This window comes from Streptomyces sp. CBMA291, assembly GCF_014596525.1.
Taxonomy (GTDB): domain Bacteria; phylum Actinomycetota; class Actinomycetes; order Streptomycetales; family Streptomycetaceae; genus Streptomyces.
On sequence record NZ_MSJP01000114.1, the window covers coordinates 55,237 to 112,907 of the forward strand.

Annotated in this window: 49 protein-coding genes and 1 pseudogene (2 of these 50 only partly in view); 34 read left to right on the forward strand and 16 right to left on the reverse strand. The window is 71.4% G+C overall.

Features of this window, described 5'->3' with window-relative positions:
• Positions 1 to 1,674 carry the 5' portion of a helix-hairpin-helix domain-containing protein gene (locus tag BU197_RS28550; protein WP_411158550.1) on the reverse strand. Its footprint begins 699 nt before the window's first position, so 1,674 of the gene's 2,373 nt are visible here — the first part of the coding sequence; it begins with the start codon at positions 1,672 to 1,674; its stop codon lies off the left edge, out of view.
• Between the two features lie 203 nt (positions 1,675 to 1,877).
• Entirely contained in the window at positions 1,878 to 2,855 is a 978-nt protein-coding gene (locus tag BU197_RS28555; protein WP_188271215.1) for an aldo/keto reductase, read from the reverse strand.
• 130 nt (positions 2,856 to 2,985) lie between these two features.
• On the opposite strand from BU197_RS28555, the gene BU197_RS28560 reads away from it, so the two are divergent.
• Together BU197_RS28560 and BU197_RS28565 are read left to right on the forward strand one after the other, a co-directional pair.
• The gene (locus BU197_RS28560; protein ID WP_188271216.1) at positions 2,986 to 4,035 is read left to right on the forward strand and encodes an LLM class F420-dependent oxidoreductase; all 1,050 of its coding nucleotides are present in this window, start codon (positions 2,986 to 2,988) and stop codon (positions 4,033 to 4,035) included.
• Positions 4,036 to 4,312: 277 nt separating this feature from the next.
• The gene (locus BU197_RS28565) at positions 4,313 to 5,098 is read left to right on the forward strand and encodes a ferritin-like domain-containing protein (RefSeq protein WP_188271217.1); all 786 of its coding nucleotides are present in this window, start codon (positions 4,313 to 4,315) and stop codon (positions 5,096 to 5,098) included.
• 33 nt (positions 5,099 to 5,131) lie between these two features.
• On the opposite strand, the gene corA is transcribed toward BU197_RS28565, so the two are convergent.
• Positions 5,132 to 6,124 (reverse strand): magnesium/cobalt transporter CorA, encoded by a 993-nt coding sequence (corA, locus tag BU197_RS28570; protein WP_188271218.1) that lies wholly within the window; start codon positions 6,122 to 6,124, stop codon positions 5,132 to 5,134.
• 188 nt (positions 6,125 to 6,312) lie between these two features.
• Here corA and BU197_RS28575 point away from each other — a divergent pair, with 188 nt between their 5' ends.
• The 4 genes from BU197_RS28575 (at position 6,313) to mshC (ending at position 9,841) form a co-directional block, all read left to right on the forward strand.
• The gene (locus tag BU197_RS28575; RefSeq protein WP_188271219.1) at positions 6,313 to 7,002 is read left to right on the forward strand and encodes a histidine phosphatase family protein; all 690 of its coding nucleotides are present in this window, start codon (positions 6,313 to 6,315) and stop codon (positions 7,000 to 7,002) included.
• A gap of 66 nt (positions 7,003 to 7,068) precedes the next feature.
• On the forward strand, positions 7,069 to 7,659 hold the full coding sequence (locus BU197_RS28580) for a DUF3090 domain-containing protein (RefSeq protein WP_188271220.1): 591 nt from the start codon (positions 7,069 to 7,071) through the stop codon (positions 7,657 to 7,659).
• The gene (locus BU197_RS28585; protein WP_188271221.1) at positions 7,656 to 8,462 is read left to right on the forward strand and encodes an SCO1664 family protein; all 807 of its coding nucleotides are present in this window, start codon (positions 7,656 to 7,658) and stop codon (positions 8,460 to 8,462) included. Before BU197_RS28580 ends, BU197_RS28585 begins: the two co-directional genes overlap by 4 nt.
• Positions 8,463 to 8,611: 149 nt before the next feature.
• On the forward strand, positions 8,612 to 9,841 hold the full coding sequence (gene mshC, locus BU197_RS28590) for a cysteine--1-D-myo-inosityl 2-amino-2-deoxy-alpha-D-glucopyranoside ligase (RefSeq protein ID WP_188271222.1): 1,230 nt from the start codon (positions 8,612 to 8,614) through the stop codon (positions 9,839 to 9,841).
• 714 nt (positions 9,842 to 10,555) lie between these two features.
• On the opposite strand, the pseudogene BU197_RS28595 reads toward mshC, so the two are convergent.
• The 6 genes and pseudogenes from BU197_RS28595 to BU197_RS28620 all read right to left on the reverse strand — a co-directional run.
• Positions 10,556 to 11,524 (reverse strand): annotated as a pseudogene (locus BU197_RS28595) (PAC2 family protein); the annotation flags it as partial.
• A gap of 142 nt (positions 11,525 to 11,666) precedes the next feature.
• Positions 11,667 to 12,728 (reverse strand): LLM class flavin-dependent oxidoreductase, encoded by a 1,062-nt coding sequence (locus tag BU197_RS28600; protein WP_188271223.1) that lies wholly within the window; start codon positions 12,726 to 12,728, stop codon positions 11,667 to 11,669.
• Positions 12,729 to 12,842: 114 nt separating this feature from the next.
• A complete protein-coding gene (locus BU197_RS28605; protein WP_188271224.1) occupies positions 12,843 to 14,456 on the reverse strand; it encodes a glycerol-3-phosphate dehydrogenase/oxidase in 1,614 nt (537 codons plus the stop codon).
• Between the two features lie 6 nt (positions 14,457 to 14,462).
• Complete coding sequence (gene glpK / locus BU197_RS28610; RefSeq protein ID WP_188271225.1) at positions 14,463 to 15,989, reverse strand: glycerol kinase GlpK; 1,527 nt, start codon at positions 15,987 to 15,989, stop codon at positions 14,463 to 14,465.
• Between the two features lie 139 nt (positions 15,990 to 16,128).
• On the reverse strand, positions 16,129 to 16,887 hold the full coding sequence (locus BU197_RS28615) for an MIP/aquaporin family protein (RefSeq protein WP_188271226.1): 759 nt from the start codon (positions 16,885 to 16,887) through the stop codon (positions 16,129 to 16,131).
• A gap of 308 nt (positions 16,888 to 17,195) precedes the next feature.
• On the reverse strand, positions 17,196 to 17,960 hold the full coding sequence (locus BU197_RS28620; protein WP_188271227.1) for an IclR family transcriptional regulator: 765 nt from the start codon (positions 17,958 to 17,960) through the stop codon (positions 17,196 to 17,198).
• A 243-nt stretch (positions 17,961 to 18,203) separates the two neighbouring features.
• Here BU197_RS28620 and metH point away from each other — a divergent pair, with 243 nt between their 5' ends.
• The 3 genes from metH (at position 18,204) to BU197_RS28635 (ending at position 24,460) form a co-directional block, all read left to right on the forward strand.
• Positions 18,204 to 21,716, forward strand: a complete 3,513-nt coding sequence (gene metH / locus BU197_RS28625) for a methionine synthase (protein WP_188271228.1) — start codon at positions 18,204 to 18,206, stop codon at positions 21,714 to 21,716.
• A gap of 298 nt (positions 21,717 to 22,014) precedes the next feature.
• Complete coding sequence (locus BU197_RS28630) at positions 22,015 to 22,713, forward strand: HAD family hydrolase (protein ID WP_188271229.1); 699 nt, start codon at positions 22,015 to 22,017, stop codon at positions 22,711 to 22,713.
• Between the two features lie 157 nt (positions 22,714 to 22,870).
• A complete protein-coding gene (locus BU197_RS28635) occupies positions 22,871 to 24,460 on the forward strand; it encodes an ABC transporter substrate-binding protein (protein ID WP_188271230.1) in 1,590 nt (529 codons plus the stop codon).
• A 121-nt stretch (positions 24,461 to 24,581) separates the two neighbouring features.
• Here the strand turns inward: BU197_RS28635 and BU197_RS28640 are convergent, their stop codons facing one another.
• Positions 24,582 to 25,259, reverse strand: a complete 678-nt coding sequence (locus tag BU197_RS28640) for a response regulator (protein WP_188271231.1) — start codon at positions 25,257 to 25,259, stop codon at positions 24,582 to 24,584.
• A 43-nt stretch (positions 25,260 to 25,302) separates the two neighbouring features.
• A complete protein-coding gene (locus BU197_RS28645; RefSeq protein ID WP_188271232.1) occupies positions 25,303 to 26,205 on the reverse strand; it encodes a RecB family exonuclease in 903 nt (300 codons plus the stop codon).
• A gap of 122 nt (positions 26,206 to 26,327) precedes the next feature.
• Between BU197_RS28645 and BU197_RS28650 the strand changes: the two genes are divergently transcribed.
• The 3 genes from BU197_RS28650 (at position 26,328) to BU197_RS28660 (ending at position 29,194) form a co-directional block, all read left to right on the forward strand.
• The gene (locus BU197_RS28650; protein ID WP_188271233.1) at positions 26,328 to 27,518 is read left to right on the forward strand and encodes a site-2 protease family protein; all 1,191 of its coding nucleotides are present in this window, start codon (positions 26,328 to 26,330) and stop codon (positions 27,516 to 27,518) included.
• An 18-nt stretch (positions 27,519 to 27,536) separates the two neighbouring features.
• Positions 27,537 to 28,424: a tRNA (adenine-N1)-methyltransferase gene (locus BU197_RS28655; RefSeq protein ID WP_015032448.1), complete on the forward strand. Its 888-nt coding sequence runs from the start codon at positions 27,537 to 27,539 to the stop codon at positions 28,422 to 28,424.
• A 191-nt stretch (positions 28,425 to 28,615) separates the two neighbouring features.
• Positions 28,616 to 29,194 carry a hypothetical protein gene (locus BU197_RS28660; protein ID WP_188271234.1) on the forward strand — a complete coding sequence of 193 codons (579 nt, stop codon included), beginning with the start codon at positions 28,616 to 28,618 and terminating at the stop codon, positions 29,192 to 29,194.
• Between the two features lie 54 nt (positions 29,195 to 29,248).
• Here the strand turns inward: BU197_RS28660 and BU197_RS28665 are convergent, their stop codons facing one another.
• Complete coding sequence (locus tag BU197_RS28665; RefSeq protein WP_188271235.1) at positions 29,249 to 29,560, reverse strand: ferredoxin; 312 nt, start codon at positions 29,558 to 29,560, stop codon at positions 29,249 to 29,251.
• A gap of 253 nt (positions 29,561 to 29,813) precedes the next feature.
• On the opposite strand from BU197_RS28665, the gene arc reads away from it, so the two are divergent.
• From arc to prcA, 5 genes are all read left to right on the forward strand, one after another.
• Positions 29,814 to 31,580: a proteasome ATPase gene (arc, locus tag BU197_RS28670; protein ID WP_188271236.1), complete on the forward strand. Its 1,767-nt coding sequence runs from the start codon at positions 29,814 to 29,816 to the stop codon at positions 31,578 to 31,580.
• A 184-nt stretch (positions 31,581 to 31,764) separates the two neighbouring features.
• Positions 31,765 to 33,276, forward strand: coding sequence for a depupylase/deamidase Dop (gene dop, locus BU197_RS28675; RefSeq protein WP_188271237.1), 1,512 nt, complete (start codon positions 31,765 to 31,767; stop codon positions 33,274 to 33,276).
• A gap of 157 nt (positions 33,277 to 33,433) precedes the next feature.
• Positions 33,434 to 33,646, forward strand: coding sequence for a ubiquitin-like protein Pup (locus BU197_RS28680; protein WP_188271238.1), 213 nt, complete (start codon positions 33,434 to 33,436; stop codon positions 33,644 to 33,646).
• 165 nt (positions 33,647 to 33,811) lie between these two features.
• Complete coding sequence (gene prcB, locus BU197_RS28685) at positions 33,812 to 34,651, forward strand: proteasome subunit beta (protein ID WP_188271239.1); 840 nt, start codon at positions 33,812 to 33,814, stop codon at positions 34,649 to 34,651.
• A gap of 46 nt (positions 34,652 to 34,697) precedes the next feature.
• Positions 34,698 to 35,453 carry a proteasome subunit alpha gene (prcA, locus tag BU197_RS28690; RefSeq protein WP_188271240.1) on the forward strand — a complete coding sequence of 252 codons (756 nt, stop codon included), beginning with the start codon at positions 34,698 to 34,700 and terminating at the stop codon, positions 35,451 to 35,453.
• 365 nt (positions 35,454 to 35,818) lie between these two features.
• Here the strand turns inward: prcA and BU197_RS28695 are convergent, their stop codons facing one another.
• Positions 35,819 to 36,931, reverse strand: a complete 1,113-nt coding sequence (locus tag BU197_RS28695) for a LacI family DNA-binding transcriptional regulator (RefSeq protein WP_188271241.1) — start codon at positions 36,929 to 36,931, stop codon at positions 35,819 to 35,821.
• A 64-nt stretch (positions 36,932 to 36,995) separates the two neighbouring features.
• Between BU197_RS28695 and BU197_RS28700 the strand changes: the two genes are divergently transcribed.
• The 14 genes from BU197_RS28700 (at position 36,996) to BU197_RS28765 (ending at position 51,313) form a co-directional block, all read left to right on the forward strand.
• Positions 36,996 to 38,339, forward strand: coding sequence for an MFS transporter (locus BU197_RS28700; RefSeq protein WP_188271242.1), 1,344 nt, complete (start codon positions 36,996 to 36,998; stop codon positions 38,337 to 38,339).
• Positions 38,340 to 38,348: 9 nt separating this feature from the next.
• The gene (pafA, locus tag BU197_RS28705) at positions 38,349 to 39,710 is read left to right on the forward strand and encodes a Pup--protein ligase (RefSeq protein WP_188271243.1); all 1,362 of its coding nucleotides are present in this window, start codon (positions 38,349 to 38,351) and stop codon (positions 39,708 to 39,710) included.
• Between the two features lie 482 nt (positions 39,711 to 40,192).
• The gene (locus tag BU197_RS28710; RefSeq protein ID WP_188271244.1) at positions 40,193 to 40,825 is read left to right on the forward strand and encodes a matrixin family metalloprotease; all 633 of its coding nucleotides are present in this window, start codon (positions 40,193 to 40,195) and stop codon (positions 40,823 to 40,825) included.
• A 12-nt stretch (positions 40,826 to 40,837) separates the two neighbouring features.
• Positions 40,838 to 41,473: a hypothetical protein gene (locus tag BU197_RS28715; RefSeq protein WP_188271245.1), complete on the forward strand. Its 636-nt coding sequence runs from the start codon at positions 40,838 to 40,840 to the stop codon at positions 41,471 to 41,473.
• Positions 41,474 to 41,662: 189 nt separating this feature from the next.
• On the forward strand, positions 41,663 to 42,643 hold the full coding sequence (locus BU197_RS28720; RefSeq protein WP_188271246.1) for an FKBP-type peptidyl-prolyl cis-trans isomerase: 981 nt from the start codon (positions 41,663 to 41,665) through the stop codon (positions 42,641 to 42,643).
• 58 nt (positions 42,644 to 42,701) lie between these two features.
• Positions 42,702 to 43,082 carry an FKBP-type peptidyl-prolyl cis-trans isomerase gene (locus BU197_RS28725; protein WP_188271247.1) on the forward strand — a complete coding sequence of 127 codons (381 nt, stop codon included), beginning with the start codon at positions 42,702 to 42,704 and terminating at the stop codon, positions 43,080 to 43,082.
• A gap of 155 nt (positions 43,083 to 43,237) precedes the next feature.
• Positions 43,238 to 44,194, forward strand: a complete 957-nt coding sequence (locus tag BU197_RS28730; protein WP_188271248.1) for a helix-turn-helix transcriptional regulator — start codon at positions 43,238 to 43,240, stop codon at positions 44,192 to 44,194.
• Between the two features lie 16 nt (positions 44,195 to 44,210).
• Positions 44,211 to 45,164 carry a helix-turn-helix transcriptional regulator gene (locus tag BU197_RS28735; RefSeq protein ID WP_188271249.1) on the forward strand — a complete coding sequence of 318 codons (954 nt, stop codon included), beginning with the start codon at positions 44,211 to 44,213 and terminating at the stop codon, positions 45,162 to 45,164.
• A gap of 271 nt (positions 45,165 to 45,435) precedes the next feature.
• Positions 45,436 to 45,681, forward strand: a complete 246-nt coding sequence (locus BU197_RS28740; protein WP_411158551.1) for a hypothetical protein — start codon at positions 45,436 to 45,438, stop codon at positions 45,679 to 45,681.
• Between the two features lie 55 nt (positions 45,682 to 45,736).
• Entirely contained in the window at positions 45,737 to 45,934 is a 198-nt protein-coding gene (locus BU197_RS28745; RefSeq protein WP_188271251.1) for a hypothetical protein, read from the forward strand.
• Positions 45,935 to 46,122: 188 nt separating this feature from the next.
• Positions 46,123 to 46,419 (forward strand): Sec-independent protein translocase subunit TatA, encoded by a 297-nt coding sequence (gene tatA / locus BU197_RS28750; RefSeq protein WP_188271252.1) that lies wholly within the window; start codon positions 46,123 to 46,125, stop codon positions 46,417 to 46,419.
• A 105-nt stretch (positions 46,420 to 46,524) separates the two neighbouring features.
• Positions 46,525 to 47,418 carry a twin-arginine translocase subunit TatC gene (tatC, locus tag BU197_RS28755; protein WP_188271311.1) on the forward strand — a complete coding sequence of 298 codons (894 nt, stop codon included), beginning with the start codon at positions 46,525 to 46,527 and terminating at the stop codon, positions 47,416 to 47,418.
• A 41-nt stretch (positions 47,419 to 47,459) separates the two neighbouring features.
• Entirely contained in the window at positions 47,460 to 48,413 is a 954-nt protein-coding gene (locus BU197_RS28760) for a diacylglycerol kinase (RefSeq protein WP_188271253.1), read from the forward strand.
• Between the two features lie 71 nt (positions 48,414 to 48,484).
• Entirely contained in the window at positions 48,485 to 51,313 is a 2,829-nt protein-coding gene (locus BU197_RS28765) for a DEAD/DEAH box helicase (protein WP_188271254.1), read from the forward strand.
• A gap of 300 nt (positions 51,314 to 51,613) precedes the next feature.
• Here BU197_RS28765 and BU197_RS28770 read toward each other — a convergent pair whose 3' ends face one another.
• Positions 51,614 to 52,591: a hypothetical protein gene (locus BU197_RS28770; protein ID WP_223182878.1), complete on the reverse strand. Its 978-nt coding sequence runs from the start codon at positions 52,589 to 52,591 to the stop codon at positions 51,614 to 51,616.
• A gap of 120 nt (positions 52,592 to 52,711) precedes the next feature.
• Here BU197_RS28770 and BU197_RS28775 point away from each other — a divergent pair, with 120 nt between their 5' ends.
• Positions 52,712 to 53,344, forward strand: coding sequence for a MerR family transcriptional regulator (locus BU197_RS28775; RefSeq protein WP_188271255.1), 633 nt, complete (start codon positions 52,712 to 52,714; stop codon positions 53,342 to 53,344).
• Positions 53,345 to 53,417: 73 nt separating this feature from the next.
• On the opposite strand, the gene BU197_RS28780 is transcribed toward BU197_RS28775, so the two are convergent.
• Together BU197_RS28780 and BU197_RS28785 are read right to left on the reverse strand one after the other, a co-directional pair.
• Positions 53,418 to 54,251, reverse strand: coding sequence for a siderophore-interacting protein (locus tag BU197_RS28780; RefSeq protein ID WP_188271256.1), 834 nt, complete (start codon positions 54,249 to 54,251; stop codon positions 53,418 to 53,420).
• A gap of 82 nt (positions 54,252 to 54,333) precedes the next feature.
• Positions 54,334 to 55,239, reverse strand: a complete 906-nt coding sequence (locus BU197_RS28785; protein ID WP_188271313.1) for a 5'-3' exonuclease — start codon at positions 55,237 to 55,239, stop codon at positions 54,334 to 54,336.
• 278 nt (positions 55,240 to 55,517) lie between these two features.
• Between BU197_RS28785 and BU197_RS28790 the strand changes: the two genes are divergently transcribed.
• Together BU197_RS28790 and BU197_RS28795 are read left to right on the forward strand one after the other, a co-directional pair.
• A complete protein-coding gene (locus BU197_RS28790; RefSeq protein WP_317452097.1) occupies positions 55,518 to 56,771 on the forward strand; it encodes a betaine/proline/choline family ABC transporter ATP-binding protein in 1,254 nt (417 codons plus the stop codon).
• Positions 56,764 to 57,671 carry the 5' portion of an ABC transporter permease/substrate binding protein gene (locus tag BU197_RS28795; RefSeq protein ID WP_188271257.1) on the forward strand. It continues 898 nt past the right edge of the window, so only the first 908 of its 1,806 coding nucleotides appear in the window; its start codon is at positions 56,764 to 56,766; its stop codon lies off the right edge, out of view. The genes BU197_RS28790 and BU197_RS28795 overlap by 8 nt, the downstream gene beginning before the upstream one ends.

Here is a 57,671-nt window from a genome sequence, read left to right on the forward strand (position 1 = left end):
CGAGGCGATCCGGGGGCACACCCGGGCCGCCAGGAGATCGGCGAAGACCCGGCCCGCGCCGGGCGCCCCGAGCACCTCGGGGTCGCCGCTCAGGACCAGACGGCAGCCGTCGGGCAGGGACTCCACGAGCAGTGCGGCGCTCTCCACGTCTAGCTGCGGGGCGTCCAGGACCACGAGGAGGTCCAGGGCGAGGGCCCCGTCCTCGTCCCTGCCGGGGCCCGCCGTGCCGGAGAGCAGCGCGGCGACCGTCACGGCTTCCGGGCCCGCGCCGCCGTCGGCGTGGACGGCGACCAGGGCGCGCAGCCCGCGCGCGCGGGCCTCCGCCGCGAGGGCGGCCGGTTCGGTGCGGGCCGCCTCGCCGCCGGTGTGCAGGACCAGGCCGCTCGCCCCGGCGGCCCGTGCCAGCTCGGAGCCGTCCCAGGGGGCTGCCGTCGCGGTCCGTACGAGCCGGGCGAGGCCCTCCGCGAGGCTCTCCTCCGCCAGCGCGTACCGGTCGAGGCCGAGCAGCGCGGGCGCCTCGGGGACGGGAGCGGTCGGCTCCGCGTCCTCCTCGTCCGCCGCCTCGGGGTCCTCCTCCTGCGGGGTCTCCTCCTGGAAGAGGAGGACGGCGCCCGCCGACACGGCCTCCTCGACCGCCGCATCGGGGTCGGAGATCCGCTGCCCGGCGAGTCCGGCCCGCACGGTCCGGTCCTCCAGCGCGGTGTGTCCCTGGAGCGCGGCCCGTTCCAGGAGCCATACGGTCAGGGCGACGGCCCGGCGCGGGTCGTCGGGCCCGCAGTCGGGGCCGAGCAGTGCCCGTGCGAAGCCGTCGGCCTGCTCCGGGCGCACTCCGGGCACGGCGAGCAGCTGCCAGGGGTCGTCGAACAGCGCGGCGGCGGCGTTCTCGCCCAGTGTCTCGGCGACCGGACCCGCCAGGGCCTCGGGGGCGCCGCCCTTGGCCAGGACCTCCCGGACGGCCTCCGTGGTGCCGGGCGCGGGTGCGGGTGCGGACGGGTGCGGGAGAGCGGGCGGGCGGACGGCCGTGGCGGTCGCGGGCTCGGCGGAGGGGCGCGTGGGCGTCGGCTCGGGGGACTCGTAGAAGGTGCCGCCCGAGGCCTTGCCGCCCTCGACGGCCCGTACGGCGGCGAGGAGGTCGGCCGCCGTGCCGCTCAGCTTGGTGCCGCTCGCGACGGTCCCGTCCTTGCCGGCCTTCCGCGCCTCGATCCTGGCCCGCAGCTCCCGCTGCGCGGCCAACTCGGCCTGCGCTTCGTTCGTCTCACCCGCACTTTCGGGCTGCGCACCGACGGTCTCGCCGGCCTCGCCTCCGACGGCATCGACGGCATCGACGGCCTCGCCTCCGGCGGCGTCGTCCGCGTCGCCGGAGACGTCTCCGGCCGCGTCGCCCGCGTCGCTGGAGACGCCTTCGTCCGCGTCGTCGGGCCCGTCCTCGCCGCCCGTGTCACCGGACCCGCCTCCGGCGGCGGCGCCCGGCCCGTCCCCGGCCTCCGAGGGCACGGCCTCGGCCCCGGGCTGCGCCTCCCCAGAGTCCCCCCGCAGGCGCTCGACGGCCTCGGTCTCGACGGCCTCAGGTTCGGCGGCCTCGGGTTCGACGGTGTCAGGCGTTACGGTTCCGGCGGCCTCGGGTTCGGCGACCTCGGGCTCCACGGTGTCGGCTTCCACGGCCTCGGGCTCCACGGTGTCAGGCGTTACGGTTCCGGCGGCCTCGGGCTCCACGGCCTCCGGCTCCACGGCCTCGGGTTCGGCGGGCTCAAGGGGAGCGGTCTCCCCGGTCTCGGGGACCTCGGGGGCGTCGGCCCCGGCCTCGGGGGCCCCGGGCACCCCTTCCTCGGGCTCCACGGTCTCCACGGCCTCGGGCGTGGTCTTCCCGGAAGGCTCGGTCACAAGGTGCTCCAGTCGTGATCCGGATAGCGGTGCACGGGCGCCGACACATCGTCCAGCGCCCGACAGATCTCGTCAGGAAGACTAAGGGTCTCCACCGACAAAGCGGACGCGAGCTGCCGTGCCGTGCGGGCGCCGACGATCGGGGCGGTCACCCCGGGGCGGTCGCGGACCCAGGCCAGCGCCACCTGGAGCGGGGTCGTCGCGAGCCCGTCGGCGGCGGTCGCGACGGCGTCCACGATCCGGCTCGCCGCGTCGTCCAGGTACGGCTCCACGAACGGCGCCATCGTCTCCGAAGCGCCCCGCGAGTCCGAAGGGGTCCCGCTCCGGTACTTGCCGGTGAGCACTCCCCGGCCGAGCGGCGAGGACGGCAGCAGACCTATCCCGAGGTCCCGCGCGGCGGGCAGCACCTCGCGCTCCACGCCCCGCTGGAGCAGCGAGTACTCCAGCTGCGTCCCGGCGAGCCGGGTCCGGTCGCCGCCGAGCTGCCAGGTGCCCGCCTTGGCGAGCTGCCAGCCGCAGAAGTTGGCCACGCCCGCGTACCGCGCCCGTCCGCTGCGTACCGCGATGTCGAGGGCCTGGAGCGACTCCTCCAGGGGCGTGTGCGGGTCGAAGGCGTGCAGCTGCCACAGGTCGACGTGGTCGGTGCCGAGCCGGTCGAGGGAGGCGTCGAGCGCGGCGAGCAGATGCCCCCGGGAGCCGTCCGTACGCCGGTCGGGGTCCGGCACGCTGCCCGCCTTGGTGGAAAGGACCAGGTCGTGCCGGGACACGAGGCGGCCCATCAGGCGCCCGAGCACGTATTCGGCCTCGCCCCCGCCGTACACGTCGGCGGTGTCCACGAGCGTGCCGCCCGCGTCCCAGAACGCCTTCAACTGCTCGGCGGCGTCGTGCTCGTCGGTGTCCCGGCCCCAGGTGAGGGTGCCGAGTCCGATGCGCGACACACGCAGGCCGGTCCGTCCGAGATGCCTCTGCTCCATGGGCGCGAGATTACTGGCCGGGGCAGCACGCGGAGGGAGCCTGTGGACAACCGTCCCCTGACGCGGACCCCGACCGCGCGCTAGAGTCCGGCCCACAGGGACGTTACCGATGGGTAAGGGGTGCGTGTACATGCGGCTCGGCATCAACCTCGGCTACTGGGGCGCGGGCATGGACGGCGACAACCTCGCCGTCGCCCAGGAAGCGGACCGGCTCGGCTTCGACGTCTGCTGGGCCGCGGAGGCGTACGGCTCCGACGCCCCCACCGTCCTCGCCTGGGTCGCGGCGAGGACCGAGCGGATCGACGTCGGTTCGGCGATCATGCAGATCCCGGCCCGGCAGCCCGCCATGACGGCGATGACGGCGGCCACCCTGGACTCGCTCAGCGGCGGCCGATTCCGACTGGGCCTCGGCGTCTCGGGGCCGCAGGTCTCCGAGGGCTGGTACGGCGTGAAGTTCGACAAGCCGCTGGCCAGGACCCGGGAGTACGTCGAGATCGTCCGCAAGGCGATGTCCCGCGAGCGTCTGACCCATGACGGCGAGCACTGGACGCTTCCGCTGCCCGGCGGTCCCGGCAAGCCCATCAAGCTGACCGTGCACCCGGAGCGCGAGCACATCCCGCTCTACATCGCGGCCATCGGTCCGAAGAACCTGGAGCAGACCGGCGAGATCGCCGACGGAGCCCTGCTGATCTTCCCCTCGGCGGCCCATCTGGAGGAGACCGCGCTGCGACCGCTGCGCGCGGGCCGGGCGAAGGCCGGTCTGACGATGGACGGCTTCGACGTCTGCCCGACCGTGCCGCTGGCCCTCGGCGACGACGTCGACGCCCTCGCCGACGTGTTCCGCCCGTACACGGCGCTGTACGTCGGCGGCATGGGCAGCCGCAAGCAGAACTTCTACAACCAGCTGGCCGGGCGCATGGGGTACGAGAAGGAGGCGGCCGAGATCCAGGACAAGTACCTGGCCGGGGACAAGGCGGGCGCCGCCGCGGCCGTGCCCCGCAGCCTGATCGACCAGACCGCCCTGCTGGGCCCGGTCGAGCGGATCGCGGAGCGGATGACGGCCTACGCCGAGGCCGGGGTCACCACCCTCACCCTCGCCCCGGCAGGCTTCACCCTCGACGAGCGGCTGACGGCGCTGCGAGCGGGCGTGACGGCCCTGGAACGCGCGGGCCTCGGGTAGACGAGTGCGTGGCCGCCCGGACCTCGCGTGACCCCGCCGTCAGGGGCGGGCGTACGCACCGGGGGAGAGGGCCACGGCCGTGGTGGGGGCTCGGGGGGTCTTCCCCGCCACGGCCGTCACGCAGCACAACGCTCCACGACGCCCCCGGTTACGCCCCCGGGCCTCACTCTTTCGGCAGAGCCCGTCAAGCCCTCCTGTTGCCCGCCGTCGCCGACCGCATTTGACTCGTTCTCCCGGGACGTACGGAAACGCGGACGTCCGCACGGAGGTGGCGGCGATGCTCACGGCCAAGGGCCTGTTCCAGGAAATCATCGACAACGACGAATCGTTCCGGCTCTTCTGCTCGATCGCGGCGAGCGGCGAGTCCCAGGGCGGCTGGGAGAACGGCCGGATAGCGGCCCTGGTCGCCCCCGGCATGAAGGAACTCACCCCCAAGATCACCCGCCATGGCGCCGACGAGGACAAGCACGGCCGGATCTTCCGCGCCCTGATGCGCAGACGCGGTCTCGAACCCGCCGCCGTCCCCCCGGACACCGACTACACGATGCTCCTCGAACGGCGCGGGATCGGGCTCGCGCACGACAAGCTGCGCCGGGACGAGCGGCTGAGCGAACAGGACGTGATCGTCTACCTCGCCCACAGCCGGGTCACCGAGCAGCGCGCCGCCGACCAGATGGACATGCTCGTCACGTACTTCGGCGACCACCCGGAACTGGGCAAGGCGATCCACCAGATCGACCACGACGAGGCGAACCACCTCGCCTACTGCCACGAGGAACTGCTCCGCCTCGCGCGCGCGGGCCACGGACGCCTCATCCAGCGGACCCTGCGCGAGTCCGCCCTCGTCGAGATCCGGGTCTACCGGGACGTCAGCCTGGCCGTGATGCGTCACATGGGCCGCATCCTGGGCTGGTCCCGCCCCAAGGCGGCCGTCCTCACGGCCGGGATCCACACCCTGTACGCGTACGAGCGGGCCGCGGGCTGGCACCGTATGGTCGGCCTGCGGATGCCCGAACGGCTCGACGCCCTCGGCGGTCCCGCGACCCCCGTGCCCGCCTTCTGAGACCCGCCGCCGTCACGGAAACGCCGCGGGCCCCTACAGCCAGCCGCGCCGCTTGAACATCCGGTACAGGGTGATCACGATGCCCGCCATCACACAGATCACCGCCGGGTACGACCACACCCAGTGCAGCTCCGGCATGTGGTCGAAGTTCATGCCGTAGATGCCCGCGACCATCGTCGGCACCGCCGCCATCGCCGCCCATGCCGAGATCTTCCGCATGTCGTCGTTCTGCCGCACCCCCATCTGCGCCAGATGGGCCGACAGGACGTCCGAAAGCAGCCGGTCGAGCCCTTCCACCTGCTCGTTGGAGCGCAGCAGATGGTCGTTGACGTCCCGGAAGAAGGGCTGCGCTCCCGCGTTCACGAACGGCACCGAACCGGCCGTCAGCCGGGCCATCGGACCGGCCAGCGGCCCCGCTGCCCGCCGGAACTCAAGGACCTGCCGCTTCGCCGTGTAGATCCGCTCCGCCGTATTGGCCGGATTGCCTCCGGACGGCTCGAAGACATCGGTCTCCAGCTCCTCCAGGTCCACCTGGAGTTCCCCCGCCACCTCCAGATAGTGGTCCACGACCGCGTCGCTCACCACGTAGAGGACCGCCGTCGGGCCGTGCTTCAGGACCTCGGGATCGGCCTCAAGGCGTCGACGGACCTGTGTCAGCGGCGCGCCCTCGCCGTGCCGGACGGTCACCACGAAGGAATCGCCCATGAACAGCATCAACTCGCCGGAGCTGACCCGGTCGCTCTCCGGCTCGTACACGACCGGCTTGAGCACCGCGAACAGCGAGTCGTCGTAGACCTCGAGCTTGGGCCGCTGATGGGCCTTGAGCGCGTCCTCGACGGCCAGCGGATGCAGGGCGAACTCCGTGGCGACGTGGTCGAACTCCTCCTTCGTGGGCTCGTGGAGCCCCACCCAGAGGAAGGCGTCCCCGGTGGCCCGTGCCTCCGCCAGCGCGTCGGAGAGATCGACGGGGCTGTCCATGCGGCGCCCGTCGCGGTAGATGGCAGAGTCCACGATCACGCGCCGCATTCTCCCCCGAATGGCCCGTCCACGCACGCGTACCCCCTCCCGTGCCCTTCCACGCACCCGCCCTCCCGGTCCTTCCGCTCCGTCCACGCACGCGTACGCCCGGCCCGTCCACGCACGCGTACGCCCGTACCCCGTCCGCCCGCCGGGGGCACTCGGGCCGTTTGCCCGCACCCCCTAGGCTGGCGGCCATGGCCACGCTGATCCTCGTCCGGCACGGACGCTCCACCGCCAACACCTCCGGGCTCCTCGCCGGGCGCACCCCCGGGGTCGCGCTCGACGAGCGAGGGGCCGCCCAGGCCGCCGCGCTCCCCGGGCGCCTCGCGGAGGTCCCGCTCGCCGCCGTCGTCTCCAGCCCCCTCCAACGCTGCCGGGAGACCGTCCGGCCGCTCCTCGACGCCCGCCCCGACCTGCCGCTGCACGTCGAGGACCGGATCAGCGAGTGCGACTACGGCGACTGGTCGGGCCGCAAGCTGGCCGAACTCAACGACGAACCCCTGATGGAGGTCGTCCAGGCGCACGCCTCCGCCGCCGCCTTCCCCGGCGGCGAGTCCATGCGCGCGATGCAGGCCAGGGCCGTCGACGCCGTGTACGACTGGAACGCGCGGATCGACGCCGAGCACGGCGAGGACGCCTGCTACCTGATGTGCTCGCACGGCGACATCGTGAAGTCGATCGTGGCGGAGGCCCTCGGCCTGCACCTCGACCTCTTCCAGCGGATCCACGTCGACCCCTGCTCGGTCACCGTGATCCGCTGGACCCGCACCCGGCCCTTCCTGATCCGCCTCGGCGACACCGGGGATTTCGCCGGATTCGCTCCCCGCGAGCACCCCGAGGGCAACGGGAAGGCGACCGTCGGAGGCGGTGCGGGCGCACCGTGATCCCTTCGCGCAGTAGGGTGGACGCGCCGTTGTAGTACGACCGTCGAGACGCAAGGGAGCGGGAGCGTGTCCCGTCAGGTGTACCTCTACGACCCACCGGAGCGTTTCGTGGCCGGTACGGTCGGATTGCCTGGCCGCCGTACGTTCTTCCTCCAGGCGTCGGCCGGTGGCCGGGTCACCAGCGTCGCCCTGGAGAAGACGCAGGTGGCCGCGCTCGCCGAGCGCATGGACGAACTCCTCGACGAGGTCGTGCGCCGCACCGGGGGCAACGCCCCGGTGCCGGCCGTCGCCTCCGCGGAGGTCGCCGACACCGCCCCCCTCGACGTGCCCGTCGAGGAGGAGTTCCGGGTCGGCACCATGGCCCTGGCCTGGGACGGCGACGAACAGCGCATGATCGTGGAGGCGCAGGCGCTCGTCGAACTCGACGTGGACTCCGAGGAGGACCTCGCCGAGGCCGAGGAGCGGCTGCTCCAGGACGAGGAGAACGGCCCGCCGATGCTCCGCGTCCGCCTCAGCGGCGCCCAGGCGCGGGCCTTCGCCAAGCGGGCCCTCGACGTGGTCAACGCGGGCCGCCCGCCGTGCCCGCTGTGCAGCCTGCCGCTCGACCCCGAAGGCCATGTCTGCCCCCGCCAGAACGGATACCGTCGCGGAGCATGAGCAGCAGCCCCCCGACGCCGCCGGACGCCGAACTGCTCGCCCGCGGTGAGCTGACCGTGCGCGGCCGGGTCCGCGAGGCGTCCAACGCCGTCCTGTACTGCTCCGTCGCCTACGAGGGCCGGGAAGCGGCCTGCGTCTACAAACCGGTCGCGGGGGAGCGCCCGCTGTGGGACTTCCCCGACGGCACCCTCGCCCAGCGCGAGGTCGCCGCGTACGAGATATCCGAGGCCACCGGCTGGGGCCTGGTCCCGCCGACCGTGCTCCGTGACGGCCCCTACGGCGAGGGCATGGTCCAGCTGTGGATCGAGGCCGACCCGGAGGCGCGGCTGCTCGCCCTCACCGAGGACGACGAACCGGGCGAGGGCTGGAAGGCCGTCGGACCCGCCCAGATCGACGAGGAGCGCACCGCGCTCCTCGTCCACGCAGACACCCCGGAGCTGCGCAGGCTCGCCGTCCTCGACGCCGTCATCAACAACGGCGACCGCAAGGGCGGGCATCTGCTGCCCGCCCCGGACGGGCACCTTTACGGCATCGACCACGGGGTCACCTTCCACGTCGACGACAAGCTCCGCACCCTGCTGTGGGGCTGGGCGGGCGAGGAACTGCCCGAGGAGGCGACCGGGGTCCTGGACGGGCTCGACCGGGACCTGACGCCCGGCGCGCCGCTCGCCACCCGCCTGGCGGAACTGCTGACGACTGTCGAGGTGGCGGCGGTACGCGCGCGCGTGGGCGCCCTGCGGTCCACCGGGCGCCATCCGGAGCCCTCGGGACAGTGGCCGTCGATCCCCTGGCCACCGGTCTGAGCCGACCGACGATTTCCGGCCAAACAGCCGGAGGGCGCTCGGAACCCTCGGGGGTATGCACGTACGCCTCCGACCCGCAAGAGTGCCTCATTGGTCAAGATCGCCCATCCGGTTCGTATCCGGAACACCTGTCCGGTTACGCTCGGGTCATGCATGCCTGGCCCGCTTCTGAGGTCCCCGCCCTTCCCGGCAAGGGCCGCGACCTCCGGATCCACGACACCTCGACCGGCGGACGAGTGACTCTCGTCCCCGGCCCCGTCGCCCGTCTCTACGTCTGCGGCATCACGCCGTACGACGCGACCCACATGGGTCACGCGGCGACCTACAACGCGTTCGACCTCGTTCAGCGCGTGTGGCTCGACACCAAGCGGCAGGTGCACTACGTCCAGAACGTCACCGATGTCGACGACCCGCTCCTGGAGCGCGCGATCCGCGACGGTGTCGACTGGGTGGGCCTCGCCGAGCGCGAGACCGCCCTCTTCCGCGAGGACATGACGGCCCTGCGGATGCTGCCCCCGAAGCACTACATCGGGGCGGTCGAGGCCATACCCGGCATCGTGCCGCTCGTCGAGCGCCTGCGTGACTCCGGTGCCGCCTACGAGCTGGAAGGCGACATCTACTTCTCCGTCGACGCCGACCCGCACTTCGGTCAGGTCTCGCACTACACCACCGAGCTGATGCGCCACCTCTCCGCCGAGCGCGGCGGCGACCCGGAGCGCCCCGGCAAGAAGAACCCGCTCGACCCGATGCTCTGGATGGCCGCCCGCGAGGGCGAGCCGAGCTGGGACGGCGGCAGCCTCGGCGCCGGACGCCCCGGCTGGCACATCGAGTGCGTCGCCATCGCCCTCGACCACCTCGGCATGGGCTTCGACGTACAGGGCGGCGGCTCCGACCTGATCTTCCCGCACCACGAGATGGGCGCCTCCCACGCCCAGGCCCTCACCGGCGAGTTCCCCATGGCCAAGGCGTACGTCCACGCCGGCATGGTCGGCCTCGACGGCGAGAAGATGTCCAAGTCCCGGGGCAACCTGGTCTTCGTCTCCCGGCTCCGGCAGGACGGCGTCGACCCGGCCGCCATCCGGCTCGCGCTCCTTTCCCACCACTACCGCGCCGACTGGGAGTGGACCGACGGGATCCTCCAGGACGCGGTGGAGCGGCTCGGCCGCTGGCGCGCCGCCGTGTCCCGCCCCGACGGCCCGTCCGCCGACGCGCTCGTCGAGGAGCTGCGCGAGGCCCTCTCCGACGACCTCGACACCCCGACCGCGCTCCTCGCGGTCGACCGCTGGGCCGCGCTCCAGGAGGCCGAGGGCGGCACGGACGAGTCCGCCCCCGGCCTCGTCTCCCGCGCGGTCGACGCGCTCCTCGGCGTCGCCCTGTAAACAGGCGGGGGCTTCGGCCCCGCCCGCACCCGCCCACGCGAAGGCCCCCGGACTCCTCACGGAGCCCGGGGGCCTTCGTCTTCCGCCCTGCGACCAGACCCGGGGCGGCTAGACCCCGGAACCGGAGTCGGCTCCGGAACCGGAACCGGAGCCCGATCCCGAGCCTGAACCGGAGCCCGATCCCGAGCCCGATTCCGGGCCGGAGTCCGATTCCGGGCCCGAGTCGGCTCCGGGGTCGGTCCCGGGGTCGGTCCCGGTCTCCGAGTCGGCTCCGGGGGCGGCCCCGGCCCCGGAGCGGGTCCCGGTCCCTGAGTCGGTCCCGGACCCGGTCCCGGAACCGGCACCAGTCCCGGCCTCGGCCTCGGCCTCGGCGTCGAGCCCCGTTCCGGAAGCGTTCCCGGCCTCGGAAGCGTTCCCGGCATCAGCATCGGCTCCGGCGGACCCCGTGTCCCCGTCCGGCGGTACGTCGTCGGAACCGTCCGGCTCCTCCTCGGCCCGCTTCCCGGAGGTCTCCGCAGAGCCCTCGGCCGTACCACCCGAGCCCTGGACCGCGTCCCCAGCGCCCTCGTCCGCGTTCCCCGACCCACCGGCCGAGCTTCCCGCACCCTCCGCACCCGGCACGGCCTCCGCGTCGGGTACGGCCTCCGTACCCGACTCAGCCTCCGTACCCGGCGCGCCCTCCGTATCGGGCTGAGCCTCCGCGTCAGACCGGGTCTCCGCGTCCGGCTGTGTCTCCGGGCCGGGCTGTTCCGGCTTCGGGGGGCGGGTGCGGCCGCCGCTCGTCTCGCGGAGGAAGGCCGTGTCACCGCCTTCCGTGGCCAGACCGGGGCCCGGCCCCGTGCCCGGCTCGCGTCGCCGCAGATACCGCTCGAACTCCCGGGCGATGGCCTCGCCCGAGGCCTCCGGCAGCTCCGCCGTGTCCCGGGCCTCCTCCAGGGTCTGCACGTACTCGGCGACCTCGCTGTCCTCGGCGGCCAGCTGGTCCACGCCGAGCTGCCACGCCCGCGCGTCCTCGGGCAGCTCGCCCAGCGGGATGCGCAGCCCGATCAGGTCCTCAAGGCGGTTGAGGAGGGCCAGGGTGGCCTTCGGGTTCGGCGGCTGCGACACGTAGTGCGGCACCGCCGCCCAGAGGCTGACCGCCGGGACGCCCGCGTGGGTGCACGCCTCCTGGAGGATGCCGACGATGCCCGTCGGTCCCTCGTACCGGGTCTCCTCCAGGTCCATCGTCCGCGCCAGGTCCGGATCGGAGGTCACCCCGCTGACCGGCACCGGCCGGGTGTGCGGGGTGTCCCCGAGCAGCGCGCCCAGGATGACGACCATCTCCACGCCCAGCTCGTGCGCGAAGGCGAGGATTTCGTTGCAGAAGGAACGCCAGCGCATCGACGGCTCGATGCCGCGGACGAGGACCAGGTCGCGGGGTTTGTCGCCGCCGACCCGGATCACGGAGAGCCGGGTCGTCGGCCAGGTGATCTTCCGTACGCCGTTCTCCAGGAAGACCGTCGGCCGGTTGACCTGGAAGTCGTAGTAGTCCTCGGCGTCGAGCGCCGCGAACACCTCGCCCTTCCATTCCCGGTCCAGGTGGGCGACCGCGGTGGAGGCGGCGTCGCCGGCGTCGTTCCAGCCTTCGAACGCGGCCACCATGACCGGGTCGACCAGCTCGGGTACCCCCTCGAGCTCGATCACCCAGCGCCTCCTTCTCGAAGTTCCTGTCGTAACGGAGCAACCTTACGGCTTTCCGAAGGCCCGCCCGCAGTCCCCGGACACCTCCGAAAACCCGTGCGGCCTTGATCGACTACCCAGGAACCCGACTTCGCACACGGCGCGGTCACTCCTCCCAGAGCGTGCTGGGCGCCTCCCTCCGGATCACGGGTGCGATCTCCTCGGCGAACCGCTGGAGCGTCTCGGTCTGCTCGGCCGTGGACTGGCCGAAGTTGTCGACGCTGACGGACTGGAGGTCGTGCCGGTAGAAGCGGTGGTAGCCGAGGATCTTGTCGATGATCTGCTGCGGCGAACCGATCAGCTGCGGGCCGTCCGCGATGGCCTCCTCGATCGTGCGGAACGGGGTGTTGTACCCGGCCCTGCCCTCCAGATGCGGCCGGAAACTCTGCCGGACCTTCGCCTCGTACAGCTCCTTGTAGCGGCTGACGGCCTGCTCGGCGGTGTCCGCGATGAGCAGCCCCCCGGAACCGGCCGCCACGCGCGCGTGGGCCGGGTCGTGCCCGTACTCCTCGAACTTCTCCCGGTAGTGGGCGATGAGCTTCGCGTACGCCTCACGGGGCTGGACGGCGTTGGCGGTGAACAGCGGGTCGCCGTGCTTCGCCGCGAGGTCGGGGGAGTTGAGGCTGGTGGCCGAGCCGTGCCAGATCCGGGGCGGACCGGCGTACGGGCGCGGGACCGTGGTCACGTTCTTCAGGGCGGGCCGGAACTCGCCCGCCCAGTCGACGCCCTCCTCCGTCCAGAGCCGGCGCAGCAGCTCGTACTTCTCCTTCTGGAGGTCCCACTGCCGTTCCTCGTCGAGCCCGAAGAGGTCGAAGTGCCCGGCCTCCGCGCCCTTGCCGACGACGAGGTCGATCCGGCCCCGGGAGAGCTGGTCCAGGGTCGCGTAGTCCTCGGCGACCCGCACCGGATCGAGGATCGCCACCACGGTGACCCCGGTGAGGAGCCTGATGCGGGTGGTGCGGGCGGCGAGCGCGCCGAGCAGGACGGTCGGCGCGGACGAGAGGTACGGGCCCGCGTGCCGCTCGCCGACCGCGTACGCGTCGAAGCCGAGCCGTTCGGCGGTCTCGCCCAGGGCGACGACCTGTTCGAGGCGGTCGGCGGGGGAGAGGATGTCGCCGGTCAGCGGGTGCGGGTAGTGGGGGACGATCGTGAGCACCTGAAACTTCATGGCTCCCACTCTGCGCGCCGACTGTTGCGGCCGTATGGACGGCGTGTGGCACGCCGAGGGGGCGGCCCCCGGCAGGGGAACCGCCCCCGGGCACGAGGGAGTCGGCGTACGCGGCTACTTCCGCAGCATCGCCTCGACGTCGGCGCGGATCTCGTCCGTGGCCAGGCCCCGGATGGTCAGCGTCGTACGGCGGCGCAGCACGTCGTCCGCCGTCTCGGCCCACTCGTGGTCGCGGGCGTAGGCGACCTGCGCCCAGATCTCCGGCGCGTCCGGGTGGACGCGGCGGGCCAGATCCGGGTTCTCGTTCGCCATCCGGGCGATGTCGAAGGAGAGCGAACCGTAATGGGTCGCCAGGTGCCGGGCGGTGTCGGCGGCCATCCGGGGGCCGGGGGCAGGACCGTCGACGAGCAGCCGGTGGGCGACCGCGTCCGGGTGGGCGACGCCGGGCAGCGGGAGCCGCTTGGGCAGCGCCGACACCGGCACCACGCCCTCGGCGTCCTCGCCGAGCCGGCGTCCGGGCAGCTGCTCCAGCTTGCGCAGCACCGTACGGCCGATGTGCCGGAAGGTCGTCCACTTGCCGCCGGCCACCGACAGCATGCCGCCGCGGCCCTCGGTCACGACCGTCTCGCGCTTGGCCTTGGAGGTGTCGCCGGGGCCGCCGGGCAGCACCCGGAGCCCGGCGAACGAGTAGGTGATCAGATCGCGGGAGAGCTGCTGGTCGCGGATGGAGAAGGCGGCCTCGTCCAGGATCTGGGCGGTGTCCTTCTCGGTGACCGAGACCTCGCCGGGGTCGCCCTCGTACTCCTCGTCGGTGGTGCCGAGCAGGAGCATGTCCTCCCAGGGCAGGGCGAAGGTGATCCGGTACTTGTCGATCGGGGTGGCCAGGGCCGCCTTCCAGGGCGAGGTCCGCTTGAGGACCAGGTGCGCGCCCTTGGAGAGACGGATGGAGGGGGCCGCGTTGGGGTCCTCCATCCGGCGCAGGTGGTCGACCCAGGGGCCGGTCGCGTTGAGGACGAGGCGGGCGGTGACGCCGAACTCGTCGCCGCTCGTACGGTCCTTCAGGTCGGCGCCGGTGACCCGGCCCCGGGTGAAGCGGAGCCCGGTGACCTCGGCGTGGTTGAGGACGGTGGCCCCGGCGTCGACGGCCGCGCGGACCGTCATCAGGGCCATCCGGGCGTCGTTCATCTGGTCGTCGCCGTAGACGGCCACGGCCTTGAGACCGTCGGTGCGCAGCTCCGGCACGTCCTGCGCCGCCTTGGCGGGGGAGAGCAGATGGCCGACGCCGTCGCCGAAGGCGGACAGGGCGCTGTAGGCGAAGACGCCCGCGCCGAGCTTGGCCGCGCCGTGCGGGCCGCCCTTGTAGACGGGCAGGTAGAAGGTGAGGGGGTTGGCGAGGTGTGGTGCCACCTGACGGGAGACCGCGCGCCGCTCGAAGTGGTTCTCCGCGACCAGCTTCACCGCGCCGGTCTGGAGGTAGCGCAGACCGCCGTGGAGCAGCTTGGAGGAGGCGGATGAGGTGGCGCCGGCGAAGTCGCCGGCGTCCACCAGGGCCACCCGCAGGCCCGACTGCGCGGCGTGCCAGGCGGTGGAGATGCCCAGGATGCCGCCGCCGATCACCAGGAGGTCGTACGTCGCCTTGGAAAGCCGGTCCCGGGTCTCGGCGCGGCTCGGGAGGGAGCCGGACGCCGGGTGCGTCCCGAGGGCAGGGACGCTCTGCAGGGTGGTCATCGTGAATTACTCCTCGTCCTCGATCCAGCCCATGGTCCGCTCCACGGCCTTGAGCCAGCTCTTGTACTCGCGGTCGCGCCTGTCGGCGTCCATGCGAGGGGTCCATTCCGCCGCCCGGCGCCAGTTGGCGCGCAGCGCGTCGGTGTCCGGCCAGAAGCCGACGGCGAGACCGGCGGCGTAGGCGGCGCCGAGGCAGGTGGTCTCGGCGACCATGGGACGCACGACGGGGGCGTCCAGGAAGTCCGAGAGGGTCTGCATCAGCAGGTTGTTGGAGGTCATGCCGCCGTCGACCTTGAGCGCGGTCAGCTCGACGCCGGAGTCCTTGGTCATGGCGTCGGTGATCTCGCGGGTCTGCCAGGCGGTGGCCTCCAGGACGGCACGGGCGATGTGCGCCTTGGTGACGTACCGGGTGAGACCGGCGATGACACCGCGCGCGTCCGAGCGCCAGTAGGGGGCGAACAGGCCGGAGAAGGCCGGTACGAAGTAGGCGCCGCCGTTGTCCTCCACGGAGGAGGCGAGGGTCTCGATCTCGGCGGCGGACTTGATCAGGCCCATCTGGTCGCGCATCCACTGCACCAGCGAGCCGGTGACGGCGATGGAGCCTTCCAGGGCGTAGACCGGCTTCCTGTCGCCGATCTGGTAGCCGACGGTGGTCAGCAGCCCGCTGTAGGAGTTGATGATCTTGTCGCCGGTGTTCATCAGCATGAAGGTGCCGGTGCCGTACGTCGACTTGGCCTCGCCCTCGGCGAAACAGGTCTGGCCGAACAGGGCCGCCTGCTGGTCGCCGAGCGCGGAGGCGACCGGGATGCCGTCCAGGGCGCCGCCCTTGACGTGTCCGTAGACCTCGGCGGAGGAGCGGATGCGGGGCAGCAACGAGGCCGGGATGTCCATGGAGTGCAGGATCTTCTCGTCCCACTCCATGGTGTGCAGGTTCATCAGGAGGGTGCGCGAGGCGTTGGTGACGTCGGTGACGTGGACGCCGCCGTCGGTGCCGCCGGTCAGGTTCCAGATGACCCAGGAGTCCATGGTGCCGAAGAGGATCTCGCCGCGCTCGGCGCGCTCGCGGAGCCCCTCGACGTTGTCGAGCAGCCAGCGGACCTTGGGCCCGGAGAAGTAGGAGGCGAGGGGGAGACCGGTCTCGCGGCGGAAGCGGTCCTGGCCGACGTTGCGGCCGAGCTCCTTGCAGAGGGCGTCGGTGCGGGTGTCCTGCCAGACGAGGGCGTGGTGGACGGGCTCGCCGGTGTTCCGGTCCCAGAGCAGGGTGGTCTCGCGCTGGTTGGTGATGCCGATGGCCTTGACGTCGGCGGCGGCGATGCCGCCCTTGGCGAGGGCTCCGGCGACGACCTCCTGGACGTTGGACCAGATCTCGGTGGCGTCGTGCTCGACCCAGCCGGGCCTGGGGAAGATCTGCTCGTGCTCCTTCTGGTCGACCGAGACGATCCGGCCGTCCTTGTCGAAGACGATGCAGCGCGAGGAGGTGGTGCCCTGGTCGATGGCGGCGATGAAGGGGCCGGAGGTGTGGGCGTCGGTCACGGAGTGCTCCTGGGAGAGTCTGGGAGAAGGACGGCTACGGCGACGGCTACTGCCACGGCGGCTGCGGGGCCACGGCTTCGACTGCGGTCATGTCTTCGACCGGGGCCACGGCTTCGACTGTGGCTCGGACGACTGTGGCTCAGACGAACGCGAGGCGGTAGACACCCGCCGCGAGGGCGCCGCCGATCAGGGGACCGGCGACCGGGATCCAGGCGTAGCTCCAGTCGGAGCCGCCCTTGTTCGGCAGCGGGAGCAGGGCGTGCACGATGCGCGGACCGAGGTCGCGGGCCGGGTTGATGGCGTAGCCGGTCGGGCCGCCGAGCGAGAGGCCGACGGCGACCACGACGAACGCGGTGATCAGGGCGCCGAGGACGCCCAGGCCCTTTCCGCTGTCGTTGAGGCCCTGGGTGAGCACGGCCAGGACGAGCACGACGGTGCCGATGATCTCGGTCGCGAGGTTCTGCCAGGTGTTCCGGATCTCGGGTCCGGTGGAGAAGATGCCGAGCACCGGTCCCGGGCCCTCGATCGGCGTCTTGGCGGCGGCCTCGGCGTCGGTGAGGTGGGCCTGGAACTGCCCGTAGTAGGCGATCCAGACGAGCGCCGCTCCTATCATCGCGCCGAGCAGCTGGCCGGCGAAGTAGACGGGGACGTCGCCCCACTCGCCGTCCTTGAGCGCGATGCCGACCGTGACGGCGGGGTTCAGATGGGCCCCCGAGAGGGAAGCCGTCATGTAGACGGCCGTCATGACGGCGAAGCCCCAACCGAAGGTGATCGCGAGCCAGCCCGCGTCGCGGGCCTTGGAACCCTTGAGCGTCACGGCGGCGCACACGCCGCCGCCGAGCAGAATGAGTACGGCGGTACCGATGGTCTCGCCGAGGAAGATGTCGGAGCTGGACACCCGCGACTCCTTTGTCCTTCGTCCAGGGGAAGGCGAACTCCGGGTCCCCCCGGTGTCCGCGCCCTCGTGTGAGGGCTTGCCGGCCCTTGGCACTGCCACACTCTAACGCCTGTTTCCGTCAGGCGTTCGGCAATGCCGACCGGTGAACGGAAGTTTTGCCCCCTGGTGGAGAGTGCGTCAAGGTCTCCGGAAAGGAAAAAGCCGCCGATAACGGGATTGTTACCGGCGGGTTGGGGGTGCGGGGGAGTCTCGTGGATGAGCCGGGAAGCGCCTTGCCTCGGGGGCCTCGCCCCGCGGGCGCCGCGCCCTCAGAAGCGCCCCGCCCCCAGATCGCGGGAGACCGCACGGGCGCAGTCGCGCACCGCGGCCACCAGCTCGGGGCGCAGCTCACCGGCCGGGCACAGCCGCTCCACCGCGCCCGTCACCGCCACCGCGCCCACCGGCATCCGGCGCCGGTCGTGGATCGGCGCGGCCACCGAGGCCACGCCCTCCCAGGTCTCCTCCGCGTCCGCCGCCCAGCCCCTGGCCCTGGTCATGTCGAGGAGCGCCTCGAACTCCGCGAGGTCCGTGGTCGTCCGGGGGGTCAGCGCCTCCCGTTCCGCCTCCACCGCCTCGCTGTGCGCCACCGGGTCGTAGGCGGAGAGGACCTTGCCGAGGGCGGTGGAGTGCAGCGGCTGCATGGCTCCCACCTCCAGGACCTGCCGGCTGTCGTCGGGCCGGAAGACATGGTGGACGATCAGCACGCCCCGCTGGTGCAGCACGCCCAGGTGCACGCTCTCGCCGCTGGAGCGGGCGAGGTCGTCGGTCCAGACCAGGGCGCGCGCCCGCAGCTCGTGCACGTCCAGATAGCTGTTGCCGAGGCGCAGCAGCTCCGCGCCGAGCTGATAGCGGCCCGAGGCCGGCTCCTGCTCGACGAAGCCCTCCGCCTGGAGGGTGCGCAGGATGCCGTGGGCCGTTCCCTTGGCGAGTCCGAGCGAGGAGGCGATGTCCGAAAGACCGAGGCGGCGCTCGCCGCCCGCGAGCAGTCGCAGCATGGCCGCCGCCCGTTCAAGCGACTGGATGTTCTTCGCCATCGCCCGGCCCTTCTCCCTCTTACCTTGTTCGACAATGCTGAACACTATCGGTCGATGCCGACCTTGTGTCACACATGCCAGTGTCGGACAAGAACGGGCCGGACCGGGAGTCCCCGGAGACAGGATGCCGTCCGCCGAGTGGGACACCGTGTCCACCCCGGCCCGAGCCCGGTTACGCTGGCCCCGTGCATCCTCCTCCGAGGGCGCAAAGCCGACAGCCGTCGCATCCCAGGGAGCTCATCCATGGCCTCGTCGCCGACCCCTTCCGTTGACAGCCGCAGCCGCGTCGCTGCCCTCCGCGAGGCGCTCGCCACCCGTGTGGTCGTCGCCGACGGTGCGATGGGGACCATGCTCCAGGCACAGGACCCCACCCTTGAGGACTTCCAGAACCTGGAAGGCTGCAACGAGGTCCTGAACGTGACCCGGCCCGACATCGTCCGTTCGGTGCACCAGGAGTACTTCGCCGCCGGGGTGGACTGCGTCGAGACCAACACCTTCGGCGCCAACCACGCGGCTCTGGCCGAGTACGACATCCCCGAGCGGGTCCACGAGCTGTCCGAGGCGGGCGCGCGGGTCGCCCGTGAGGTCGCCGACGAGTTCACCGCGGCCGACGGCCGTCAGCGCTGGGTCCTGGGCTCCATCGGCCCCGGCACCAAGCTGCCCACCCTGGGGCACGCCCCCTACCCGCTGCTGCGGGACGCCTACCAGCGCAACGTCGAGGGCCTGCTGTCCGGCGGCGCGGACGCGCTCCTGGTGGAGACCACCCAGGACCTGCTCCAGACCAAGGCGTCGGTGATCGGTGCCCGCCGGGCCCTGGAGGCGCTGGGCGCCGATGTGCCGCTGATCGTCTCCGTCACCGTCGAGACCACGGGCACCATGCTCCTCGGTTCGGAGATCGGGGCGGCGCTGACGGCCCTGGAGCCGCTGGGCATCGACATGATCGGCCTGAACTGCGCGACCGGCCCGGCGGAGATGAGCGAGCACCTGCGCTACCTCGCCCGCCACTCCCGTATCCCGCTCTCCGTCATGCCGAACGCGGGCCTGCCCGTGCTGACCTCGGACGGCGCCCACTACCCGCTCTCCCCGGCCGAGCTGGCCGACGCGCAGGAGACCTTCGTCCGCGAGTACGGCCTGTCCCTGGTGGGCGGCTGCTGCGGTACGACCCCGGAGCACCTGCGGCAGGTCGTGGAGCGGGTGCGGGACCTGACCCCCGCCGTGCGGGAGCCCCGCCCGGAGCCGGGTGCGGCCTCGCTCTACCAGACCGTGCCGTTCCGCCAGGACACCGCGTACATGGCGATCGGCGAGCGGACCAACGCCAACGGCTCGAAGAAGTTCCGCGAGGCGATGCTGGAGGCCCGCTGGGACGACTGCGTCGAGATGGCCCGGGACCAGATCCGCGAGGGCGCGCACATGCTCGACCTCTGCGTGGACTACGTGGGCCGGGACGGCGTCGCGGACATGGAGGAGCTGGCCGGCCGGTTCGCGACCGCCTCCACCCTCCCGATCGTGCTGGACTCCACCGAGGTCGAGGTGATCCGGGCGGGCCTGGAGAAGCTGGGCGGCCGCGCGGTGATCAACTCGGTGAACTACGAGGACGGCGACGGCCCCGAGTCCCGCTTCGCCAAGGTCACCCGCCTCGCGCAGGAGCACGGCGCGGCCCTGATCGCGCTGACCATCGACGAGGAGGGCCAGGCCCGTACGCCCGAGCACAAGGTCGCCATCGCCGAGCGGCTGATCGAGGACCTGACGGGCAACTGGGGCATCCACGAGTCCGACATCCTCATCGACACCCTGACCTTCACCATCTGCACCGGTCAGGAGGAGTCCCGCAAGGACGGCATCGCCACGATCGACGCGATCCGCGAGCTGAAGCGGCTCCACCCGGACGTGCAGACCACCCTGGGTCTTTCGAACATCTCCTTCGGTCTGAACCCGGCCGCGCGCATCCTGCTGAACTCGGTCTTCCTTGAGGAGTGCGTGAAGGCGGGCCTGGACTCGGCGATCGTGCACGCCTCGAAGATCCTGCCGATCGCCCGCTTCGACGAGGAGCAGGTCACCACCGCCCTCGACCTGATCTACGACCGCCGCGCGGAGGGCTACGACCCGCTACAGAAGCTGATGGCTCTCTTCGAGGGCGTCAACACCAAGTCCCTCAAGGCGGGCAAGACCGAGGAACTGCTCGCGCTGCCGCTGGACGAGCGGCTCAAGCGGCGGATCATCGACGGCGAGAAGAACGGTCTGGAGGCGGACCTCGACGAGGCGCTGACCACCCGTCCCGCCCTCGACATCGTCAACGACACCCTCCTCGACGGCATGAAGACGGTCGGCGAGCTGTTCGGTTCCGGCCAGATGCAGCTGCCGTTCGTGCTCCAGTCCGCCGAGGTCATGAAGACCGCGGTCGCCCATCTGGAGCCGCACATGGAGAAGTCCGACGCCGAGGGCAAGGGCACGATCGTCCTCGCCACCGTGCGCGGTGACGTCCACGACATCGGCAAGAACCTCGTCGACATCATCCTCTCCAACAACGGCTACAACGTCGTCAACATCGGCATCAAGCAGCCGGTCTCCGCGATCCTGGAAGCCGCCGAGGAACACCGCGCCGACGTCATCGGCATGTCGGGTCTCCTGGTGAAGTCCACTGTGATCATGAAGGAGAACCTGGAGGAGCTGAACCAGCGCGAGCTGGCCGCCAAGTATCCGGTGATCCTCGGCGGCGCGGCCCTGACCAGGGCCTACGTCGAGCAGGACCTCCACGAGATCTACCAGGGCGAGGTCCGCTACGCCCGCGACGCCTTCGAGGGCCTGCGCCTCATGGACGCCCTGATCGCGGTCAAGCGCGGCGTCCCCGGGGCCGTACTGCCGGAACTGAAGCAGCGCCGGGTCGCCAAGGGGGCCACGGCCGCCCTCAAGACCGAGGAGGTGGAGCCGGGCGGGCGCTCGGACGTGGCCACCGACAACCCGGTGCCCGCCCCGCCGTTCTGGGGCACCCGCGTCGTCAAGGGCATCCCGCTCAAGGACTACGCCTCCTGGCTCGACGAGGGCGCTCTCTTCAAGGGCCAGTGGGGCCTGAAGCAGAACCGCGCCGGTGACGGCCCCTCCTACGAGGAACTGGTCGAGACCGAGGGCCGCCCCCGGCTGCGCGGCTGGCTGGAGCGCCTCCACACGGAGAACCTCCTGGAGGCGGCCGTCGTCCATGGCTACTTCCCGTGTGTCTCCAAGGGCGACGACCTGATCATCCTGGACGACTCCGGCAACGAGCGGACCCGCTTCACCTTCCCCCGCCAGCGCCGGGGCCGCCGCCTCTGCCTCGCGGACTTCTTCCGCCCGGAGGAGTCCGGCGAGACCGACGTCGTCGGCCTCCAGGTCGTCACCGTCGGCTCGAAGATCGGCGAGGCCACCGCCGAACTGTTCGCCGCCGACTCCTACCGCGACTACCTGGAGCTGCACGGCCTGTCCGTGCAGCTGGCCGAAGCCCTTGCCGAGTACTGGCACGCCCGCGTCCGCGCCGAGCTGGGCTTCGCGGGCGAGGACCCCGCCGACGTCCAGGACATGTTCGACCTCAAGTACCGGGGTGCCCGCTTCTCCCTCGGCTACGGCGCCTGCCCCGACCTGGAGGACCGCGCCAAGATCGCCGACCTGCTCCGCCCCGAGCGGATCGGCGTCCACCTCTCGGAGGAGTTCCAGCTCCACCCCGAGCAGTCCACCGACGCCATCGTCATCCACCACCCCGAAGCCAAGTACTTCAACGCCCGCTGACCCCGCTGTCTCCCCTGAGCCGGAACCACCCGGCCCAGGGGAGACGGGACCACCGCTCCGGGTCCGGGACAACCGCAGGTCCAGGGCAGCCCGGGGCCGGGACGGCTCCAGGTCTGGACAGCCACAGGTCTGGGGCAGCCCCGGGGCCGGAACCGCTCTGGAGCCTCGGCCGCTCCGGGGCCGAATCCACGCGCGTCCGTTGATCCGGACGTACACTTGTCCGTCCAGTGCAGGCCGGTCTTCCTCCCCGTACCGGGGAGGGGGCCGGCCTTCTCGTCCCTCCATGGAGGTGTGCCGGATGACCAGTACGGTCCCCGTTTCCCCTGTCCGTACCCACGGAGACTCCGCCCTCCAGGCGGTCTTCCTCGACATGGACGGGACCCTCGTCGACACCGAGGGCTTCTGGTGGGACGCGGAGGTCGAGGTCTTCGCCGACCTCGGACACCGGCTGGACGAGGCCTGGCGGGACGTGGTCGTCGGCGGTCCGATGACCCGCAGCGCGGGCTACCTCATCGACTCCACCGGCGCCGACATCACCCTCGACGAGCTGACCGTCCTGCTCAACGAGAAGTTCGAGCAGCGCATCGCGCGCGGGGTGCCGCTCATGCCCGGAGCCGAGCGGCTCCTCGCCGAGCTGGCCGCGCACGCCATCCCGACCGCGCTCGTCTCCGCCTCGCACCGGCGGATCATCGACCGGGTCCTGCACTCGATCGGCCGCCACCGCTTCACGCTCACCGTCGCGGGGGACGAGGTCACCCGGACCAAACCGCACCCCGAGCCCTATCTGACGGCCGCCGAGGGCGTGGGGGCCGACCCCGTGCTCTGTGCCGTCGTCGAGGACACCGCGACCGGCGTCGCCGCCGCCGAGGCGGCGGGCTGCCGGGTCGTGGCGGTGCCCTCCGTCGCCCCCATCGCCGCCTCTCCCGGCCGGGTCGTCGTCCGCTCCCTCGAAGAGGTCGACGTGCCGTTCCTCCGCACGCTGATCCCCCGGATCTGAGGCCGTCCCGGCCCACTCGGGCGGACCGGGGCGTAACCGGGCGTACGGAAGGAACCGTACCCGGGTGTACGGAAGGGGCACGGGCGCGACTAGCCTGTCGCGGATGTTCCGCCGTACTGCCGCCGTGCCCCCGGGCCGGCCGAGGAGAACCCTCCCGATGAACCGCAAGACCCTGGTGCTGCCCGCCGTGGCCGGACTGCTCGTCCCCCTCCTCGCCGCCTGCGGGGGAGCGGAGAGCGAGGAGACGATCGTCGTCGGCACCACGGAGCGGTTCATCGCCGCCACCGACGGACCCGCCCCGCTCGACCCGGCCTCCGCCTACGACACCGGCGCCTGGAACATCCTCCGCCAGACCGTCCAGACCCTGCTGCACGTGCCCCGCAGCGGCGGCGAACCCGTCCCCGAGGCGGCCAGGAGCTGCGGGTTCTCCGACAAGGCCAGCGAGAGCTACCGCTGTGTCCTCCGCCCCGGCCTCACCTTCGCCGACGGCACGCCGCTCACCGCGGAGGACGTCAAGTTCTCCGTCGACCGCGTCCTCTCGATCCGGTCGGACAACGGCACCGCCGCCCTCCTCTCGAACATCGACACCGTCGAGACCCGGGGCGCCGACCAGGTCGTCTTCCACCTCAAGACGCCCGACGCCACCTTCCCGTACAAGCTCTCCACCCCCGTCGCCGGCATCCTCAGCAAGAAGAAGTACGCCGCCGACAAGCTCCGCCCCGGCCTCGTCGTCGACGGCTCCGGCCCCTACACCATGACGGCCGACCACGAGGGCGGGAAGGTCGGCCGCTTCGTCTTCACCAGGAACCCCGCTTACCAGGGCGACATCACCCCGCGCAACGACAAGGTCGAACTGCGCCTCTTCGCCGACGCAGCCGCCATGGGCGAGGCACTGGCCGACGACGACATCGACATGATGGCCGGCGCCCTCTCCCGGCAGCAGGTCAAGGACCTCACCGAACGGCCCGAGGACGGCGTCGAACTGGTCGAGGTCCCCGGTCTGGAGATCCGCTACCTCGGCTTCGACACCCGGGCCCCCTCCGTCCAGGAGAAGGCCGTCCGCCAGGCCATGGCCGCCGTCGTCGACCGGGGCGCCCTCGTCGACGCCGTCTACGGCCCCACCGCCGAACCGCTCTACTCGCTGATCCCCTCCAGCATCACCGGCCACACCACCCCCTTCTTCGACGAGTACGGCGAGCCCGACGCCACCCGCGCCGCCAGGCTCCTCAAGGACGCCGGAGTGACGACCCCGGTCAAGCTGACGCTGAACTACACCACCGACCGCTACGGCCCCGAGACCGCCCAGGAGTTCGAGGTCCTCAAGAAGCAGCTCGTCGCCGACGGGCTCTTCGACGTCACCGTCGAGGGCACCCCGTGGTCCTCCTTCCGCCCCGCCCAGAAGCGCGGCGACTACGCCGTCTACGGACTCGGCTGGTTCCCGGACTACCCGGACCCGGACAACTACATCGCGCCCTTCCTCGACAGCGACAACTTCCTCCACAGCCCCTACGAGAACAAGGTCGTCCGCGACCAGCTCATCCCGCTCTCCCGACGCCAGGCCGACCGCACCGCCGCAGGACCCGTCTACGCGCGGATCCAGAAGATCGTCGCCGAGGACGTCCCCGTCCTCCCCCTGTGGCAGGGCAAGCAGTACGTCGCCGCCCGCGACGACCTCAACGGAGTCGAGTACGCCCTCACCGCCTCCTCCGACCTGCTCCTGTGGGAACTCGGCCACGGCACGGCCTGAGGACACACCGGTACGACGACAAGGACCCCGGGGCCACGCCGACCGCCCGGAACGCGCCACCGGTACGACGAAGGGGGCCCGGCACCCGCCGGACCCCCTTCGTCGCACCGCGCCGACCGCGCTACTGCCCGGCGGCCCCCGGCCGCACCAGACCGCTCTCGTACGCGTACACCGCCGCCTGCACCCGGTCCCGCAGGCCCAGCTTCGTCAGCACATGGCCCACATGGGTCTTCACCGTCGTCTCGCTGACGAACAGATCCGCCGCGATCTCCGCGTTCGACAGGCCCCGCGCCACCAGCTTCAGCACCTCCACCTCACGGTCGGTCAAGGTGTTCAGCGTGTCCGGAACCTGCTCCTCGCCCGTCGGCAGATGAGCCGAGTACTTGTCGAGGAGCCGACGCGTGATCGACGGCGCCAGCATCGCCTCGCCGGCCGCCACCACCCGGATCGCCTGCACCAGCTCGTTCGCCGGAGCGTCCTTCAGGAGGAAGCCGCTCGCCCCCGCCCGCAGCGCCTCCACCACGTACTCGTCGAGGTCGAAGGTCGTCAGGACCAGCACCTTCGCCGGACCGTCCCGCCCCGGACCCGTGATCTGCCGGGTCGCCTCCACCCCGTCCATCCGGGGCATCCGGATGTCCATGAGCACCACATCCGGCTGAAGCGCCCGCACCTGGTCGAGGGCCTGGAGACCGTCCCCGGCCTCACCCACCACCGCGATGTCCTGCTCCGCCTCCAGAATCATCCGGAAGCCGGTGCGCAGCAGCGGCTGATCGTCGACCAAGAGGACGCGGATCGTCACAAGGGCTCCTTCACGGGACTCTGCTCACGAGGTCGCCGACGCGCTACGGCACCGGCGGGGCCGGGTCCATTCTGCCCTGCTCCGGCGCGCCCGCTTCCGCCGGGCGCATCGAAACGATCTTCAGCGGATAGACCGGAGGCGTCCCCCCGAACTCCGGACAGACCGCCTGGTGGTCGCACCAGCCGCAGAGCTTCGTCGGACGCGGCCGCCAGTCACCCGACTCCGTCGCCGCCGAGATCGCCTCCCACAGCGCCAGCAGCTTCCGCTCCACCCGGCGCAGATCCGCCTCCACCGGGTCGTACGTCAGCACCTCGCCACTGCCCAGGTACACCAGCTGGAGCCGGCGCGGGATCACCCCCCGCAGCCGCCACACCACCAGCGCGTAGAACGTCATCTGGAACAGGGCGCCGTCCCGGTACTCGGGCCGGGGCGCCTTCCCCGTCTTGTAGTCGACGATCCGCACCTCGCCCGAGGGCGCCACGTCGACCCGGTCGATCACCCCGCGCAGCCGCAGCCCCGAATCCAGCTCCGTCTCCACGAACAGCTCGCGCTCGGCCGGTTCGAGACGCGTCGGATCCTCCAGCGTGAACCACCGCTCGACCAGCCGCTCCGCCTCCCCGAGCCAGCCCGCGAGCCGCTCGCCGCCCGGGTCCTCCGCGAACAGCCCGGCCAGCTCCGGCTTGGCCGCGAGCAGCCGGTCCCACTGCCCTGGCACCATCGCCCGCGCCCGCGGCGCCGTCCGCTCCGCCGCCGGATCGTCGAAGAGCCGCTCCAGGACGGCATGCACCAGCGTGCCCCGGGTCGCCGCCTCGCTCGGCTTCTCCGGCAGCCGGTCGATCACCCGGAACCGGTACAGCAGCGGACACTGCATGAAATCGCTCGCCCGCGACGGCGACAACGACATGGGCGCCCGGGGCTCCACCGGCACCTGCTCGCTCGTACTCATGACGAAGACCCTACGACCCGCCACCGACAACGGGCGGCATACCATCGACCTGGGACCCCGTCGCACTGCATGATCGAACCGTGACGCACCGACGTGGTCACACCACGCGACGAAAGGAACCCGTGAACCAGGACGAGCCCAAGCCGCAGCGCACCGGAGAGCCCGGCGGAGGCATCCTCATGGGCCGCCCCTTCGGCGTGCCGGTCTACGTCGCCCCCAGCTGGTTCCTCGTCGCCGCCCTCATCACCTGGGTCTTCGGCGACCAGATCGAGCGCGTCCTGCCCGAACTCGGCGCCGCGCGCTACCTCGTCTCCCTCTTCTTCGCCGTCGCCTTCTACGCCTCCGTGCTCGTCCACGAACTGGCCCACACCATCGCCGCGCTCCGCTTCAAGCTCCCGGTGCGCCGCATCCAGCTCCAGTTCTTCGGCGGCGTCTCCGAGATCGAGAAAGAGACCGAGACCCCCGGCCGCGAATTCGTCCTCGCCTTCGTCGGCCCGCTCCTCTCCCTCGTCCTCGCCGGAGTGTTCTACCTCTCCCTGTACGCCGTCGAACCCGGCACCGTCCCCGGCGTCCTCCTCGCCGGACTGATGATCTCCAACCTCATCGTCGCGATCTTCAACCTGCTCCCCGGCCTGCCCCTGGACGGCGGACGCATGCTCCGCGCCGTCGTCTGGAAGATCACCGGCAAGCCCATGAGCGGCACCATCGCCGCCGCCTGGGTCGGCCGCGCCCTCGCCGTCCTCGTCCTCGTCGGCCTGCCCCTGCTCACCCGCACCGGTCTCCTCGGCAACTCCACCGAGGAGGTCAGCGGCTTCGACACCGTCACCGACGCCCTGCTGGCCGCGATCCTCGCCGCCATCATCTGGACCGGGGCCGGAAACAGCCTCCGCATGGCCCGGCTGCGCGAACACCTCCCCGAGCTGCGCGCCCGCAGCCTCACCCGCCGCGCCATCCCCGTCGAACCCGTCACCCCGCTCTCCGAGGCCCTCCGCCGCGCCAACGAGTCCGGCGCCCGCGCCCTCGTCGTCGTCGACGGGAACGGCGACCCCACCGGCATCGTCCGCGAAGCCGCCATCGCCGCCGTCCCCCAGCACCGACGCCCCTGGGTCGCCGTCAGCACCCTCGCCCAGGACCTCACCGACGGCATGCGGGTCCCCGCCGAACTCACCGGCCAGCCCCTCCTCGACCACCTCCGCGCCAGCCCCGCCACCGAGTACCTGGTCGTCGAGGAGTCCGGCGAGATCTACGGAGTCCTGTCCACCACCGACGTCGAGCGGGCCTTCGTCCAGGCCATGGCGCGACCCTCGGCCTAACCCCGGTACTCTGGTCACATGTCCGAACCGACCGGTGCCGCCCGCCGACGCGGGCCCTTCAAGGTCGGGGACCAGGTTCAGCTGACCGACCCCAAGGGCCGTCACTACACGTTCACGCTCGAAGAGGGAAAGAACTTCCACACCCACAAGGGTTCCTTCCCGCACGACGAACTGATCGGCGCCCCCGAGGGCAGCGTTGTCCGTACCACCGGAAACGTCGCCTACCTCGCGCTGCGCCCCCTGCTCCCCGATTACGTCCTGTCCATGCCCCGCGGCGCAGCCGTGGTCTACCCGAAGGACGCGGGACAGATCCTCGCCTTCGCCGACATCTTCCCCGGCGCGCGCGTCGTCGAAGCCGGCGTGGGCTCCGGCTCGCTCAGCAGCTTCCTGCTCCGCGCCATCGGCGACAGCGGCATGCTGCACTCCTATGAGCGCCGCGAGGACTTCGCCGAGATCGCGAAGGGGAACGTCGAACGTTACTTCGGCGGCCCGCACCCCGCGTGGCAGCTGACCGTCGGCGACCTCCAGGACAACCTGTCCGACACCGACGTCGACCGCGTCATCCTGGACATGCTCGCCCCCTGGGAGTGCCTGGAGGCCGTCTCCAAGGCGCTCGTCCCCGGCGGCATCCTCTGCTGCTACGTGGCGACCACCACCCAGCTCGCCCGCACCGTGGAGTCCATCCGCGAGTTCGGCTGCTACGCCGAGCCGCAGCCCTGGGAGTCCATGATCCGCAACTGGCACGTCGAGGGCCTCGCCGTCCGCCCCGATCACCGCATGATCGGCCACACCGGCTTCCTCGTCACCGCCCGCCGTCTCGCGGACGGGGTCGAGCCCCCGATGCGTCGCCGCCGCCCCGCCAAGGGCGCGTACGGCGAGGACTACGAAGGCCCCAACAAGGGCTGACGCTCCGACATCCACGGCACGCCGCCGCCGAGTTCCCCGCCCACGGGAGGGAACCCGGCGGCGGCGCCCTCATGTTCGGGCCCGCGCCGGTCCTCCCGGGCCGGCGGCCGACCCCCGGATGTCCCATCGCCCTGTGACGTGTGGCACGATGCCGGAAAGCCGCCGTACCACCGCCACAGGAGACGTCTCGCGTGCAGCCCTCCGCCGACCCGGACCTCGCGGACCTCGCCCACACCCGAGCCCGGCCGGCCCACTGGCTGGCCACCGCGACCGTGACCGTCGCGGTCGTCGCCCTCGCCGGACTGCTCCAGCCCGGCGCCGCCGGAGCCGGTGCCGCGCCCGAGGCGGCCCCGCGTCCGGCGCCCGCGCCCGAAGCCGCCGGAGTCGCCTACCCGCTGGACTGCCGGGGGGTGCCCCAGACCGTCGCCCGGCGGGCCACAGGTGACCTCGACGGGGACGGGAACCCCGAGACCGTTGCGGTCGTGCACTGCGAAGCGGGCTCCGGCACCCCGCCGAGCGGCGTCTACGTCCTCACCCGGGGCAAGGAGACGGGAGCACCCGCGCGCGTGGTGGCCACACTCGTCGCACCCGGGCAGCACAAGAGCGTCGCCGGGCTCGCCGTACGGAACGGGACGGTCGTCGCCACCCTGCTCGGCTACTCGTCGCCGGACGTCCCCAGCTGCTGCCCCGACGAGACGGAACAGGTCGGCTGGCGCTGGCAGGGCGGCGCCTTCGTACGCTCCGACGGGACCGGCGCGCGCGGCGTCTGAGCCCCGCCCGACGGCCCCTCGTGCGGCCTGCGCCGCCCGCTCGGGCCCTACGGCCTATTCGGCGTCGGGGCCGTAGACCTCGATCCGGTCCCTGACCCGGCGCACATGGATGCAGTCGCCGGGGCACTCCTTGGCGGAGTCCACGACGTCCTGGAGGAGCGTCAGCGGCACCGGGGTGGTGGCGCCCGTCTCCTGCAACAGCTCGTCGTCGGCGCTCTTCACGTACGCGAGCCCGTCGATGTCCAGCTCGAAGACCTCGGGAGCGTACTGCGCGCAGATCCCGTCCCCGGTGCACAGGTCCTGGTCGATCCAGACCTCCAGCGCCTCCTCGGCGCCCGTGGACGGAGCCTCGTGCTGCACGCTCATATCTCCTGCCGTTTCTGCTACGCGTTCTGCTTCTCGCGGGTAAGTCCGGCCGACCCGGAAGGGTGTTGGCCAAAGACGACGATACAACCGCCCGCTTTCAAGCAGCGAAGGGTGGGTATTCCCCTGGCGAGAGGGGAAGCGCAAGGGTGAAGATCGGACACACCTCGGAGTCTTTTTGATCTAGGGGTTTCAATCACCACCCACGCAGGTAGGGTCAGGAAGCGTCCAGCTCCCCTTGGAGGAGGTGAGGACCGTGGCAGCCCACGACGACGACATCAACCGCGGCATCCGGCCGGGGCGGGGGTCTGAGGACCCCGCCGGCCAGGTTGCCTATCTCGAGCAGGAAATCGCCGTCCTGCGCCGCAAGCTCGCCGACTCTCCGCGCCACACGAGGATTCTCGAAGAGCGGATCGTCGAGCTGCAGACGAACCTGGCCGGCGTGTCCGCGCAGAACGAACGACTGGCGAACACGCTGCGTGAGGCCCGAGACCAGATCGTGGCCCTCAAGGAAGAGGTCGACCGGCTCGCCCAGCCGCCGGCCGGCTTCGGCGTCTTCCTTCAGGCCAACGAGGACGGCACGTGCGACATCTTCACCGGGGGCCGCAAGCTCCGGGTGAACGTGAGCCCTGGCATCGAGCTCGACGAGCTCAAGCGAGGCCAGGAAGTCATGCTCAACGAGGCGCTCAACGTGGTCGAGGCCATGGAGTTCGAGCGCGCCGGGGACATCGTCACCCTCAAGGAGGTCCTGGAGGACGGCGAGCGTGCCCTGGTGGTCGGGCACACCGACGAGGAGCGGGTGGTGCGGCTCGCCGAGCCCCTGCTCGACATCACGATCCGCCCCGGCGACGCCCTGCTGCTCGACTCCCGGTCGGGCTACGTCTACGAGGTGGTCCCCAAGAGCGAAGTCGAGGAACTCGTCCTCGAAGAGGTCCCGGACGTCGACTACGACAAGATCGGCGGTCTGGGCAACCAGATCGAACTGATCCGCGACGCGGTCGAGCTTCCGTACCTCTACCCGGACCTCTTCAAGGAGCACGAACTGCGGCCGCCCAAGGGCATCCTGCTCTACGGCCCGCCCGGCTGCGGCAAGACGCTGATCGCGAAGGCCGTGGCCAACTCCCTGGCCAAGAAGGTCGCCGAGGTGACGGGACAGCCCGCGGGGAAGTCCTACTTCCTCAACATCAAGGGCCCCGAACTCCTCAACAAGTACGTCGGCGAGACCGAGCGGCACATCCGCCTCGTCTTCCAGCGTGCCCGGGAGAAGGCGAGCGAGGGCACCCCCGTCATCGTCTTCTTCGACGAGATGGAATCCCTCTTCCGCACCCGCGGATCCGGTGTCAGCTCGGACGTGGAGAACACCATCGTCCCGCAGCTGCTCGCCGAGATCGACGGCGTGGAGGGGCTGGAGAACGTCATCGTCATCGGCGCATCCAACCGCGAGGACATGATCGACCCCGCGATCCTGCGGCCCGGCCGGCTCGACGTCAAGATCAAGATCGAGCGTCCGGACGCGGAGGCGGCGAAGGACATCTTCGCGAAGTACCTCACGGCCTCCCTCCCGCTGCACGCGGACGACATCTCCGAGCACAGCGGATCCAAGGCGGCCGCCGCCCACGGAATGATCCAGTCGGTCGTCGAGCAGATGTACGCCGAATCCGAGGAGAACCGCTTCCTCGAAGTCACGTACGCCAACGGCGACAAGGAAGTCCTGTACTTCAAGGACTTCAACTCCGGCGCGATGATCCAGAACATCGTCGACCGGGCCAAGAAGATGGCCATCAAGGCTTTCCTCGACCACGACCAGAAGGGCATCCGGGTCTCCCATCTCCTCCAGGCTTGCGTGGACGAGTTCAAGGAGAACGAGGACCTGCCCAACACCACCAACCCCGACGACTGGGCCAGGATCTCCGGAAAGAAGGGCGAGCGGATCGTGTACATCCGGACCCTCGTCACCGGAAAGCAGGGCGCGGACACCGGACGCTCCATCGACACCGTGGCCAATACCGGCCAGTACCTGTAAAAAGCGCCACCGGCTGCGGATGTCCGGGCCCCGGGCATCCGCAGCCGACGTATTTTCCACCCGGCGTTTCCGGCCGGTCCCGGGAAATACCCGTAAGTGATCTCCCCACCAGCGCGGAGCCGTCCTAGGCTCTTCGGTACCGCCGAGTCGCGCACTGTGAGCGCCGCCGGGCAAGGAGGGCCGCATGACCGTACGGCGAGTGATGGGCATCGAGACGGAGTACGGGATCTCCGTCCCGGGACACCCGAACGCCAATGCCATGCTCACCTCGTCCCAGATCGTCAACGCGTACGCGGCGGCGATGCACCGGGCGCGCCGCGCCCGCTGGGACTTCGAGGAGGAGAACCCGCTGCGGGACGCCCGCGGCTTCGACCTCGCCCGCGAGGCCGCCGACTCCAGTCAGCTCACCGACGAGGACATCGGCCTCGCCAATGTGATCCTCACCAACGGGGCACGGCTCTACGTGGACCACGCCCACCCCGAGTACAGCGCCCCCGAGGTCACCAACCCGCGCGACGCCGTCCTCTGGGACAAGGCGGGCGAGCGGATCATGGCGGAGGCGGCCGAGCGCGCCGCCCGGCTCCCCGGGGCCCAGCCGATCCACCTCTACAAGAACAACACCGACAACAAGGGCGCCTCCTACGGCACGCACGAGAACTACCTGATGAAGCGGGAGACCCCCTTCTCGGACATCGTGCGCCACCTCACCCCGTTCTTCGTCTCGCGCCAGGTGGTGACCGGCGCGGGCCGGGTCGGCATCGGCCAGGACGGGCGGGAGGACGGCTTCCAGATCAGCCAGCGCGCCGACTACTTCGAGGTGGAGGTGGGCCTGGAGACCACCCTGAAGCGGCCCATCATCAACACCAGGGACGAGCCGCACGCCGACGCCGAGAAGTACCGCCGCCTGCATGTGATCATCGGCGACGCGAACCTCTCCGAGATCTCGACCTACCTCAAGCTGGGCACCACCTCGCTGGTCCTCTCGATGATCGAGGACGGCTTCGTCACCGTCGACCTCACCGTCGACCAGCCCGTGCGCACCCTCCACCAGGTGTCGCACGACCCGTCCCTCCAGTACCTGATCACGCTCCGCAGCGGCCGGACGCTCACCGCGGTGCAGCTCCAGATGGAGTACTTCGAGCTGGCCAGGAAGTACGTGGACGAGCGGTACGGCGGCGACGCCGACGAGCAGACCAGGGACGTGCTCACCCGCTGGGAGGACACCCTCAACCGGCTGGAGAACGATCCGATGAGCCTCGCCGGCGAGCTGGACTGGATCGCCAAGCGGGAGCTGATGGAGGGCTACCGGCGCCGGGACGGCCTGGACTGGGACGCGGCCCGGCTGCACCTGGTCGACCTCCAGTACGCGGACGTGCGCCCCGAGAAGGGCCTGTACAACCGTCTGGTGGCCCGGGGGCGGATGAAGCGGCTCCTGGACGAGCCCGAGGTGGAGCGGGCCGAGACGGCGCCTCCGGAGGACACCCGGGCCTATTTCCGGGGCCGGTGCCTTGAGCAGTACGCCGACGACGTCGCGGCGGCCTCCTGGGACTCGGTGATCTTCGATCTGCCCGGCCGGGACTCGCTCCAGCGGGTGCCGACCCTGGAGCCGCTGCGCGGCACGAAAGCCCACGTGAAGTCACTCCTGGACCGCTGCCGGACCGCCGAGGAACTGGTCCGGGTGCTGTCCGGCGGCTGATCGGGGGTCCGATCCGGGCCTGAAACGGCCGGTACCGGGAATCATGGAAGCAGTGCCCGGACGTTGTGGAAACTGCGGGGCCGATGTCGGACCCGACCTATAGGGTCTGATCTTGAAGCACTCGACCGAGCGGGCCGATTCGAGCGGGGTGAGGGATATGGCGACCAAGGACAGCGGCGGCGGACAGCAGAAGGCGACGCGTTCCACGGAGGAGGTCGAGGAGACCACCACGGAGGCGAGCTCCGACCTCAAGGAGCGCCAGGAAAAGCTCAGCGACGACGTGGACTCCGTCCTGGACGAGATCGACGACGTCCTGGAGGAGAACGCCGAGGACTTCGTGCGGAGCTTCGTTCAGAAGGGTGGCGAGTAGCCGCCCCCACGCGCCTGTAGTCCTCCGTCCCCGGAGCCCCGGAGAAAGCCGCGGCTCCGGGGACGGATGACACCCGGTGACACGGGTAAGGTCCGTGCACAGTAAAAGCATGATCGGCCGGCGCGTTCTCACGGCGGGCCGACTCTCCCACCCGGAAGGAATCGCGTGGAAGCCAATCCTCGGAGCACCGGGCGTCTGCCGGCGGCCTTCCTGACGCCGGGCTCGTCCTCGTTCATCGACTTTCTGGCGGACCACTCGCCGGAGCTGCTGCCGGGCGGCAGGAAGCTCCCCGAGGGGATCGTCGAGGCCCCCCACGGGACCACCATCGTGGCCGCCACGTTCGCCGGGGGCGTCGTGCTCGCCGGTGACCGCCGGGCCACCATGGGCAACATGATCGCGCAGCGGGACATCGAGAAGGTGTTCCCGGCCGACGAGTTCTCCGCCGTCGGCATCGCCGGCACCGCCGGTCTCGCGGTGGAGATGGTCAAGCTCTTCCAGCTGGAGCTGGAGCACTTCGAGAAGGTGGAGGGCGTCACGCTCTCCCTGGAGGGCAAGGCCAACCGGCTCTCCACCATGATCCGGGGCAATCTCGGCATGGCCATGCAGGGCCTCGCCGTCGTCCCGCTCTTCGCGGGCTGGGACGAGGGCCGGGAGAAGGGCCGGATCTTCTCCTACGACGTGACCGGCGGCCGTTCCGAGGAGCAGGGCTTCGCCGCCACCGGCTCCGGCTCCATCTTCGCGCGCGGGTCGATGAAGAAGCTCTACCGCGCCGACCTGACCGAGGAGCAGGCCACCACCCTGGTCGTGCAGGCGCTCTACGACGCGGCGGACGACGACTCGGCGACCGGCGGCCCGGACCTCGCGCGCCGGATCTTCCCGATCGTCACGGTCATCACGGAAGAGGGCTACCGCAGGCTCACCGTGGAGGAGTCCTCCACGGTGGCCCGGTCGGTCACCGAGCGGCGCCTGGAGGAGCCCGACGGGCCGCGCGCCGCCCTGCTCTGACCACCCGCCGCCCGACAGCAGCCCAGAAGAAAGGGACGGACCGCCGGTGTCCACTCCGTTCTACGTCTCACCCCAGCAGGCCATGGCCGACCGGGCGGAGTACGCCCGCAAGGGCATCGCCCGAGGCCGCAGCCTGGTCGTCCTCCAGTACACCGACGGCATCGTCTTCGTCGGCGAGAACCCCTCGCGTGCCCTGCACAAGTTCAGCGAGATCTACGACCGGATCGGCTTCGCGGCCGCCGGAAAGTACAACGAGTACGAGAACCTGCGCATCGGCGGCGTCCGCTACGCCGACCTGCGCGGCTACACCTACGACCGGGGCGACGTCACCGCGCGCGGTCTGGCCAACGTCTACGCCCAGACGCTCGGCACGATCTTCTCCAGCGCGGGGGAGAAGCCCTACGAGGTCGAGCTGGTCGTCGCGGAGGTCGGCACCGAGCCGGCCGGAGACCAGATCTACCGCCTTCCGCACGACGGCTCGATCGTGGACGAGCACGGCTCGGTCGCGGTCGGCGGCAACGCGGAGCAGATCGGCACCTTCCTCGACCAGCGGCACCGGGACGGCATGTCGCTCGCCGAGGCCCTGAAGCTGGCCGTCCAGGCCCTCTCGCGGGACACCAACGGCACGGAGCGGGAGATCCCCGCCGAGCGCCTGGAGGTGGCGGTCCTGGACCGTACGCGCCCGCAGCAGCGCAAGTTCAAGCGGATCGTCGGCCGTCAGCTCTCCCGCCTCCTGGAGGCGGACAACGCGGCGGCGGCGAAGACGGACGAGCCCTCGGACGAGGCTCCCGAGGAGCAGTAGCCCACGGCTCACCGAAGGGGCCCCGGTACGCACGACGGACCGGGGCCCCTTCGGGCTGCCCGGCGGGCGGACGCTCTGGGGCCCCTTTCGGCTGCCGGGGGCTGGATGACGGGGGCCTTTGCGGCTGCCTGGGGGTCTGACCCTGGAGGCCCGGACCTGGAGGCCCGGACCTGGAGGCCCGGACCGGGGGGGCTTCTTCGGCTGCCCGGTGGCTTGGCCCCGGTGGGCCTTTTCCGGCCACTCGGTCGGCGGGCGCCTCTCCACGCCCCGGCTGATGGGGGGGGGCTGGCGCCACGCCGTACCCCGGCTGACAAGGCCCGGCGGCTCCGTCCCCCCGGCGCCCCTCCCCGTACCCCGGCGTTCGTTCAGGCCGTCGGGGCCGGTCCCGAGGAGCCGCGTGGCATCAGGGTGACGGGGAGGAGGTCCGGGCGGGCCGGTTCGCCCGCCAGGACGGCGAGGAGGGCCGCCATGCCCCGCTCCCCGACGCGCTCGGCGGGCAGTCCTACGGTGGTCAGCTCGGGCTCCACGGCGGTGGCGAGCGCCAGATCGTCGAAGCCCGTGACCGAGACGTCCTCGGGGACGCTCAGCCCGAGGCGCCGCAGGGCCTTGCAGGCTCCGGCGGCGAGGATGTCGTCGTCGCAGACCACGGCCGTGGGGCGGGGTCCGGGCGCGGAGAGGGCCCGCTCGGTGGCGGCCATCGCGCCGTGCACGTCGAGCGGCGCGCGGACCGTCCGCACCGATGCCCCGGCGAGGCTCTCGGCGAGCGCGGCGGCCCGGACGTCGAAGGTCCAGGACGGCACCGCGGAGGCGAGATGGACGAAGCTCCGGTGGCCGAGGGCGAGCAGATGCCCGGTGACCTGGCGCATCCCGTCGGCGACGTCCGGATTGACATGGGCGGCGGCCGCCCCGTCGGCGGGATCGCTGTCGAGCATCACGAGGGGCAGATCGGTGCCCCGGAAGGCCCCCAGCGCGTCCGTCGCCATCGAGGAGGCGATGATCCCGTCGAGGGCGGCGCGGGCCGAGGCGAAGGGGTCCCTGGCGGGGCCGACGCCGTCGGGGGAGGGGTACAGGACGACACCGAAGCCGTGCCGGGCGGCCACCTCCGCGGCCCCGGTGTAGACCCGCGCGAAGAACTCGTTGGTGAGGGCGGGGACCACGAGGAGCGCCGTACGGGTGCTGCCGAGGCGCAGATTGCGGGCGGCCAGATTGGGCCGGTAGCCCAGCGCCCCGGCGGCCTCCCGCACCGAGGCGGCGGTCCGCTCGGAGACCCGGCCGCGCCACTTGTCGCCGAGGACCAGGGAGACGGTGGCCTGGGAGACGCCCGCCGTCCGGGCGACGTCCCGGCTGGTGGGACGGGCGCCGCCGAGCGGCTCCGGGGTCCGTGGCTCCGGGGTCTGCACACATGCCTCCGCGTCGGACGTACCGGTCCGGGGAAGGGCCCCGCCCGGTCGCGGGGTGGCCCCCCGTACAGCCGACATGGTACGTATGACCCCGGACGTTATACGTAAAACCCCGGAGGGATCCGGGCGAGGGGAGCAGCACATGGCCACCGGGGCCCCGGCGCGAGGCGGCTATCTCGACATACTCCGGGCGCCCCACGCCGCCCGGCTGCTCACCGGGACGCTCGTGGGACGCCTGCCCAACGGCGTAGGGCCCATCGCCCTCACCCTCTTCGTCCGCGACCAGGGCGGCAGCTACACCCTGGCCGGCGGCCTCATCGCCGCCTACGGGGTCGCCACCGCCCTCGGCCAGCCCCTCCTCGGCCGCGCCGTCGACCTCAAGGGCCAGCCCCGGGTGCAGCTCCCGGCGGCCGTCCTCTCGGCGCTCGGCATGGCCCTGCTCGCCCTCACCGGCATCGGCCACCTCGCCCTCGCCTACGCCGCCGTCGTCCTCGCCGGGCTCTTCACCCCGCCCCTGGAGGGCGGACTGCGCGCCCTGTGGCCGAGCGTCCTCGGCCGTGAGGACCGGGTCCACCGGGCGTACGCCCTCGACGCGGTCGCCCAGGAAGTCATGTTCACGGCGGGCCCGCTGCTGCTCACCCTCCTGGTGTCGCTCTGGTCGCCCGCCGCAGCGCTCCTCGCCGTCAACGTCCTCGGTGTCCTCGGCGCCCTCGCCGTCGTCCTCTCCGCGCCCTCCAGGAAGTGGCGCTCCGCACCCCGCGAGGCCCACTGGCTGGGCGCCCTGCGCTCCCCGGGCCTCCTCGCCCTCCTCGGTTCCTTCTTCTTCGTCGGGCTCGCCCTCGGCTCGATCACCGTCTCCGCCGTCGCCTACGCCGACGACCGGGGCGCCCCCTCGGTCTACGGCTGGCTGATGGCGGCCCTCGGTCTCGGCGCGCTCCTCGGCGGCGTCGTCTATGGCGCCCGTCAGTGGACCGGCACCCCGGAGCGGCGGCTGCGCGTCCTCGTACTGCTCCTCGCGCTCGGCTATCTGCCGCTCGCGCTCACCCCGGGGCCCGTCGCCATGACGGGCCTCGCGATGCTCTCCGGCGTCTTCCTGGCCCCCGCCCTCGCCTGCGCGTTCATCGTCGTCGACCGGCACGCGCCGCGCGGCACCGTCACTGAGGCGTTCTCCTGGCTCGTCACCACCTTCGGCGTCGGCTCGGCCCTCGGCTCCGCCGTCGCGGGACCCACCGTCGAACTGGCCGGGACGGCGAGCGGATTCGCCGTCGCCGGAGCGGGCGGTCTGGCCGCCCTCCTGGTGCTCCTCGCCACCGGCGGGGTCCTCGGCGCGCTTCCGGGCGCCCCGGGCGGACCCGGCGGCGGGCCGCGACACGCCGTGACGGCGGAGGCTCCCACCCCCGTAGCCACCGAAAAGAACACGCACCGATCGGAAACTGATCGAAACGGGAACGCCCAACCCGGTTTCAGCACACGCCCTCAGGCGTAATGTTCAGTCATGGACCGCCGCATTTTCGGGCTGGAGAACGAGTACGGCGTCACGTGCACGTTCAGGGGACAGCGCCGACTGTCTCCTGACGAAGTGGCGCGCTACCTCTTCCGCCGTGTCGTGTCATGGGGCCGCAGCAGCAATGTCTTCCTGCGGAACGGCGCCCGCCTGTACCTGGACGTGGGATCGCATCCGGAATACGCCACACCGGAATGCGACAACGTGACCGAACTGGTCACCCACGACAAGGCCGGGGAGCGCATTCTCGAAGGCCTTCTCGTCGACGCCGAGCGCCGCCTGCACGAGGAGGGAATCGCGGGCGACGTCTACCTCTTCAAGAACAACACCGACTCCGCCGGAAACTCCTACGGCTGCCATGAGAACTATCTCGTCGCCCGGCACGGAGAGTTCTCCCGGCTCGCGGACATCCTCATTCCCTTCCTCGTCACCCGGCAGCTGATCTGCGGCGCCGGAAAGGTCCTCCAGACCCCCCGGGGCGCGGTGTTCTGCGTCTCCCAGCGGGCCGAGCACATCTGGGAGGGCGTCAGCTCCGCCACCACCCGCTCGCGGCCCATCATCAACACCAGGGACGAGCCGCACGCCGACGCCGAGCGCTACCGCCGGCTGCACGTCATCGTCGGCGACTCCAACATGTCCGAGACGACCATGCTGCTCAAGGTCGGCGCCACCGACCTCGTCCTGCGCATGATCGAGGCGGGCACCGTGATGCGCGATCTGACCCTGGAGAACCCCATCCGGGCCATCCGCGAGGTCAGCCACGACATCACCGGGCAGCGCAAGGTCCGTCTCGCCAGCGGCCGTGAGGCCTCCGCCCTTGAGGTCCAGCGCGAGTACTACGAGAAGGCCGTCGACTTCGTGGACCGCCGGGGGATCCGCTCCGGCACCGTCGCCCAGGTCCTGGAGCTGTGGGGCCGGACGCTCGACGCGATCGAGCACGAGCGGCTCGACCGTATCGAGACCGAGATCGACTGGGTCATGAAGCACCGGCTCATCGAGCGCTACCGGGCCAAGCACAACATGACCATGTCGAACCCGAGGGTCGCGCAGATAGACCTCGCCTACCACGACATCCACCGCCGCCGGGGGCTCTACTACCTCCTCCAGAAGAACGGGCAGGCGGCCAGGATCTGCAACGACCTGAAGATCTTCGAGGGCAAGTCGGTGCCCCCGCAGACCACCAGGGCCCGGCTCCGCGGCGACTTCATCCGCCGCGCCCAGGAACAGCGGCGGGACTTCACCGTCGACTGGGTCCACCTCAAGCTGAACGACCAGGCGCAGCGCACGGTGCTGTGCAAGGACCCGTTCCGCTCCGTCGACGACCGGGTCGAGAAGCTCATCGCGGGAATGTAGGACGAAGAGCCGGTTCGCCGGACCCGGTCCACACGTGCTGTGGGGCCGGGACGGGATCCGGTGGCGAAGAGACACCGCCGGCCTGTGGCGGCGCGAGGAACCTCGCGCCGCCACAGGCCGGTTTTCGCTGTCCGGGCAGTGCGCTTGGCCCGGTGATGCCTGAGAGGGATGTCACAGGGGATGACGGGTGTTTTGCATGCCTTCACCCGATGAATCCGGAATTCTGAATTCCATTTCGTGGGGCGTTCGATGACCTTCCCTTTCAAAGCGGACATTCCTCCGGGGGAAAGATCCCGACCTCCCTTTATCGCGTCATGTCCTGACCCGCAAGGCTTATAGGAAGTCCTTGGTCGAATATTCGCTCGAATTTTTCCAGACGTTCGGATAGCTTCCGTCCGACCGATGAAGCGGCGGGGGCCGGTCAGTGCGTCTCGGGCCCTCCCTCGCCTGCTTCGAGAGAGACGGGAGGGGTGCCCATGCGTATGGGTAAGAACTCTGTGAAGAACGGGCGGAGGATTCTCGCCACGGGGATGGCGGGAAGCGTCGTGGCCGCCTGCCTCGTCGGAGTCACGGCGACTCCGGCCTCCGCCTACTGCCGTAGCGGCATGGTGAAGTGGGCGTCGTCGGGGACGAAGTCCCTCGGCGCCAACACCACGTTCCCGAGCAACCTCAGGGCCGGTCTCAACGGCGGCCTGACGCAGTGGAACCGCACCGGCTCCGCCCTGCGGTACGCCTCGCCCACCTACACGAGCGGCTGGCAGATCTACGCGTTCCGCGCGTCGTACGGCTACACCAGCCTGATGGGGACGGCGCCCGGGTACGCCGCGACGCAGAAGTCGGGTTCGTCCCACACCGGCGGAACGCTGTACCTGTCCAACAAGTTCACCTGGGTCAACGGCAGCCAGAACATCAACGCCGCGAAGGCCGACGTGCAGACGGTCGTGGTGCACGAGGTGGGCCATTTCACCGGCCTCGCGCACCCCTGGGCACCGCACTGCACGGACGGCACGGCCTACACCACCGCGGAGAAGAACTCGGTGATGACCGCCATCAACACGGGGACGCGGCGGGCACTCAACAGTGACGACGTGGCCGGCGTCACGAATCTCTACTGAGGGGGAAGACTGATGAGGATGAGGCATCTCGGCACGCATGCCCGTGTCTCCCTCGTGGTCGCCGCGATGGCGATCACGATGACGGCCTGCGCCCAGGGAGGTTCACCGGGCCCCGAGAGGGGCGGCGCGCCCGCGAAGCCCGTCGCCGACGAGCGGGTCGTCGAAGGGCACTCGTACAAGGTCGACAGCAGCCCCGAAGCCGCCGCCGCCTTCCCGCTGAACGAGAACGTCTTCGAAGGCACGGTCCAGTCCCTCAAGCCGGACGTGCACGCGGTCGACAAGCTGGATGACGGATCCGTGTTCGAAGTCGTCTACACGCCGGTCGTGATCAAGGTGACGACCGTGCACAAGGGAACCCTGGAGCCGGGCGAGGAAGTCGTGGTGCGCTCCATGGGCGGCAGCGCGGACGGCGTCACCTACACGACCGAGGAAGCCCCCGCCAAGAGCACCTTCGCGCGAGGCACGTCCCTCTTCGTCTTCGGCAGCGTCCTGGAGGCCGTGGACTCGGAGAACGTACCCGCGATCACGCCCCACTTCGTCTACCGGGACTCCGGGACGACGCTGGTGGACGCCACCTACGCGAGCGGATCGCAGACGGCGCCCGTGGCCAAGGCCAAGGTCCTCGCCCGACTGGGAACCGAACGCTGACGCACGGAACCGCCGACCGGTGGACGCCCTTCCCCACGAGGGGCGTTCACCCCATCGAGTAGCACGGCCGCGCCCATCCGAGGGCGCGGCCGTCGTTCCGTCCACGGGGTATGCGGCGGAACCCCTGGAGCACGGAAGCCGCACCGTAGAGTGTGGACGTTCCCATGGCCCCGACTCCCAGTTGGACTGATGAGCTACTACACGAAGCGACGTATCGCCGCGCTCCTCGCCGTGCCCGCCCTGCTGTTCACCGCCGCGTGTGGGTCGGACTCGGAGAAGGACACCTCGGGTGACGTGGTCGCCGAAGTCAAGGGGACGTTCGGGACCCCGCCCGACATCGTGGTCCCCAAGGACTCCAAGGCCGCCGGCAAGACGGTCGTCGAGACCGTGTCGGCGGGCGACGGGACGACCGTCAAGAAGGGCGATCAGGTCCGGCTGGACTGGGTCGTCGAGAAGTGGCAGGACGCCAAGCCGCTCGGCGGTACGTGGGCCCAGGACGGCGCCTCCGCCGCCAAGGCGCCGCACCGGCAGTCCATCGAGAAGATCGGCCAGCCGAGCCAGCAGCTCCCCGAGAAGGTGCTCGCCGCGGTCGAGGGCAAGAAGGCCGGCAGCCGCCTTCTGGTCCAGGGGACGGCGGGCGACCTGATCGGCGAGAACCTGAACCCGCAGTCGGGTCTGACCGCCACCGACACCCTGGTCTGGGTCGTCGACGTGGCGGGAGCCGCCGCCGTGGACCCGAAGGCCGAGGTCAAGGGCGAGCAGGCGGCGCCCGCGCCCGGCATGCCCGAGGTGAAGGCTCCTTCGGGGGCCGCCGCGGTGATCACCATTCCCAAGGGCGTGAAGGCCCCCACCGAGCTGAAGGAGCAGGTGCTCATCAAGGGCACGGGCCCCAAGGTCGAGGCGGGCCAGGGGCTCATCGCCCAGTACACCGGTGTGAAGTGGGAGGACGGCAAGAAGTTCGACTCCTCCTGGGACCACGGAGGCGCCACCGCCTTCCAGATCGGCACCGGATCGGTGGTCGAGGGCTGGGACAAGGGCCTGGTGGGCAAGCACGTCGGCGACCGGGTCCTGCTGGTGATCCCCCCGGCGCTGGGATACGGAGCCAGCCCGGAAAGCGAGCTGGCGAAGAACACGCTGGTGTTCTCCGTCGACATCCTGGGCGTGGTCTGACCCGATCGTCTGTGAGACTGTCCGGGCATTCACGCATCACCAGAAGGAGTACACAGCAGTGAGCATCGAGAAGCCCGAGATCGACTTCCCGGGCGGCGAGCCGCCGAAGGACCTGGAGATCAAGGACATCTGGGAGGGCGAAGGCGACCTCGCCGAGGCCGGCGACTTCGTGAAGGTCCACTACGTCGGTGTGTCCTTCGACTCCGGCGAGGAGTTCGACGCCTCCTGGAACCGCGGCGCCCCGCTCGACTTCCACCTCGGTGCCGGCCAGGTCATCCAGGGCTGGGACCAGGGTGTCCAGGGCATGAAGGTCGGCGGCCGCCGCCAGCTGATCATCCCCGCGCACCTCGCCTACGGCGACCGCGGCGCCGGCGGCAAGATCGCCCCCGGCGAGACGCTGATCTTCGTCTGCGACCTCGTGGGCGTCGCCAAGCGCTGACCCGACGCCCGGCCGGGCACCGCACCGGCCCGTCACGGTCCCCCGAGGGCCCCCGCCGTCCGACGGCGGGGGCCCTCGGCTTTGGTGCCCGACACCCCGGGGCGGTACGGTCGGACGTCGAGAACGGGAACGGGCGGAAGAAGTGCGGGGCGTCGATGGCGATTGCCAAGTCCGAGCGGCTGATGAATCTCGCGCTGTGCCTGCTCGGGACACGCCGGCCTCTCAGCAAGCGGGAACTCCGCGGCTCCATCGAGGCCTACCTCGAAGCGAGCGGCGACGAAGCGTTCAACCGCATGTTCGAGCGTGACAAGGACGACCTCCGCGAACTCGGCCTCGTCATCGAGACCGTCGAGAACCTGGAAGGCGAGACCGGCTACCTCGCCCGCCGCGACTCCAACCGGCTGCCGCCCATCACCCTCGACGCCGAGGAAGCCGCCGCGCTCGGCCTCGCCGCCAAGGTCTGGCAGCAGGCCCGCCTCGCCGGAGCCGCCAGCGGCGCCCTCCAGAAGCTCCGCGCCGCCGGCATGCCCGAGGCGGAGGACTCGTACGACACCCAGCCCAGCGCCCTCGAACCGCGCATCCCGGTCCACGAGACCGCCTTCGAACCCCTCATGCTGGCCTGCCGCGACCGCCGCCCCGTCGTCTTCGACTACCGCAAGGCCAACTCCGCCCGCCCCGAGACCCGCCAGGTCGAACCCTGGACCCTCGAATGCTGGCGCGGCCACTGGTACCTGGCCGGCTGGGACCGCGAGCGTCGCGCCGAGCGCGTCTTCCGCCTCTCCCGCATCACCGGCAAGGTCCGCTCCCGGGCCGGAGCCTTCACCGCGCCCGTGCCCGACGTCGTCACCGTCCGCGAGACCGTGGAGAGCTGGGCCGGGGAGACCGCCACCCGCTCCGCCCGCATCCGGCTCCGCACCGGCTGCGGCTACCCGCTGCGCGCCCGCGCCCAGTCCGTCCACGAGGGCGCCGACGGCTGGGACGAGCTGGAGATCCCGTACGGACACGGGCTCGACGCCTGGCTGGTCGAATTCGGCCCTGATGTCGTCGTACTGGAACCGGCCGATCTGGTGGCCGACGTGATCGACCGGCTGCGCGCCGTGGCCAAGGGCTGAGGGGAAGACGTACCGCATGGCTGCCAACGCGATCGACCAGACGAGGCGGATGCTCTCGCTCGTCACCTACCTCCGCGAGCGCCCCGGCGCCCACGTCGCCGACGTCGCGCGCGCCTTCGGCATCACCGAGGACGAGCTGATCTCCGACCTGGACGTGCTGCCCATGTGCGGCACCAGCTTCCGGGGCGGCGACCTCCTCGACATCGACACCGACGGCGACCGCATCTGGTGGCACAACCCGGACGACGTCGCCGCGCCGCTCCGGCTCGCCGCCGACGAGGCGACCGCGCTCCTGGTCGCCGCCCGCGCCGTCGCCACCCTCCCGGGGCTCCGCGAGAGCGACCGGGAGGCCCTGCTGCGCGCCACCGCCAAGCTGGAGGCCGCAGCGGGCGAGGCCGCCGGGGCCAGCTCCCGGCTCTCGGTCACCTTCGAGTCCGAGGGCGGGGTCTTCGCCGAGGTCGACCGGGCGATCTCCGAGCGCCGCCGCCTCTGGGTGCGCTACTACTCGCCCGCCCGCGACGAGCTGACCGAGCGCGAGGTCGACCCCATCCGGCTCTTCGCCGTCGGCCACACCTACATGGAGGCGTGGTGCCGTCTCTCCGAGGCGCGCCGCACCTTCCGGCTCGACCGGGTCGCCGAGATCCGCATCCTCGACGAGCACGCGGCGCCGCCCGAGCTGGAGCTGCGCGACCTGTCCGAGGGCCTGGTGCATCCCTCCGCCGACGACCCCGAGGTCGTGGTCGAGGTGGGGCCCGGCGGGCGCTGGGTCGCCGAGTACTACCCGCACGACCTCTCCGAGGAACTGCCCGACGGCGGACTGCGGGTCACCCTGCGGACCCCCGACCCGGCCTCGCTGCGCAGGCTCGCGCTCCGGCTCGGCAGCGACGGACGGATCGTCGCCCCACCGGAACTGGCCGAAAACGCTCGCACGGCCGCCGCCGCCGCGCTCGCCGCCTACGGGGACGCGTAACACTTCCGCCCGGAATCGTTATGACCGGCGTGACGGGAGCGGAGCGCGCACGACGTACGAGCGCGGGAACCGGGCGGAACCGAGTGATACCGGTCGATACCGGGCGGCATCGCCCGGCTCCGGGACACACCGGGCACGGCGCCGAGCGGCGAACGGGACACCCCGAGCGGCACCGAGCACCACAGAGCACCACCCCGCACCACCCAGGGACAGACGCCGAGGATCACCGCAGAGCACCGAGGGACACCGAGGGAAGAGAGACATGTCCGTGATGCATGGTCTGACGGCGGCGGTGGCCCCCGTTCTCTTCAAGGCCGCCTGCCCCGACTGCCGCTCCCGCTTCGAACTCGCCGCGAGCGCCCTCCGGCTCGCCATCGGCGCCAGCCGCCGCACCACCTTCTACTCCTTCACCTGTCCCGAATGCGGCAGCTCCGTCCGCAAACCGGCAGGTGAGCGCATTGTCGAGCTGCTCACCTGCGGAGGCGTCCGCACCCTGCGCCTGCACACCGGACTCTGACCCTCCGCGCCGGGCCGGTCCGCCCGCCCGGACCCCGGGCGTCTAGGCTCGGCACATGTTCTGGCCCATGCTCGCCATCGCCCTCGGCTTCCTCGGCCTCGCCGTCCTCGGCGCCCTCGCCATCAGGGTCTTCCTGGAGGTCCAGCGCCTGGGCCGGCAAGTGGCCGAGACCACACGGCGCATCACCCAGGCGGCCGAGGAACTGGAGACCGCCGCCACCGGGCTGGCCCGAACAGGTGACTCCCTGCGCTGAGTTCCGGTGCCGTACGCTGCCTGGAGCGACCCCTCACCGGGCTCGCGGGACGCAATCGGGAGTATGCACGGACATTGCCCGGCGTTTACTCCTGCGGGTTACGATCGCAGACAGCGCGGCGGCCGGACCATACCCGGCCGGTCCAGCACCGCAACTCCATGTCGCCTCGGTGAAGAAGGTAAACAGCTATGGGTAGGCTCGGCCCCACCGAGATCATTCTCATCCTCGTCGTCGTCATCCTGCTGTTCGGTGCGAAGAAGCTCCCGGACATGGCCCGCTCGCTGGGCAAGTCGGCCCGCATCCTCAAGAGCGAGGCCAAGGCGATGAAGGCGGAGGAGCAGCAGAGCGCCCCCGCCGACCCGCCGCCCGCCACAGCGGGCACGGCCGCCCAGGAGCAGGCCGCCCCCCGTACCATCCAGGCAGCCCCCGGCGACGTCACCAGCGCCCGGCCCGTGGCCGAGCCCACGGACACCACCAAGCGCTGACCCGGTCCGCCGCGGCCGCCGCACCGGGCGGCGGCCTGCCGCACGAGATGAGGACGTGGGTTGCTCAAGTCTGCCCGCAAGCAGGACAAGGATCCCGAGGGCCGGATGCCCCTCGTGGAGCACCTGCGTGAACTCCGCAACCGACTGGCGAAGGGTCTCCTCGCCGTCGCAGCGGTGACGATCGTGGCCCTCGTGTACAGCGAGGAGCTGATGCAGTTTCTGACGAAGTCCGTGCCCACGTGCGCACCGGGCGTCTCCAGCAATGGCGGAAACTGCGCGATCGTCTCCTTCAACACGCTGATGGCCCCCTTCAGCACGACGATCCAGCTGTCGCTGACGACCGGTCTCGTCGTCGCGAGCCCCGTCTGGCTGTACCAGCTGTGGGCCTTCGTCGCACCGGGACTGCACAAGAACGAGAAGAAGTACACGTACGCCTTCGTCGCCGCGGCCGTCCCGCTGTTCTCCGCGGGCGCCTACCTCGCGTACCTCATCCTCCCCATCAGCGTGAGGGTCCTCATCAGCCTCACGCCCGAGGGCTCCGCGAACATCCTCTCGCTCGGCGACGTCCTCGACTTCACCCTGCGCATGGTGCTCGTCTTCGGTCTCGCCTTCGAGCTGCCCCTGGTCCTGGTCATGCTCAACCTGACCGGAATCCTCACCGGCCGCCGCATGGCCGGCTGGTGGCGCGGAGTGATCATGGGCGTCTTCATCTTCGGCGCCGTCATCACTCCCACCACCGACCCCGTCGGCATGCTCGCCCTCGCCGGACCCATCTCGATCCTCTACTTCGGCGCCGTCGGCTTCTCGCTCCTCAACGACCGGCGACGCAATCGGGCCAACCCCGACGCCGAACTCGACGACGACGAGGCCTCCAGTCTCGACCTCACCCCCGAGACCGTCGGAGCCGTGGAGCCCGTGGGCACGGCCAAGGCCCTGCCGGAGCAGTCCACCGGTGAGCCCGGCGGACACCGGGTGAACGGTTACGACGACATCACCTGATCTTGTAGGGTCCCCCCAGACTCCGTCCGGGGGGACCCCCAATGACCAGCGACATCACTCTCTTCGTCAACCCGACGGCGGGCCGTGGACGCGGCGCACGCGCCGCCCGGCCCGCCGCCGAGGCATTCAGGGACGCCGGTTTCCGGGTCCGCGTGCTCCTCGGACACGACGCCGCCGACGCCCTGCGCCGCGCCCGCGAGGCCGTCGCCGAAGGCACCGGGGCCCTCGTCGCCGTCGGCGGCGACGGCATGATCTCCCTCGCCCTCCAGGCCGTCGCCGGTACGGACACCCCGCTCGGCATCGTCGCGGCGGGCACCGGCAACGACTTCGCCCGCACCCTCGGCCTGCCCCTCGGCGACCCGGTGGCCGCCGCCCGCGTCACGGCGGAAACCCTCCGGACGACCGGCGGGAGCGCCATCGACCTCGGACGGATCGAAGGGGGGACGCGCGGCGGCCGGCCGGGCACCGACGCGAGCCCCCTCCCGCGCTGGTACGGCACCGTCCTCGCCTCCGGCTTCGACTCGCGCGTCAACGACCGGGGCAACCGGATGCGCCTGCCCGCCGGACGCTTCAAGTACGACCTCGCGATCCTCGCCGAACTCGCCGCCTTCCGCCCCGTCCCGTACCGCCTCTCCTTCGACGACGGGCGCGTCCTGGAGACGGAGGCCACCCTCGTCGCCGTCGGCAACGGCACCTCGTACGGCGGCGGCATGCGGATCTGCGCCGACGCCCGCCCCGACGACGGACTCCTCGACGTCACCGTCGTCGGCGACTGCGACCGCAGGACCCTGGTCAAGGTCTTCCCCCGCGTCTACCGGGGCACCCATCTCGGCCACCCCGTGGTCACCACCCACCGGGTCCGCTCCGTCACCCTCGACGCCCCCGGCACCACCGGATACGCCGACGGGGAACCCCTCGGCCCGCTGCCCCTCACCGTGACCTGCGCCCCCGGCGCCCTGCGGATCCTCGCCCCGCTCCCCGCACGGAACCCCTGAACCGGCCCCTCCGCATCCCGTCGATAAAGATCGCGTCACTGTCGGAGGGGGCGGGTAGGCTCGAAGACAAGATGACAGAGGACCTCACCCCCGCCCAGGCGTACGCGGCCGCCCGCGCCCGCAGCGCCGAGCAGGCCACCGCACTTGCCCCGTTCCGCGAGATGTACGAGTTCGGTCTGGACGCCTTCCAGATCGAGGCGTGCCAGGCCCTGGAAGCGGGCAAGGGCGTGCTCGTCGCCGCGCCCACGGGCTCCGGCAAGACCATCGTCGGCGAGTTCGCCGTCCACCTCGCCCTCACCCAGGGCCGCAAGTGCTTCTACACCACCCCCATCAAGGCCCTGTCGAACCAGAAGTACGCCGACCTCGTCAGGCGGTACGGCAACGACAAGGTCGGCCTGCTCACCGGTGACAACAGCGTCAACGGCGACGCACCGATCGTCGTCATGACCACCGAAGTCCTCCGCAACATGCTGTACGCGGGCTCCCAGGCCCTCTCCGGCCTCGGCTACGTCGTGATGGACGAGGTCCACTACCTCTCCGACCGCTTCCGAGGCGCCGTCTGGGAGGAAGTGATCATCCACCTCCCGCCGTCCGTCACCCTCGTATCGCTCTCCGCGACCGTCTCCAACGCCGAGGAGTTCGGCGACTGGCTCGACACCGTCCGCGGCGACACCGAGGTCATCGTCTCCGAGAGCCGCCCCGTCCCCCTCTGGCAGCACGTCCTCGCCGGGCGCCGGATGTACGACCTCTTCGAGGAGGAGACCGACCACGGCGGCAGGGGTGCCTCCCGCCGCGAGGTCAACCCCGACCTGCTGCGCCTCGCCCGCACCGAGAACAGCCGCACGTACAACCCGCGCGAGCGCCGGCGCGGCAAGATGGTCCGCGAGGCCGACCGCGAGCGCGAGCGCCGCCAGCGCTCCCGCATCTGGACCCCCGGCCGCCCCGAGGTCATCGAGCGCCTCCACGCCGAGGGACTCCTCCCCGCCATCACCTTCATCTTCAGCCGCGCGGGCTGCGAGGCCGCCGTCCAGCAGTGCCTCTACGCCGGACTCCGCCTCAACGACGACGAGGGACGCCGCCGCGTCCGCGAGATCGTCGAGGAGCGCACCGCCGCCATCCCCGACGAGGACCTGCACGTCCTCGGCTACTTCGAATGGCTCGAAGCGCTGGAGCGCGGCATCGCCGCCCACCACGCGGGCATGCTCCCGACCTTCAAGGAAGTCGTCGAGGAACTCTTCGTCCGTGGCCTGGTCAAGGCCGTCTTCGCCACCGAGACGCTCGCCCTCGGCATCAACATGCCCGCGCGGACCGTCATCCTGGAGAAGCTCGTCAAGTGGAACGGCGAGCAGCACGCCGACATCACCCCCGGCGAGTACACCCAGCTCACCGGCCGCGCCGGACGCCGGGGCATCGACGTCGAAGGCCATGCCGTCGTCCTCTGGCAGCGCGGACTCGACCCCGAGCACCTCGCCGGACTCGCGGGCACCCGCACCTACCCGCTGCGCTCCAGCTTCCGCCCCTCGTACAACATGGCGGTCAACCTCGTCGACCAGTTCGGCCGGCACCGCTCCCGGGAACTGCTCGAAACCTCCTTCGCCCAGTTCCAGGCGGACCGCTCCGTCGTCGGCATCTCCCGTCAGGTCCAGCGCAACGAGGAAGGGCTCGAAGGCTACCGCGAGGGCATGACCTGCCACCTCGGCGACTTCGAGGAGTACGCGCGGCTCCGCCGCGATCTCAAGGACCGCGAGACCGATCTGGCCAAGCAGGGCGCCGCCCAGCGCCGGGCCCAGGCCGCCGGGTCGCTGGAGAAGCTCAAGCCCGGCGACATCATTCATGTCCCCACCGGCAAGTTCGCGGGCCTCGCCCTCGTCCTCGACCCGGGCGTCCCGGCCGGCCGTACCAACGGACACCGGGGCTTCGAGCAGCACGACGGACCGCGCCCCCTCGTCCTCACCGCCGAGCGGCAGGTCAAGAGGCTCGCCTCCATCGACTTCCCGGTGCCCGTCGAGGCCCTGGAGCGGATGAGGATCCCCAAGTCCTTCAACCCGCGCTCCCCGCAGTCCCGCCGCGACCTCGCCTCCGCCCTGCGGAGCAAGGCCGGGCACATCAACCCCGACCGTCACCGCAAGCAGCGCTCCGCCGCCGCCGACGACCGCGAGATCGCCCGGCTGCGCACCGAGATCCGCGCCCATCCCTGCCACGGTTGCGACGAGCGCGAGGACCACGCCCGCTGGGCCGAGCGCTACCACCGGCTCCAGCGCGACACCCAGCAGCTGGAGCGGCGCATCGAGGGCCGCACCAACACCATCGCCCGGACCTTCGACCGGATCGTCGCGCTCCTCACGGAGCTGGACTATCTGCGGGGCAACGAGGTCACGGAGAACGGCAAGCGCCTCGCCCGGCTCTACGGCGAGCTGGACCTGCTGGCCAGCGAATGCCTCCGCGACGGTGTCTGGGAGGGGCTCACCCCGCCCGAACTCGCCGCCTGCGCCTCCGCGTTGGTGTTCGAGGCGCGCCAGTCCGACGACGCCGTCGCGCCGAAGCTGCCCAGCGGCGGGGCCAAGGCGGCGCTCGGCGAGATGGTGCGGATCTGGGGGCGGCTCGACGCCCTTGAGGAGGAGTTCAAGATCCGCCAGGCGGAGGGGGTCGGCCAGCGCGAGCCCGACCTCGGATTCGCCTGGGCCGCCTACCAGTGGGCCTCGGACAAGAGCCTCGACGAGGTGCTGCGCGAGGCGGAGATGCCCGCCGGTGACTTCGTCCGCTGGTGCAAGCAGGTCATCGACGTCCTCGGCCAGATCGCGGCGGCGGCGCCCAGGGAGGACAGCACCGTCGCCAAGAACGCCCGCAAGGCGGTGGACTCCCTGCTGAGGGGCGTCGTGGCCTACAGCTCGGTGGGCTGACGGGCCTCTCGTACGCGGAGGGCCGCCGCTTTCTTCCCGCGACCGGGTGCCCATGACGATCACGTCATGGGCACCCGGTCGTTTTCCACGGTCGAAGCGTTTGACAGACGGCGGACGGCGGTTCGTCAGTGAACGCGCCAGCACGTACGCGGAGATCGGCACCACCTCGGCGAGCAGGCCCGTCCGCGCCCCCCCGTTCCCAGGGGCTGGAAGAACCCCAGGACGGGGAGCGACTGCCGAGGGGTGAAGGGTGTTGGACGGGCACCGTCAGGCGAAGGGCAGGCCTCGGAAGGGTGTCGGTCAGGCCGAGAACGTCTCCGTGGGGGCGGAGGCCGGAGTGGGCTCGGGGGAGGGGGCTGCGGTGGTGGCGCGGAGCGAGAGGGCGGTGGAGGCACCGCCGAGCAGCAGGATCGTTCCTGCGGCGGCCAGTGTGGTGCCGTCGGGCGAGAGGAGCGCCTGACCTCGCAGGGCCTGCCAGGTCAGCAGGGCGAAGACCGCGGTGTAGACGGCGGAGGCCGTGAGCGTGAGCCGGAGCCGTACGCGCTCGTCGGCCAGGCGGGTGAAGCGGGTGGCGAGCGCGGTGAGGGCGAAGAGCAGCAGCGGGAGCAGCTGGAGCGCGTGCATCCCGAAGAAGTGGGCTATGCGCAGGTCGCCGCCGGTCTCGGCCCAGCCGGTCAGGGGCATCGACGGGCCGCCGTCAGGGGTCCCGACGGAGTGGGCGCCCAGGATCGGGGAGTCGGGCCGTGCGAGCTGTTCGGGGGTCGGCCGGACCATCAGATAGCCCACGGCGGTACCGGCCAGGGCTATCAGGGAGGAGAGCCGCACGGCCCAGGCCAGGGCGCGGTCGAGTATGCGGGCCCGGAGCAGCAGGACGGCGATGACCAGCGCGCTCAGCCACAGGACGAGGACGGTGGCGCCCATGAGCTGGAAGACGGCGTTGTCGAAGGGGGTGGCGTTGTTGAAGTGGCTCTGGGTGCCCCGGATGACCTGGAGGGTGATGAGGACCATCTCGACGGTGCCGGTGAGGGTCAGCACCGTCCCGGCCCACCAGCCGACCCGGCGGCCCCGGGGGAGCAGCGACAGCATCCAGGCGAGTGTCAGCCCGTAGGCGACGAAGGAGACGGAGAACTTGAAGGGCTTGGTCCAGATCGGTACGCCGACGAGGACCCGGTCGTCGACGGCGATGCCGACGGCGGAGACGAGCGCGAGGACGGCCATGGCCGCCGAGAACCAGATCAGCGGTCGATGCGACCGGGTGAGCGCAACGAGTGAAGGCATGCGGAATTCCCCCCGTGGGAAGTCATGGATAGTGGCACTAGCCACTATCTGATAGCGCCACTATCTATGATGAGGAGTCGGTCGGCAAGGCCGAGGCAAGACCAGGAAGGTGAACGCGCTGTGCGCATCGGAGAGTTGAGTCGCGAGTCCGGGGTTTCGGTACCGACGATCAAGTTCTACGTACGGGAAGGGCTGCTGCCGGCCGGAGAGCTGACGAGTCCGAACCAGGCCTCGTACGGAGAGACGCACGTACAGCGTCTCCGCCTGATCCGGGCGCTCCTCGACGTGGGCGGGCTCTCGGTCGCCGCCGTCCGTGAGGTGATGGCCGCCATCGACGACGTCGACAAGCCGATACACGATCTGCTCGGCACGGTCGCCACCCGCATGGTCCCGCGCTACGAGCGGGGGCCGGGGAGCGGGATGGAGGAGGCGCGCGAGGCCGTCGGCGCCCTGATCGGCGCGCGGGGCTGGCAGGCCCATGCGGAGGGCCCGGCGGCGGAGGCGCTGGCGACGGCCCTCGCGGCGCTTGAGGAAGTCGGCCACGGGGGCTTCGCCGAGGTCCTGGACGTGTACGCCGACGCGGCGGAGAGGGTGGCGCGGGCGGACGTGGACTACGTGGCCCACCATGTGGCGCGCGAGGAACTCGTCGAGAGTGTCGTCGTCGGCACCGTCATCGGCGACGCGATCTTCTCCGCCCTCCGCCGCCTGGCCCAGACGGACGCCTCGGGCCGCCTCTTCGGGGAGGCGACGTAGCGGGGGAGGGGGAGGGAAGGGTGCGGGAGTGGGGAACGGGGGGGTGAGGGGGAGTGTGTGCGGGACCCGAAGGTCAGTTCTCCTGTTCCTGTTCCACCTGGTCGTTCCACTCCCGCTTGATCGCGCGCCACGCCTCGTCCGACTTGCCCAGGCGCCAGTAGCCCGAGATCGACAGGCGCTCGCGGGGAATCTCGCGCTCCAGGCGCAGATGGCGGCGGAGTTCCTTCACGAGGCCCGCCTCGCCGTGGACGAAGGCGTGGACGTCGCCCGCCGGGAAGTCCAGGCTCCGGACGGCCTCGACGAGGGCCTCGCCCGCCGGGCGGTCGCCCCGGTGCAGCCAGGTCACGTGGATGCCGTCCTCCGCGCCGATCTTCTGCTCCTCGGCGGCGTCCGAGACCTCCACGAAGGCCTTCACCCGCGATCCGGCGGGCAGCGCCTCCAGGGCCACCGCGATCGCCGGCAGCGCGCTCTCGTCGCCCACGAGGAGGTGCCAGTCCGCCGACGTGTCCGGCGCGTATCCGCCGCCGGGCCCGAGGAAGCGGATCGTCTCGCCCTCCGTCGCCCGAGCCGCCCACGGTCCCGCGAGGCCCTCGTCGCCGTGCACGACGAAGTCGATCGTCAGCTCCCGGTGGACCGGGTCCCAGGCGCGCACGGTGTAGGTCCGGGTGGTGGGCCACTGCTCGCGGGGGAACTCCGCCCGGATCCGCTCCATGTCGAACGGCTCCGGGTAGGAGACCCCCTCGGGGGCGAACAGCAGCTTGACGTAGTGGTCGGTGAAGGAGCCCATCTCGAACGCGTCGAGCCCGGAGCCACCGAGGACGACCCGCACCATGTGCGGGGTGATCCGCTCGGTGCGCACCACACGCGCTTCGGTGGCCTTCGGTGCCTTACGAGGCTGCTCTGACACGAGGGGCTCCCCTGACTCGACGTACTTAGGTATGCCTAAGCTAGCATCTCCAGGCTACGTCACCCTGGCGAGTTCCCGCCGCTCAGCGCTCAAGCACCGGAAGCAGCCGCCCCACCGCCCCGCCGAGCCCCCACCGCTTGACCAGCGCTTCCAGCGCCTCGGGGTCCCGCGGGGCCGTCGGCAGGGCCGGATCGAACTCCGGCAGCGGTACGTCCCCGGCCACCCGCACCACCGTCGGCGCGACGTCCAGATACGCGGCGGACTCCACGATCCCGCGCCGCTTGGCCGGGGTCAGCCTCGACGTACGGTCCTCGGCGGCGGCACGGACCCCGGCCAGGTCCCCGTACTCCGTGATCAGCTGCGCCGCCGTCTTCTCGCCGATGCCCTTCACGCCGGGCAGTCCGTCGCTGGCGTCCCCGCGCAGGGCGGCGAAGTCCGCGTACCGGTCGGGGGAGACCCCGTACTTCGCGCGGATCATCTCCGCGTCGACCAGATCGCAGTCGCCGACCCCCTTGCGCGGGTACAGCACGCGCACCTGCCGGGCGTCGTCCACCAGCTGGAAGAGGTCCCGGTCGCCGGTGACGATGTCCACGGGGCCCTCGGCGCGCGCCGTCAGGGTGCCGATCACGTCGTCCGCCTCGTACCCCGGCGCCCCGATCCGGGCGATGCCGAGCGCCGCGAGGACCTCCTCGATCACCGGCACCTGCGGGGAGAGGGTGTCCGGGATCTCCTCCTCGTCCGGCCCGCTCCCGGTCTCGACGGCGACCCGGTGCGCCTTGTACGAGGGGATCAGGTCCACCCGCCACTGCGGGCGCCAGTCGTCGTCCCAGCAGGCCACCAGGTCGTCCGGGTGGTGGTCCTGGACGAGCCGGGTGATGAAGTCGAGCAGTCCGCGCACGGCGTTCACGGGGGTGCCGTCGGGGGCGCGGACCGAGTCCGGCACGCCGAAGTAGGCGCGGAAGTAGAGGCTTGCGGTGTCGAGGAGCATGAGGCGTCGAGTCACCTCCCCTATTTTATGGCGCGACCCGCGGCCGGACCTTGAGGCGGGGCCCCGCCTTCCGCACCCCGGGATCCTCCCCCTGTGACCCACGTCACCTTTGCGTTTGCATTGTGTGAAGGCGGGGAGGCGCGAGCCCGGAGCGGAACCCGGTACGGGGTTCGAGACAGGAATTCCGTACGCGACGGGCCGCGGGCCGATCCCGCCCGCTCCACGGCCCGGCCGCGCGGGGGTGGCGGGCCGTTCTCATCGCTACCCGTGAGGTGTATGTGTCCAGGCTCCAGGCCGACCACTTGTTCAAGGTGTTCGGCAGACGATCCGACGAGGCCGTCCGCAGGCTCGTCGACGGCGCCGACCGAGAGGAGCTGCGCGCCGAGGGGACGACAGCAGCCGTCGTGGACGCCGGTTTCACCGTGGAGCCCGGCCAGATCTTCGTCGTGATGGGGCTCTCCGGCTCCGGCAAGTCGACCCTGCTGCGGATGCTCAACGGTCTGCTCGAACCCACCGCGGGCCGCGTCCTCTTCGACGGACGCGATCTGACCGCGCTCTCCCCCCGCGAGCTGCGCACGGTCCGCTCCACCAAGATCAGCATGGTCTTCCAGCACTTCGCGCTGTTCCCGCACCGGAACGTTCTGGAGAACGCCGCCTACGGGCTGGAGGTGCAGGGCGTCCCGCGCGACGAGCGCGCGACCCGCGCCGCCGAGGCCCTGGAGCTGTGCGGTCTGGCCGGCTGGGAGAAGTCCTGGCCCGACGAACTCTCCGGCGGCATGCAGCAGCGGGTCGGTCTGGCCCGCGCCCTCGCCACCGACGCCGACCTGCTCCTGATGGACGAGTCCTTCAGCGCGCTCGACCCGCTCATCCGGCGGGACATGCAGGACCAGCTGCTCGTCCTCCAGCAGCGGCTGAAGAAGACCATCGTCTTCATCACCCACGACCTCAACGAGGCCATGCGCCTCGGCGACCGCATCGCCGTCATGCGCGACGGCCGGATCGTGCAGCTCGGCACCGCCGAGGACATCCTCGTCCGCCCCGCCGACGACTACGTGGCCTCCTTCATCCAGGACGTCGACCGCTCCCGGGTGCTCACCGCGTCCGCCGTCATGACCGAGGGAGCGGTCCCCGCGGACTGCCCCGCCGACTGCGCCTGCCAGGCGGTCGGACCGGACACCCTGGTCGCCGACCTGTGCGCGGTGGCCGCCCGCACCCCGCACCCCGTGACCGTGGAGGACACCGACGGCTCCGTCCTCGGCGTCGTCCCCGCCGAACGCCTCCTCGGCGTGATGGGCGGCCTCGGCGCGAGCGCGAGCCCGACCGCGCCGCAACCGGGCCCGAGCCGTGATTCCCGTACGCGCACGGGCTCCGCCGCCCCGAGCGCCGCGGAGACCGCGAGGAAGCAGGACCAGGCCCCGGCGCGCAAGAGCACGGGCCCCGCGCCCGCGAGGAAACCCGGCCCGAACCCGTCGAGGAAGACGGCGAACACCCCGGCCCCGAAGAACACCGGGGAGGTGACCGCCCGTGCCTAGGCTCCCCCTCGGCGACTGGGTCGACAGCGCCGTCGACTGGCTCCAGGCCCAGCTCTCCTGGCTGTTCGACGCCGTCAGCTCCGGCGTCACCGGGCTCTACGACGGCATCGACACCGTCCTGTCCGCCCCCCAGCCGCTGCTCTTCGCCGGCATCCTGGCCGTCGTCGCCTGGTGGCTGCGCGGTCTCGCCGCCGGTGTCCTCGCCTTCGCGGGCTTCGCGCTCGTCGACTCGGTCCAGCTCTGGGACGAGGCCATGGCGACGCTCTCCCTGGTGCTCGTCTCCACCCTGGTGACCCTGGCCATCGCCGTACCGCTCGGCATCTGGGCGGCCCGCTCGAAGTCCGTCAGCGCCGTCCTGCGGCCCGTCCTCGACTTCATGCAGACCATGCCCGCGATGGTCTACCTCATCCCCGGCATCATCTTCTTCGGCGTCGGCGTCGTCCCCGGCATCATGGCCACCATCGTCTTCGCGCTGCCCCCGGGCGTACGCATGACCGAGCTGGGCATCCGGCAGGTCGACGGCGAACTCGTCGAGGCGGCCGAAGCCTTCGGCACCACCCCGCGCGACACCCTGCTGCGCGTCCAGTTCCCGCTGGCCCTGCCGACGATCATGGCCGGAGTCAACCAGGTCATCATGCTGGGCCTCTCGATGGTCGTCATCGCGGGCATGGTCGGCGGCGGCGGACTCGGCGGCGCCGTCTACCGCGCCATCGGCAACGTCGACATCGGCCTCGGCTTCGAGGCGGGCATCTCCATCGTCGTCCTCGCCATGTACCTGGACCGGATGACCGGCGCGCTCGGCCGACAGGTCTCCCCGCTGGGCCGCCGCGCCGCCGCCAAGGCACGCGCCGCGCTCGGCGCCAAGCGCCCCGGGGCGAAGATCTGGGCCCACCGCCCGCA

Bases quoted from the DNA above. Each gene is read 5' to 3' on its own strand.
- tatA (WP_188271252.1), top strand. From the start codon at position 46,123: ATGGGTAGGCTCGGCCCCACCGAGATCATTCTCATCCTCGTCGTCGTC.
- BU197_RS28575 (WP_188271219.1), top strand. From the start codon at position 6,313: ATGGCCACGCTGATCCTCGTCCGGCACGGACGCTCCACCGCCAACACC.
- BU197_RS28620 (WP_188271227.1), bottom strand. From the start codon at position 17,960: ATGGCGAAGAACATCCAGTCGCTTGAACGGGCGGCGGCCATGCTGCGA.
- BU197_RS28645 (WP_188271232.1), bottom strand. From the start codon at position 26,205: ATGAGTACGAGCGAGCAGGTGCCGGTGGAGCCCCGGGCGCCCATGTCG.
- BU197_RS28720 (WP_188271246.1), top strand. From the start codon at position 41,663: ATGAGCTACTACACGAAGCGACGTATCGCCGCGCTCCTCGCCGTGCCC.
- BU197_RS28635 (WP_188271230.1), top strand. From the start codon at position 22,871: ATGAACCGCAAGACCCTGGTGCTGCCCGCCGTGGCCGGACTGCTCGTC.
- BU197_RS28630 (WP_188271229.1), top strand. From the start codon at position 22,015: ATGACCAGTACGGTCCCCGTTTCCCCTGTCCGTACCCACGGAGACTCC.
- BU197_RS28765 (WP_188271254.1), top strand. From the start codon at position 48,485: ATGACAGAGGACCTCACCCCCGCCCAGGCGTACGCGGCCGCCCGCGCC.
- BU197_RS28760 (WP_188271253.1), top strand. From the start codon at position 47,460: ATGACCAGCGACATCACTCTCTTCGTCAACCCGACGGCGGGCCGTGGA.
- BU197_RS28785 (WP_188271313.1), bottom strand. From the start codon at position 55,239: ATGCTCCTCGACACCGCAAGCCTCTACTTCCGCGCCTACTTCGGCGTG.
- BU197_RS28555 (WP_188271215.1), bottom strand. From the start codon at position 2,855: ATGGAGCAGAGGCATCTCGGACGGACCGGCCTGCGTGTGTCGCGCATC.
- BU197_RS28605 (WP_188271224.1), bottom strand. From the start codon at position 14,456: ATGACCACCCTGCAGAGCGTCCCTGCCCTCGGGACGCACCCGGCGTCC.
- metH (WP_188271228.1), top strand. From the start codon at position 18,204: ATGGCCTCGTCGCCGACCCCTTCCGTTGACAGCCGCAGCCGCGTCGCT.
- BU197_RS28740 (WP_411158551.1), top strand. From the start codon at position 45,436: ATGCATGGTCTGACGGCGGCGGTGGCCCCCGTTCTCTTCAAGGCCGCC.
- pafA (WP_188271243.1), top strand. From the start codon at position 38,349: ATGGACCGCCGCATTTTCGGGCTGGAGAACGAGTACGGCGTCACGTGC.
- BU197_RS28710 (WP_188271244.1), top strand. From the start codon at position 40,193: ATGGGTAAGAACTCTGTGAAGAACGGGCGGAGGATTCTCGCCACGGGG.
- BU197_RS28585 (WP_188271221.1), top strand. From the start codon at position 7,656: ATGAGCAGCAGCCCCCCGACGCCGCCGGACGCCGAACTGCTCGCCCGC.
- BU197_RS28700 (WP_188271242.1), top strand. From the start codon at position 36,996: ATGGCCACCGGGGCCCCGGCGCGAGGCGGCTATCTCGACATACTCCGG.
- BU197_RS28655 (WP_015032448.1), top strand. From the start codon at position 27,537: ATGTCCGAACCGACCGGTGCCGCCCGCCGACGCGGGCCCTTCAAGGTC.
- BU197_RS28745 (WP_188271251.1), top strand. From the start codon at position 45,737: ATGTTCTGGCCCATGCTCGCCATCGCCCTCGGCTTCCTCGGCCTCGCC.
- BU197_RS28665 (WP_188271235.1), bottom strand. From the start codon at position 29,560: ATGAGCGTGCAGCACGAGGCTCCGTCCACGGGCGCCGAGGAGGCGCTG.
- dop (WP_188271237.1), top strand. From the start codon at position 31,765: ATGACCGTACGGCGAGTGATGGGCATCGAGACGGAGTACGGGATCTCC.
- BU197_RS28565 (WP_188271217.1), top strand. From the start codon at position 4,313: ATGCTCACGGCCAAGGGCCTGTTCCAGGAAATCATCGACAACGACGAA.
- tatC (WP_188271311.1), top strand. From the start codon at position 46,525: ATGCCCCTCGTGGAGCACCTGCGTGAACTCCGCAACCGACTGGCGAAG.
- BU197_RS28560 (WP_188271216.1), top strand. From the start codon at position 2,986: ATGCGGCTCGGCATCAACCTCGGCTACTGGGGCGCGGGCATGGACGGC.
- corA (WP_188271218.1), bottom strand. From the start codon at position 6,124: ATGCGGCGCGTGATCGTGGACTCTGCCATCTACCGCGACGGGCGCCGC.
- BU197_RS28680 (WP_188271238.1), top strand. From the start codon at position 33,434: ATGGCGACCAAGGACAGCGGCGGCGGACAGCAGAAGGCGACGCGTTCC.
- BU197_RS28730 (WP_188271248.1), top strand. From the start codon at position 43,238: ATGGCGATTGCCAAGTCCGAGCGGCTGATGAATCTCGCGCTGTGCCTG.
- BU197_RS28770 (WP_223182878.1), bottom strand. From the start codon at position 52,591: ATGCCTTCACTCGTTGCGCTCACCCGGTCGCATCGACCGCTGATCTGG.
- BU197_RS28715 (WP_188271245.1), top strand. From the start codon at position 40,838: ATGAGGATGAGGCATCTCGGCACGCATGCCCGTGTCTCCCTCGTGGTC.
- BU197_RS28600 (WP_188271223.1), bottom strand. From the start codon at position 12,728: ATGAAGTTTCAGGTGCTCACGATCGTCCCCCACTACCCGCACCCGCTG.
- BU197_RS28735 (WP_188271249.1), top strand. From the start codon at position 44,211: ATGGCTGCCAACGCGATCGACCAGACGAGGCGGATGCTCTCGCTCGTC.
- mshC (WP_188271222.1), top strand. From the start codon at position 8,612: ATGCATGCCTGGCCCGCTTCTGAGGTCCCCGCCCTTCCCGGCAAGGGC.
- BU197_RS28695 (WP_188271241.1), bottom strand. From the start codon at position 36,931: ATGTCGGCTGTACGGGGGGCCACCCCGCGACCGGGCGGGGCCCTTCCC.